This window comes from Paenibacillus sp. A14 (genome assembly GCF_036864815.1).
GTDB classification, from domain to species: Bacteria; Bacillota; Bacilli; order Paenibacillales; family Paenibacillaceae; genus Fontibacillus; species Fontibacillus sanfengchensis.
In genome coordinates this window covers 1-57671 of record NZ_JBAGJD010000007.1, presented here as the reverse complement: position 1 = coordinate 57671, position 57671 = coordinate 1, and the positions used below count along the sequence as shown (strand labels likewise).

Below are 57671 nucleotides of genomic sequence, written 5' to 3'. Positions count from 1 at the left end.
TGGCCGCTCGGCGTCAACTCGGCGAGTTGGGTGTTCTCCCAATTGGCGATTTTCTCGTTCCTGGCGGTGCTGGGATCGACGGAATTGGCGGCCCGGACGTATATGAATACGCTGGAATCTTTCTGCTTCCTGCTGGGATTCTCGCTCGCGCTGGCCGCCCAGATTCAGATCGCCCATCTGTACGGCGCGGGCAAAACGAAGGAGGCTTATCATGCCGTTTTCAAAGTGCTGGCGATCGGATTGCCGCTCGTGATCGTCAATGCCTTTATCCTGGTGGTTTTCGGCCGCAATGTGCTGGAATTGTTTACGAAGGATCAGGACATTCTGGCGCTTTGCGGCGCGCTGCTGTGGCTGAATCTGCTGCTGCAGCCCGGCAAAATGGTCAACATGGCCATCGGCAACTCTCTGAATGCGGTGGGGGATACTCGCTATACCATGAACATTTCATTGATTTTCATGTGGATTGTTGCAACCGGCTGCTCCTATTTGCTCGGCGTTTCGCTCGGTTACGGCATCATCGCGATTTACTCCTGTATGATCGCCGATGAATATCTACGCGGTGTGCTCTCCTTTATTCGCTGGAGGGAACGCAAATTCCTGAGAATGAAGGAAGCGGATATGGAAAGGGTGCAGGGCGGTGATCCGGCGATTTGCGTGTAAAGTAGAGACAGCGGCAGTGTTGGAAACATATAAAAACGGCGAAAAGGCGCTCCGAATTCGGGGCGCCTTTTCACTGCAACGTCTTATTCCGCTTTCTCCGCCTGAACACGGTCCGGAAGCTGTTGTACATAACTGTCGGAGAGCCGGAGCAGTTCCAGCGCCCGGTTGTATTCCTTCTCCGTGGTGAGCGCCTGGCTCACGCCGTCTTCGGCGACCGGATATTGGGTGCCGTCGTTGTACCATACCCCCGGCATGAACAGGGCTTTATCGTTCAGGAATGAGCCGGACGGCAAGTAATACCGCTGCGGAAGCAGGTTGTAGGTTTGGTTCAATATATCCTGGCCAAAGTGGATATGCCGGTCCAGCGAAATCCCCATCAGGTTGGCTACCGTAGGAAGAATATCCGCCTGCCCGCCTACATTTTCGAACAGGTTCGGCGCGGAGACCCCGGGTGCCGAAATGATGAGCGGAATGTTAATCATATCGATATAGCCGTAGTCCCGGCCGTAGATCTCATGCATCAGCTCAAGTCCATGTTTATCGAGCGAGTGCATCGGCAGGCCCAGATGATCGCCGTAAATGACGACGACGCTGTTGTCCCAGATGCCCCTCCGCTTCAGGTCTTCGATAAATTGACCCAGGGCGTAGTCCGCGTAATTTTGCGAGCGAAGGTAATCGCCGACCATGTTGTCCCGATAACGTTCAGGAAGCGTAATCCGGTCCTTCTCGTGCGGCATGGTGAACGGATGATGCGCCGTCATGGAAATGACCTGGGTGTAGAACGGCTTGCCTGCCTGCCGCATTTTGTCCAGTTCTTCCGTCGTTTTCTTGTAAAGCACTTCATCGGACGGACCAAAGAAGACGGTATCTTCCTGGCCGAAAAACTCCTGATCATAGTAACGGTCGAAGCCGATCGCCTTATACAACTCGCCGCGGTTCCAGAAATCCACCACATTCGTGTGGAACGTAGCGGTATCGTATCCGGCCGATTTCATCAGCTTCGGCAGGCTGGGCAGCTCCTTGTCCGGATAATTTTGGGTGGCCGCCTCATTATAAGGAATATAGAAGGATGTGTTGACGACAAACTCGGCGTCCGAGGTGTTCCCTTGGCCCACCATCTGGTAAAAATGCTTGAAGTACATATTTTCCTTGGCCAGCTTGTTCATGACCGGCGTGATTTCCTGGCCGTCAATCTTCAGATCGATCAGGAAATTCTGAAAAGATTCCAACTGGATAATGATCAGGTTCTTTCCTTTGGTCTGTCCGAAGTATTTCGGATGCGCCGGCGGGGTAATTCCCTTCAATTGATCGATTTTCGTTTGGTTGATCTGGTTTTTGTCGACCAGTTCTTCCTTCTTGCTGCCGGAAAAAATCACGTAAGTTTCGTAATTGAGAATCCCCATTTTTTCCGCCTGCTTGATTTCATTCATGCTCGCCCGGTTTGGCCAGACATTGAAGATACAAAGCGCGATCGAAACTCCGAACACCGTGGCGATGATGCCGGTCCGCAAGCTCTTCAGGTTAAAGAAGGCTTTCAGTTTCTCGGCCTTCTTCTTGCGGAACAACCAGACTCCGATCACGACAATGTCGAGAAAGATCAGCAGGTAGTACGGAGCTAGCAGGGAAAATACGCTGTTGCTGACCGCCGTGACCTGCTTCACCTGCCGGAGCGCGTGATAGGTCACCATTACGCCGTAATATTTATGGTACATGATCGCGGCGAAGAAGATCCCCGTGACGATCAAGTTGACGGTAAGATAAACGACGATCTTGCGTTTGGACGAGAACCATTCGATAAGACAGAACAGGGCCCAAATGAACGGAAGTTCCTTGAGCAGAGGTTCCCAGGGCGGCATCTCCTCAAAGATGGCAATCCAGGCGAGATAAGTTTTAAGTATCAAAATGAAGGTGAAAAAGACGAACGGCTTAATATTGCCCAGCCTGATACGATTTAAAGCAGGCACGGTATGATCCATCCTTTCGTTGCGATTAAATCAAGAGAAAGTTTAAACTGCCTTTACATTTTAAATACCCTTAATATAATACATGAAAAGAGTTGCGGAACAAAATAATTCAATTCACACTTTTAACAAGATATCCCAAGTGGATGCAGCGATACGAGCCTTACAACAACGCTTTGTTGACACTTGACTTACTTTTTTGGTAAATTGAAGTCATCCGCAAAGCGTAGGAGAGATTTTGATGTCGGTGAAGGTTCTTAACTAATCAATTTCATAGCGACCGGAAGAAATGCAGGTTTGGTTCATTGTGTTTTTTGAAGCACAGGGAACCCTTGATTTTCTGCGCCTCTTTTCGGTCTGTGAATTTAGTTAAGAACACACGAACACAAATCATTCAGCGCTTTGACCGCTGTCTGTTTCTTCGGATTTTCAATCCCGAAGCCGTGCTGTTTCCAGCATGGCTTTTTTTGCGGCCGTAAAATCCGATTAAGAACAAGACATTTGCATTTGCGGATAAAAAAGGGCAATGGATGGCATTTTCGTGCTGTCCATTGCCCTTTTTCTGTATTCACCCATCACCATTCATTTGCAGGAGGGATCCATAGGTCATGGAGAATTTTACGTTAAATATGTTGGAATACGAAAGCATGAAGCAGGATTTGGCGGCGTTCGCCGTATCTTATGAGGGGCGGGCCCGCATCGCCCGGCTGGCTCCGATGGAAGAGCTCAGGCCAATCGAACGCGCGATAGCCGAAACGGCCGAGGCGCTGGAACTGATCGGCCGAGGCTCAAGCGTTCCGCTGCCGTCCCTGGAAGGCATCGAGCTCGTCGCTTCCCTGCTCGGAACAGGGTATTTGTTCACGGAGCAGGATCTGATGGCGGTGCAAACCTTCCTGCATAGCTGCGGGCAGTTGAAGAAGTATATCGAATCCAAGGGCGACGCCGCCTGGCAGATTGGTATTTATGCCGCATCGCTGCGGGATTTGCCCGCGCTACGTCAGGAAATTATGCGCTGCATCCGTCACGGAGTCATTACGAATGAGGCGAGCCGCGATCTGGAGAGAATTCGCCGGAAAATCGACATGCTTAAAGAGAAAATAAACAAGAAGATGCAATCCGTCATGTCCCGCCACGCGGCGATTTTACAGGAGAGCATCGTCAGCGTGCGCGGAGGGCGCTATGTCATACCGGTGAAAAAGGAATTTTACAGGCAGGTCAAAGGCCGGATGCTGGATCAATCGACCAGCGGGCAGACGGTGTTTATTGAACCGGATGAAATCTCGGCTTTGCAGGGGGAGCTGGAGCTGCTGCAGGGCGAGGAAGCCCGGGAGGAAGCGAAGATCCTCGGTTACTTGACCGATTTGGTGGAAAAAGAGGCCGAAAGCATCACAGGGAATATCGATATCACCGGCATGTATGATTTTATCTTCGCCAAGGCGAAATACGCCGCTTCGATAGACGCCGCAGCCGTGCGCGTAAATGACGATGGCAGAACGGTATTGCGCGGGGCGAAGCACCCGAAGCTGCTCAGCAGCATGGTGCCGCTGGATTTGGAGATCGGCGCGGATTATAAAACCTTGATCATCACCGGACCGAACACCGGGGGAAAAACGGTGGTGCTCAAAACCTTCGGCTTGCTGTCCTTGATGGTGCAATCCGGATTGCTGGTTCCTGTAGCCCCCGGGAGCCAGTTTGCCGTATACCGCGGCATCATGGCGGTGATCGGGGACGGTCAGAACCTGGAGCAATCGCTCAGCACCTTCTCGGCGCAAATTCAAAGCCTGGTTGCGATGCTGAAAGCCGCCGGCCCGTCGTCGCTGCTGCTGATCGACGAACTGGCGGCAGGAACGGACCCGGGGGAAGGAATCGCATTGTCGATCGCGATCCTGGAGGAGTTCAGCCGAAAAAAAGCGACCGTCCTGGTAACGACGCACTTCAATGAGCTGAAGACTTTTGCCTCCCGGGCCGAGGGCTTTGAGAATGCGCGGATGGAATTCGACCCGGACACCCTGCGCCCGCTGTATAAGCTGACCATCGGCCGGGCCGGACAGAGCTACGCCATCGAAATCGCCAGAAAATTGGGGATTACGCCGGACATTATCGCCAGATCGCAGCATATCGTCAGCCGCCAGATCGGGGACGGGGGCAAAGTGTCGTTGTGGGATGAGATCGTGCCGGCAAGGGCCGGTTCCGAGGGAACTCGGATCTCCGGCCAGCCGCTGCAGCCGCATACAGGAGCGGCGCCCGAATTGGGGAGCGGGGCGGCGCGAACAGAGGCGAAAGGGCAACCTGAGGCAAGAACGAGGCCAGGGGAGGGACCGCGGCCACAGGAGGAGCGGGGAGCTTCCAGCCGAAGTGATGAACCCGGTACCTCCGTCAAAGATAGTGCGGCCGGGAGCACTGATCGGGAAGAGCAGGAAGACGAGGTAAAGCTGGCTCCTCACCGGTTTGAAGTCGGGGATGCCGTCTACGTGACGGCCCTCGGAAAAATCGGCATCGTCAGCGAGCCCGAGGACTCGCGCGGGATTGTCGGTGTCCTGATCCAAAAGCAGCGCATCAAGGTGAACCGGAAGCGGCTGAAACCTTATCTTAAAAAGGATCAGTTGTATCCCGAGGATTACGATCTTGACATCGTGCTGGATACGAAGGAAAACCGCAAAAAACGCAAGCTGATGTCCAAACGGCACGTCGAGGGCTTGGAGATTATCCGCAAGCCTGACGAAACCTACTAGTCCCCATCAGACATCCAAATCCGTTTAAGCCCACGGCTATCAAGGTGCCGGGCGCACTATCAACTCCAACTCCAAAAGATGCAAATCTGCAGGTATTTCTGGCGATTTTAGAGAATCGAGCCTATTTCGTCGAAAATTCCTGCAGAATTGCAGGAATCTTGAAATTTTTGTTCCGAACAGGAAAAAAACTTGCAGATATGCAGGAATTCTATGTTAATCAAGGCTGACTGACGGGGCACTAGAAGGCGGATGCCGGAGCAAAAAAAGCCCAACGACCGGGAAGCCCGGCTCGATTGGGCTTTTTTACATTGGAACAAGGCAACTTAAACCAGGGATAACGGGAGCACAAGGCCTTCTTTCAGGACGTCCACAAAGCGTTCCAGGAAAGCTTGGTCCTGCTCGTCAAACCGCCCTTTGAGCGGACTATCGATATCGAGGACCCCGAGAAGTTCTCCGTCCTTGACGATCGGAACGACGATCTCGCTGTTGGAAGCCGCGTCGCAGGCAATATGTCCGGGAAAAGCATGAACATCTTCAATACGCAGGGTCTCCCGGCGCTCCGCACTCGTTCCGCATACGCCCTTGCCGAGCGGAATGCGGATGCAGGCGGGCAGCCCTTGAAACGGGCCGAGCACGAGCTCCCGTCCGTCAAACAGGTAGAAGCCTACCCAATTAATATCCCGCAAAAAGATATGGAGCAGAGCCGAAGCATTGGCCAAATTGGCGGCTGCGCTGCGCTCCCCCGCAATAAGCGCTTGAAGCTGGGACAGAACCGCCCGCCGCTGCTCTTCGCGGGTACCTGTCAGTTGGTCGGCTTGAAACATGTATGGAACCCCTCCTTTGCATATAGTCCCTATTATACCTGATTCCCCGTTGTTTCCGCGCAGTTTTGCGGGGGTATATAAAAATTGAACGATTTAACGCCGGAAAGGGGAGTTCTTACCATGCGCGCCGACGTGCAGAATTTGTTCATACGCATACAGATGCTCCATGAAGCCACACAGGGAGACCTTACGGTCAACGAGACGCTTACGCAGCTGGAAACACAGGGGTACAGGGTGGGAGAACGCGAAGTGAAGCAGGAGCTGGACCGCCTGACGGAAGACAACTTTCTGACCGCCCACAATGATTTGTATTCCATCACCGGCTCAGGTAGGGATGAGATAAAGGAAATACGTACGGTGCTCAAGCACCTGTGCGATGCGGTTCATCGGACGGAAAGCAAGGCGAGAGCCGATTCCGCCTGAGCAGTCAAGAACCGTCCGGACCTAATCCGGGCGGTTCTTTTGATGTGTCCGCGAAAATAAGGGCTTTTGGATGCGGTGTTTTAAGCCTGAATAATCTGACAAAGTATGATAAAATTTTTCAAAATTTTGAAAAAAATGTTTTTGGCATCATAGGCTACAATGACGGGAAGAAGCCAAAGAAGGTGAACTTATGCCCACCCCCTCCTCGAACGGCTCCAACCCAAACTTGCGCCGCCCAAGAGTCAGCGCTGAATTGCTGGACAAGATCGAGCATCTGCGCGCCGAATTGATGCATGTCGCCGATCAGACAAATTTCAGCAGTGAAGCCGTCGTGGAACTTAGCCAGCGTCTGGACCACTACATTGTGCTGGCCCAGACGCAGATGCTGGGGAGAATAAACGATCCGGGCATCCCTCAGGAATAGGCTGCCGATTGCCGGGATTCCTCCACCTGGGAAGCCGCCGCCGGGTGGACTTCCTCCCCCAGGGCGTCCTGGATCAAGGCATGCACCTCTTCGGCATACCGGACCGGATTCACGCCGTAAGCATTGGCATGGACGGCTCCCTCGACGAGCAGCAGCCGCTTGGGCTCAGGCTTGCGCTCATATAATTCCTCGCTCATGTAGGTCGGCACATAGTTGTCGCGGGTACCATGCACGAACAAGACCGGAATCCGGCTGTGCTCCACTGCTTTCAGCGGGCTAACCTGCTCCATGCGAAATCCGGCGACGCGCTCCATCCGTCTGTTGACCAGACGTAAAAGCGGGAAGGCCGGAAGTTTGTTCAGCACGCTCACTTGATGGCGCATCAACCGGGTCAGATCGGAATAGGGACAGTCGGCGACCACGAATTTTACATGCGGATCCGCAATGGCCAGATACTCCAGCACGGTTCCCCCGCCCAGCGATTGCCCGTGCATACCGATGACGCAATCGTCCCCATATTGCTCGAGAAGCCAGTTGACCCAGCATTCCACATCGTATTTTTCATAATAACCGTAGGTGGTGTATTGGCCTTGGCTGTTTCCGTGCCTGCGCTGGTCGATCAGCAGCAGGTTGAACCCCTCCTGTTCAAACATGTCGATATATTGGGTGGAGACATGCAGTGAAACGGTATACCCGTGGATGATAATCACCCAATTGTTTACGCCGGGATGGGGCTCCAGGATGAAGCCGCTCAATTTTAAGCCGTCTTTCGATTTGATGAAAACGTCTTTTTTCTCGAGTAGATTGAAACGGTCCCGGGTAAACACGCCCGAGGCTTCCAGGTAATCGAAAATGCCCTCGAACGTTTGGAGTTTCATTTGGGTAATCTGCCGGAAAGCAAACCGCGTAATGCCGCTAACCGCCAGCAGCAGAAGCAGTACCGCAAGGATCAGAATCGAGTACATCATAAGAAGAGGCGACCTCCTATCCCATTCCGTCTATTTTTGTGCTGCCGCAATATAGGTCTTTTGTAAATAGTATCACCGAAAGTATGCGAAGAAAATCGCGGAAACTGTATTTTTTATGTGAAAAGGGCTTGGAATTACAAATTTTGACGTTGGCGGGTTGGGTATGGTTAGATAGGATTGGACTATAGGGATTAGGGTTAAATGAATATTCAGTATTCGGGAAGTGAGGGAATTCAGCATGTATAAGTGCGGCGGTAAAATACCGGTGCTGGAGAGCGAAAGGTTGCGACTAAGGAGGATGGAGCGGGAGGATAGCCCGGCATTGCACAAGTTTTGGAGTGACCCCGAGGTGGTCCGGTATATGAATATTCCCCCGTTTGCCTCGATCGAAGACACCTACCAGATGATCCAACTGTTGAACGGTCTTGCCGAGAGCGAGGATGCGATGCGCTGGGCGATCGAATTGAAGGAGGACGGGCGGGTCATCGGAAGCTGCGGGTTTAATTCCTGGGAGCTGGCGGGGGCCTATCGCGGGGAAATCGGCTACGACTTGGGCAAAGAATACTGGGGCAGCGGCTACATGTCCGAAACCCTGCGCACAGTCATCCGGTACGGCTACGAAACGATGGGACTGAACCGGATTGAAGGGCTGGTAGATCCGCGGAACGAAGCTTCGCGCAAGCTGCTTGGCGCGCTGGGCTTTCAGGAGGAAGGGCTGCTGCGCGAGTATCAGAAGACCGAGGAAGGCTTCGTCGACCTGATCATGTTCTCATTGCTGGAAAAAGATTACGACCGCATTCAGGGAGCAGGGGGCGCATAGGGATGATCGCAACGGCCAAAGAATACCCGCTTCAGCGCTTGGACCCGCTCAGCAAGCTGGTTTCCTTGTTCTCCATCGCCATTTTGGCCATGCATTGGGACAGGCCGCTCCCGTTAATCATCATGCTGCCGGTACTACTGGCGGCCGGCCGTTATGGCGCGGGAATGACCTGGCGGCGCCTCGCCAAACGGATGGCCTATATCGCCGCGTTCGGCTTGCCGTTGCTGCTGCTCACGGCGTTGGCGGCCCCTCCGGAAGGGACGGCCTTCGAACTGGGACCGATCCGTTTATACGAGGGTCCTGTTGCTTACGCCGGGGCCATTACGCTGCGGATGTTTTGCCTGTTTCTGTCTTCCCTGATTTACATTGAGTCGACCGATCCGCAGGATTTCGTGGTGATGATGACGACCCGGCTGAAGCTGCCGTACCGCTTTGCCTTTGGGGTCTCGATGGCGCTGACCTTCCTGCCGATGCTGGAGGCGGAGGGCAGAAGCGCGGCGGAGGCTCGCAAGATCCGGTACGGAAGGAGGCCGCGGGGATTTGGGGAGCGTCTGGAGGTTTGGCGCGGCAATGTGACCGCGGTTTTCGCCGGAGCGGTCCGCAGAATCGAGCAGACGGCCGGCTCCATGGAGGCGAAGGGCTTTGGGGCGTATCGCAACCGGACTTTTTTGCGGGAGGCCCGCGTATCGGCAGGAGGATATGCGGTCATGTTGCTGAGCGTGACTAGCATGGCGCTGCTGATGTGGACCTCCTGAGAAGAACCTAAAAGGGCCTTGACGAATTCTAATTGTCAACCTATATTCTAACAATAGGGTTGACAATTAGAATGGAGAGGAAGGAACTGGAATGAAAGAGGCTGAAAAAAAAGAAGGTGTCCGCTGGTTTGCGTTCACTACGCTGGATATCGTGCTGATGGCGATGCTGGCCGCGGCCAACGCCGTGTTAACGGTTTACATATCGCCGGTGAATCAGGCGCTGAACGGGATCGGGGGGCCGATCGCAACCTCGACGATTACAGGTCTGTACATGGTCTACGGGCTTCTCGCCTGTTACATCATTCGTAAACCCGGGACGGCGGTGATTACTTTCGGGATCGGAGCGGCGGTGCAGGCGTTTATGGGGACGGCTTACGGGATCGCCTCGTGTTTTGTGGCGGCCGGCTGTTATATGGTCGTAGCGGAAACGATCTTTGCGGTTTTTCGGTACCGGAAGTGGAATCTCCCGGTCATGCTGCTGGTTGGAGGGGCGATGGTGCCGATCTGGTTTTTCTTTGCGGCCCGGATGTTCGGCTATATGAAATGGGGCACGGATATTCTTCTTATCGCGCTCGTCGTGCGGATCCTTAGCGGTATGATCCTGTGCGGTCTGCTGTCCAAACTTCTGGGTGACACCCTCGCCCGCAGCGGTCTGCTGCGCAGGTTTGCGGTACAGCGGGGAGCGGAAGGTTAAATGAACTCCGCAACCGCCATCTTGCTAGAGAACGTGACCTATGCCTATGAGCGCGGGTCACGGCGGATTATCGACGGCCTTTCCCTGACGGTCGAAGCGGGGGAATGGATCACGGTCAGCGGGGCGAGCGGCAGCGGCAAGTCAGCCTTGGCCGGCCTGCTGAGCGGATATTTGCCGCGGTCCGGCGGCGGCTATCGGGAAGGCCGGGTCGAGGTCAACGGGGTGGACCCGGCAACGGCGGCAATCGCGGACTTAGCGAGCCGGATCGGCCTGGTGTTCCAGGACCCGGATGCGCAGCTTGTCCAAGGCCTGGTCGAGGACGAAGCGGCCTTCGGCCCGGAAAATCTGTGTCTGCCTCCCGACGTGATCCGGTGGCGGGTGGACGAAGCCCTGCGTGACGTGGAGCTGCTGGAGCGCCGCCGGGACAAGGTGCATGAGCTGTCCGGCGGAGGGCGCCAGCGCGCGGCGATCGCGTCCGTGCTGGCGCTTGCGCCGCCGATCCTCGTGCTGGACGAGGCGGCGGCGAATCTGGACGCCGGGGTGCGGCGGCGTCTGCTGGCGCTGCTGCGCCGCCTTCACCAGGAGGGCCGGACCCTGGTGACGGTGACGGGGCGGCTCGACGAGCTCGCCCTGGCCGCGCCGCGGCTGGTTGTGCTCGATGCCGGGCGCGTCGCGCTCGACGGGCCGGCCGCGCCGCTGCTGCGCGAGCACCGGGGGCGGCTCGCGGAGCTGGGCCTGCTGCCGGCGGAGACGCGGGTCTCCGCGGCGGCCGCGCCCGGCGGCGGGCCCGATGCCGCGGCCTTGCACGCGGCATGTGCAGCCGGCGGCCCGCCGCTGCTCGAGATCCGCGGCCTTTCCTTCGCCTATGGCGAAGGAAAAAGGGCCGCCCGGCGGCGGCGCGGCGCTCTCCCTGCAGGGCCTTGCGTCCTGCGGGACATTTCAATGCGGATATGCCCGGGGGAATGGCATATCCTGCGGGGGAAGAACGGGTCCGGCAAGACCACGTTATCCCGGATTATTCTGGGACTGCTCCCGGCTCCCGCCGGAGCCGTCTTTTGGCAAGGGCGGGATGCTTCCCGCTTGTCCGTCTACGATCTGGCCGCCGAAATCGGCTATGTGTTCCAGCATCCGGAGCAGCAGTTCGTCGCCGCGACGGTGCTGGACGAGCTGCTGTACGGACCGCGCCGCGCGCTAAGGCTCCGGACGAAGGAGCCTACGCCCGAGCCGCTCCTGCGGCAGGCGGCCAAGCTGCTGCGGCAGGTCGGCCTTGAAGGCCGGGAAAGCGAGTCGCCGTATGTGCTGAGCGGCGGGGAGAAGCGCCTGCTCAGCGCGGCCGCGGGGTTGATGTCCGGCAAGCGGCTGATCGTTCTGGACGAGCCGACGGCAGGGACCGATTACGCCGGGGCCCGGCTGCTTTCGCGTTTGTGCAGGGAGGCGGTGGCCCAGGGAACGGCGATTTTGATGATCACCCATGAGCCGGAGTTTTTTGCCGGGGAACCGACCTGCATTTGGACGATGGAGCAGGGGCGTTTGCGGGAATATTAATGAAGCGGGCGGCAGAACCGGAGCGTTTGTCCGGGACATGCTGCCTTTCTTTTTATTAAGGCTTCCTTTATAATAGTACTCTTGTGAAAACCCGAACGGGAGAGAAAGGAAGTTTTGTTGTGGTTACCGACTTAAAAAGAAAGTATATTTTGATCGGATTGCTGCTGTCCACGTTTTTGGCCGCGATCGAAGGGACGGTCATCGGCCCGGCCGGCCCCCGGATCGTCGGCGATCTGGGCGGGGTCGAACTGCTCAGTTGGGTATTTACCGCTTACCTGCTGACGATGGCCGTATCGACGCCGATCTTCGGCAAAATCAGCGACCTGTACGGACGAAAACCGGTATTTGTGATCGGATCGGTGCTGTTTTTGCTGGGTTCCGTGCTGTCCGGCATTTCCCAAAGCATGGAGCAGCTGATTTTTTACCGGGCGATCCAGGGGATCGGGGCCGGCGCTTTGACGCCGGTGACCTTTACGATTATCGGCGATATTTACTCGATGGAAGAGCGGGCCAAGGTGCAGGGCTGGATTAGCTCGGTGTGGGGCATCTCGTCGCTCGTCGGGCCGCTCCTGGGCGGTTATTTCGTCGATTCCCTGAATTGGCGCTGGGTGTTCGGATTTAATGTTCCGTTCGGTCTGGTGTCTGTAATTTTTATCATTAAATATTTGAAGGAACAGCGGGAGCCGCGCAAAGTCAAAATCGACTATGCGGGCGCGCTTACGTTTACGGTCGGGGTCACGGCGCTCTTGTTCAGCCTGGCCACGGGCGGCCAGCAATTTGCCTGGAACTCGCCGCTTCTGATCGGACTGCTGGTCGTGGCGGGGATTTCGCTGATTCTCTTTTTCATCATTGAAAAACGCGCTGAAGAGCCGCTAGTTCCTTTAAAGCTGTTTCGGATCCGGGATATTGCCTATTCCAATGTAGCGAGCTTTCTGGCCAGCGCTCTGCTGATCGGGTTGACCTCTTACCTGCCTTTGTGGGTACAGGGGGTTCTCGGGGAAAACGCCACGATCTCGGGGCTGGTGCTGGCGCCGATGTCGATCAGCTGGATGTTGGGTTCCGTGCTCGGCTCCCGTTGGATCATCAGCCGGGGCTCGCGGATGACCTCGTTGATCGGCATGTTCATTATCGCCCTGGGGGCCGTAGGGATGGCTTTGATCCACGACAACACGCCGATTTACGTCATGTTGATATTCAACGCACTGTATGGGCTCGGCTTCGGATTCTCGTTTTCCGTATTTACCATTATTGCGCAATCATCCGTCAACTACGATCTGCGGGGAGCCTCCAATGCGCTCAACTCGTTCGTTCGCTCGATCGGCCAGACGATCGCCGTTACGGTGTTCGGAACGCTGATCAACCTCGGCATCGTGGCGAGAACTTCAGGCGGGACGGCCTCGGGGATCCCGGTGAGCCAGGAGGACATCAACAACCTGCTGTCGCCGGAAAAAGTTCATCTGCTGCCCAAAGATCTGTGGAGCGAGCTGAAGCATGTTCTTGGCGGGAGCTTGCATGTGCTTTTCATCATCATGGCCATCATCGCCGTGTTCGGCGTGGTCTCGACCCTCGGATTGCGGAGCAAAGCGCCGGAACCCGAAGAGGTATAAAACCCTGCCCTCCTCCGCACCATAACGGGAAAGGGGAGGTGTTAGCATGAATGAGGAATTGACCCTGGACCAAAGCTCGCTTGTCCATGCCTGGCGGCGGCAACTGCCGGAATATTTGAACCCGGGAGATTCGGCCCGGGTGGAGGCGGACCTCGGGAACCCGCAAGGGCTGCGGATTCATATCGATGCGGCGGGACGGCAGTTTTACTCTTTTGATTTTGAATGTTCTTACATGGACCAACGTGAGGTCCGCGTGGAATTGGTCGATGTGGAGAAGGACGGGCAGACCGTCAATGAGCGGAACGAAAAAATCCAGGAGATGACTTCGGACTATGTCCGTCATCTTCATGAATGTGCGCAAGCTCTCCAACGGCTCACCAAATCGACATAGGAAAGCGAGGACAGCCGAATGACGCGTGTCAAAGGATCCGCCGACAAGAATTTGAGCAATGTCGTTCAGGATTTGGACCGCTCCCCGGTCAACAGCCAGGAAGCGCAGCAGATGCAGCAGGATATTAACGACCAGAAGCATGCGGATGCCCGCCATCATCACAAGGCCAAAGATATGGATCCTACTCACTAAGCGGATATCGGATTACAACACAGGCTGCCCCAAGGGGCGGCCTGTTTTTTGTCCGCAGCTGCACTATATAAGATGAACTATTGATTTGCATGTAAGGCAGCCGTGTGAAATGTTCTTCCGATCGCTGTTGCTCCCAGATTTCTTAATTAAATTTATTAAGGTAGAAATCCAGTCACAAAGGCAAGCGCTACGCTTCTCCAGAATCATTTCACACTCTTGCCGATTGCTAATTCTTTAGTTCAACTTATATAGCGTTGTATTAAGCAATTTAATCAGAAGCAAGTTTGTCAGCGGCCAGCTCCTCTTTAAAAGTAGGGCAAGTGAATAAGGGCCTTAAACGGCGCAGCTGTGAATTCCTGCAAAACTGCAGGCTTTTTCGCCGGATAAGGCCGATAGTTAAAAATTCCTGCAAAACTGCAGGTTTTTATTCCTAAAATCCCCTTACCCCCTGAATCCGAGAAAATTCCTGCACTTTCGCATCTTTTTTAAATCATGTCCCTCCGACTGGCCGAAATTCCTGCAGATTTGCATCTTTCCTACAGCCCTGCCCGCTTGACGCCAGGCACAAAAAAATTGCGCCCCAACAAGGAGTGTTCTCCTCGGTTGAAGCGCAATTGTCGATTTCCTTACTTGCGGGGGAGCGGGGCTAATTTTTCCGCTTCGCGGCCCATTTTTTTCAACAATTCGATCATGATCTGCTTCTCTTCTTCATTCAAACCGCTGAGCGCATGGTCGATCCGTTCCGAAAACTCCGGATACAGCTGGTCCATCATTTCCCGACCTTTCGGCGTCAGCTCCGCGAATATAACGCGGCGGTCCCGCGGGCAAGGCGTGCGGTGCAAGTACCCGGCCGACTCGAGCTTGTCGATGACGTAAGTGACATTTCCGCTTTGCAGGAGCAGCTTGGCGCCGATTTGCTGAATCGGCTGGGCTCCTTTGTAATAAAGCACTTCCAGTACGGCAAAAGCCGTCGGATTAAACCCTTGGATTTTACTTCCCGTTACGGCATGTTCATTGACGCTTTTGAACGATTTGGCAAAGACCCGGTAGAGATGCAAAGACAAATCGGTTCCGCGTTCCTCGGTTTTCAACATGTTCATCCCGCCTTATTCTATTTTTTCGAAATATCGAAGTGATTTGAAGTCAGTGTCACTGCTATCTTAGAACACCCGCCGGAATGAAAAAAATATAATTTATCACAATTTGCAGATTTAATTTTTTGTCTAACTGAAGCAAGTCTCCGTCCCGGGACCGAGTAAAATTCATTCCCCAAGAACACCCGTAAATCCGGCGGTCGGAGGAGGGAATATCGCGTCTGTTCTTATATGATAAATCTCGTAAATAAAAGAACAGGTGGGATATGTTATGAAACAACCGCAAGCGCAAACGGGGGCCAAGGGTGGACTCCTGCAAAACAGGGCGTACCTGGCCTTAATGGGATCTCAGCTGATCTCCAATCTGGGGGACTGGCTGCATATTTTGGCCTTGCTGACGATGATCGGATTAAAATGGGAGGCCACGCCGTGGCAAATTACGGCCACCATGCTCTGCATGCTGCTGCCGATGCTCTTGGGAGGCCCGGCCGCCGGCGTGCTGGCCGACCGCCTGGAACGCAAGAAACTGATGATCGTTTCGGACATCGCCCGCTTCTTTGTCGTCCTAGGCCTTGTGTTTGTGACGGAACTCTGGCAGGCCTGGATATTGTTGATCGCCAAGAGCGTATTCGATGTGCTTTTTTCGCCGGCCAAAAACGGAAAGATCAAGGAAGTGGTGGCCCCGGAACATATGGAAAAAGCCGTCTCCTACAGCGCCATCATCGAGCAGGGGAGCAAAATCATCGGGCCCGCGCTCGGCGGTATGCTGACCGCTGCCTTTGGCATCGTCTCCTGTTTTCTGATCGATGCGGCTTCCTTCCTCTTGTCCGCCTTGATTTTGCTCGCCGTTCCCGGTAAAAGGGCGGTAACCGGCACCGCCGCGGGAATGGAAAATCCGGGGGAGAAGCCCGGCTTCTGGGGAGAACTGGCCGAAGGCTTGAAGGCCATCGCCCGCATCCCGCTGGTCGCTTTTGGTCTGCTGATGCTGGCGATGGCCCTCCTGATCCTCCAGGTCGCGGATTCTCAGACGGTCGTATTGTTCCGGGAAATTCCGGGAATGCCGGAAGAAATGCTGGGCTGGTGCATTGCGCTCAGCGGGTTTGGAACCCTGGCGGCCGCAGGCATAAACGGCCTGCTGCGCCGCTGCACGCCCCTTGCGAAGATGGGGACGGGCGGCGTACTGCTCGGGGCTGTTTTTGCCGGAGCGGGATACCTTGCCACAAGCGGCTTGCTCGTCACTGCCGGCCATGCCTGGATGCTGGCCCTATATTTCCTCGCCGGGACCGGAGCCGGTTTAGTCTTCATCCCGTTTCAGGTGACGCTCCAGCAGCGGACGCCGGAATCGCTGACCGGACGGGTGTTCGGGACCGTAACGAGCGTGACTTCCGCCGCCGCTGTCGTGGGGCCGATGTTTGGAGGCTACATCGTTACCGCTTTTGGCCCCGCTCCCGCCTTTATTTTGTCGGGAGGGCTTATGGTCTTGCTGGCCCTTCTTCTTCTCCTCTTCAAATCTCTGATTATGAAGCGGGATCGGACTTCCGCGCAGCAGGCTGCCGGGGCTTGATGATGAAACCTGGCTTCTCCCCGGACGTATAAGTAAAGACATTACATGAAGAAAGAGCGGGGAAAAGCATGGAGCCATTGTTGCGGGTAGAAATTGAGGAAGCCGGTTACGAGGCGGGCAACCCAAAAATCGAGCAAGTGTCCCTGGAGGTACGGCCCGGGAAATTGACCGGGCTGATCGGGCCGAACGGGGCGGGAAAAAGTACGACGTTGAAAGCGATCCTCGGTCTGATCCCCGAGATTAAGGCTAATGTACAGTTTGCCGCCGGACACGGCAAATACGCTTATGTGCCGGAGCATCCGGTTTTTTATGACACGTTGACACTCTGGGAACATCTGAGCCTGGCGGCCGCGGTTTACGGGATGGATAAAGCGGAATTCGAGCGAAGCGGCAGCGAACTGCTTGAGAAATTCAGGATGACCGGTGTGCGGAACCAATTGCCGGGGGGATTTTCCAAAGGGATGCGGCAGAAGATGATGCTGATGATCGGTTTTTTGCTGAAACCGGAGGTTTATATCGTCGATGAACCCTTTATCGGGCTGGATCCAAGAGCGACGAAGGATTTTCTCGGCCTGCTGGAGGAGGAGCGGAGCAGAGGGGCCGGAGTATTGATGTGCACGCATGTTCTCGATACGGCCGAACGGATCTGCGACGACTTCATCCTGATGTCCGAGGGCAGAGTGGCCGCCAAGGGGATGCTGCAGGATATCCGCCTTGCCGCCGGACTGCCGGACGCTCCTTTATTCGACTGCTTCGATGTGCTGACGTGAGGGGGAAGGCGCCGATGATTGAGATTACTTCACAAATGACGGTAAGGCGCTTGTTTCTTCGCAGGTGGGCGGATCATTGGAGGAAACAGATCGCCATGCTTTGGTCCGTGTTTGACGGCATCGTCCTGCTGTATATCGGAATCCCGGGTTTGCTTCTGTTCGGGCGGGTTTATTACGGCCTATGGCGTGAAGCGCTGCCCGCCTGGCTCCTCCAGCTTCCTTTTAACGTATTGCCTGCTTATTTGCTGCTGGTCATCTATGCAACGGGAGGCCTGGTTCTTTTCATTGAAGCGGCGGATGTGCTCTTCCTGAAGCAGCGCCCGGAATGGATCCGCGGAGTGATGCGGAGAGGCGCCTGGGCCGGATTGATTGTCCATTTCGCGACGATCGGGGCGGCGCTGGCCTTGATCGCTCCCGTACTCGTCCGGGTCCATGGCCTGGAGACGCGGGAGATCTTCCATATTTTTGCCGTCGCCTGCGGGGTAAAAGCCGTTCATTTGTTCCTGCAGAACCTGATTCAGATAAAATGGACAGGTTGGCGGCGCATCGTCTGCAGCTCGGCTGCGTTTACTCTGCTCGGCGCAGGCTTTGCTTCTTGGCTGGTTATGGGGGCGGGGAACGCGTTTGTCTCTGCTGCGGTGCTCGCCTCCTGCGTTCTGCTGACCGTTCTTCTTGCCGAAACGCGCTTTCGCCTCCATGGCAGATTCGAGGCGGAGGTGCGGGAGGATGAGCGCCGGAGAACGGTGCTCACAGGTCTGCTGCTGGCGGGAGCCATGGACAGGCCGCCCGCGGTCCGTTCCCGGCCTTGGCTGTTCCGCCGGGGAGGGCGGTTGCTGCGCAAGAACCGGCCGGAAGCCGTGATCGCCGAATCGATCTTCAAAGCCTTTTTCCGGGGGCCGGAATGGAGGCTGTATGCGCAATTCGTCTTGTACGGCAGCGCGGCGGTCTGGTTTCCGTCCTACCCGGTCAACCTGATCGTATACGGCGCTCTGCTGCTGCTGTTCGCCTATTGGCTGAACGGCCACCGGCAGGCGTTCTTCGCCAAGGGGCTGATGCCTTTGCTGCCGCTGCCCGAAGAAACGGAGTACAAGGCTGCTCCGCTCTCCCTGCGGCTGCTTCTTTATCCTGGGACGGTGCTGCTTACTTGCGTGCTGTGCGCCTCTCTGTTTCACGACTGGTGGGGCGTCATCGCCGGGATTCCGGCAGCCCTGATCCTGGCCCGGGCCGCCGCCTCGTTGTCGGCGCTGTTCACGCTCGGCCGGCGGCGGAGGTCCGGCAGCTAATCCTGCCGCTCTCCAAGTGCGGACAAGCCGGCATGGTGGCCGGCCGTATAGCCGGTGGCAAAGGCCGCGGTGATATTATACCCCCCGGTGTACCCGTGGATGTCCAATACCTCGCCGCAAAAAAACAGCCCCGGCATCAGTTTCGATTCCATCGATTTCGGATGAATCTCCTTCAGGTGTACGCCCCCGCCGGTGACGAACGCTTCTTCAAACGGACGGGTCCCCGTCACCCGGATCTGAAAGTTCAGCGCCGTCGCCACAAACGCCGTCCAAGGTTCCCTAGGGAGATGTTCATACGTCGTATCGCCGGCGAGTCCGGCCCTTTCGAACAATAGCGGAAGCAGGCGCTCGGGGATTGTGCTTTTCAGCACGTTCTTCAGCGCCTTTTTCGGCTCGGCCGCGGCCAGCCGGCGCAGATGCTCATCCAGACTTCCCGCGGATTTGTCGGGAAAAAGGTTCAGCGCCATCGTTACTTCAGCGACGCCGTGTTTCTTTTTGACGCCGCGGATAAACCCGCTGCATCTGAGAGCGATCGGGCCCGATAGCCCGAAGTGGGTGAAGATCATATCCCCCCGGTGAGACACGACGGTTTTGCCTTTCGGGTCAAGCACGGACAGTTTGACATCGCGAAGGGAAAGTCCCTGCAGCTCCCGGCTGGCGATGAACGGCTCCTTGGATACCAGAGGCACCTCGGTCGGGTACAGCTCGGTAATCGTGTGGCCGGCCGCCTGGGCCCAAGGGTATCCGTCCCCGGTGGAACCCGTATGCGGCACCGATTTGCCACCGGTCGCCACGATAACTGATTTGGCGCCGAACCGCTCTCCGTTTGCCAGCTTCACGCCCTCGACTCCTTCCGGTCCGTACACCAGTTCCTGAACGGGATGATGCGTCAACAATTGAACGCCCATTGTTCTGGCCTTGCCGACCAGGGCGTCGACGACCGTTTTGGCTTTGTCGGACACCGGAAACATTCTTCCGTTATCCTCCTCTTTTAAAGCGATCCCAAGTTTTTCGAAAAAAACGATAATATCCCGGTTGCTGAACATAGAGAATGCGCTATGAAGAAATCGGCCTCCGCCGGGGATATAGGTGATCAGATCATCGATCTCTTTGGCGTTGGTCACATTGCAGCGTCCTCCGCCGGATATCCCCAGCTTCCGCCCCAGCTTGTCCCCTTTATCGAGCAAAGCCGTCCGAGCTCCTTGCTCCGCGGCGGCAATCGAGGCCATAAGGCCCGAAGGTCCGCCTCCGATCACGATCACATCGTAACTTTTCATGGTTGTAAACTCCTTCGCGTGGATAATTATTTGTACTTTTTCTACAAAAAAGAACTTTATAAGCTCTCTAAAACAAGAAATATTGTAAAACTTTGTCGCCTGTGATTTAATCGAGAATGAGAACGATTTCTTCCGCCAGAGGAGGGAGAAGATGGGGGAGATAAAGGAAATTTTGCTGCAGATGCTGATCGCCGGTTTGCCGGCCTTTTTGTTCCCGCTGACCTATGGGATGAAAGGCACGTCCCCGGGCGATGCGGAGGGAGAAATCCGCAAGTATCCCTATGCCGCCGAACTTCTGTTCACTTGTACGTTAAGTATGCTGCTATGCCTGATTTTTTCCACCCGATTATGGGGCGATATACCGCTCAACTATGGAATTCTTCCGTTGTTCGCCTTGATGTTTTACGGCAGGCTGCGCGACGGGGTGGCTTTGGGATTGCTTCAGTTGATTCTGTATCCTTTATTTGCATTAAACTTCGCTTTACCGGATTTAATTTTAGAGACAGGCGTCCTTCTCTACCCTTTGGTTCTCTTAAGCTCGAATCGCTTTAACAAGACCGACCGACGCGGAAAGATCGCTATGCTCTCCTTTTTTTTCGTCGCCGGCGAAGTGATGATCACATCGTCGCCGTTCATCAGCGGAGCGGAGACGTTTCCGACCGATCCGTTTTCCTTGTCGGCTGCCTTGATGAACATCCTGGCAACGCTGTTGATCGGGGTTTTATTTGTATACATGATCGAACATACGCTTGAAAAAGAAAAGCTGCGTCTTCAGGTTCTCCAGTTGTCCCGCAGTTATTTCAGCGAAGCGGAAAAGCTGCAGCAAAGCCTGGATGCCGCTCCGCTCAGCATTATTCTGCTCGACCGCCAGGGAGATATTATGGCGGTCAATGAATCTTTCCTTCAATTGTACCGTTGGCGCCATCCCGGCATAAGCCGCGAAAACCTCGTCAAGCACAAGCTGGACAAGGTGCTGTCCGACATCCGGTTTGAGATGCTGCTTCCCCGGGCGGTCCAGACCTTGAAGGGAAACGAGAAGTCCAGCGAACTGCTGCAAAGCGGGGATCAAATCTATTTTACCAGTACGGCCCCGATCAAAAAAGGCAGTACCAATGAAACGATCGGAGCCGTTTTGATCATTCAGGACATTACGGAGCTCGAGACGTTTCGCAAGGAACTGAATCATGTCGAGCGGTTAAGCCTTGTCGGACAGATGGCGGCGGGAATCACCCATGAAATCCGCAATCCCATGGCTGTGGTCCGCGGATTTCTGCAGTTGATGCGGGAGAAGAGCCCTTCGTCGCTGGACCATTATTACCGGATCGTGATGGAGGAGCTGGATCGGGCCAACAGTATTATTAACGACTTTTTGGCGCTCGCCCAGAACCGCCCGGTACAGATGGAGCTCTGCGATCTTCACGATATTATCCGGGAATTGACCCCGCTGCTTTGGGCGGACGCCAATCTCAGGGGGCAAAGCATCGAAGTCAAGCTGGATGAAGCCGTGCCCCGGCTTATGCTGAATCCGAAGGAGATCAAGCAGCTCATTCTGAATTTGGGACGGAACGGAATGGAAGCAATGCCGGAGAAGGGCCAGCTTATGCTCGAAACCCGGTGTGTCGCCGATGGCGTCGCTCTGTATGTCAGAGATACGGGGCCGGGCATCCCGCCGGCTCAGCAGGAACGGCTGTTTGAGCCGTTCTTCACCACCAAGGCGCAGGGAACGGGGCTCGGCCTTTCCTTATGCCTAAGCATCATGGAACGCCACAGCGGCAAAATCAGCGTGCAGTCGGAGGAAGGGAAAGGGACGACGTTTACCGTCCTGTTTCCTTTTAACGAACGTTTGCACGAATCCCAAGGCGAAATTCCGGTTGCCGCGGAATAATGAAATTCCCGATTCATTTGCTTTCTTTTTTCTTATGAATGTATAATTGAAGATAGTGTGAACGCCGAGACATAACCGTTTCCGCCGCAAGCCAAGTTTCTAAACATAAGGAGTGAGACAACCGATGTCCATGTCATTTGATCAATATATGAGAGACATGATTCAACCGATGCGCGATGAGTTAACTTCCCTCGGGATTCAGGAACTGCGCACGCCCGAGGAAGTGGAGAACGCTCTGCCGACGGCTAAAGGCACGGCGCTTGTCGTTGTCAATTCAGTATGCGGATGCGCCGCAGGCCAATGCCGTCCTGGCGTTGCCAAAGCACTGCAGCACGATTTGACGCCGGATCATCTTTATACCGTCTTTGCCGGTCAGGATAAGGAAGCTACGGCCAAGGCACGCGAGTATTTTGCGCCTTATCCGCCCTCCTCGCCGTCGATCGCCCTGATGAAGGACGGAGAGCTCGTTCATTTTATTGAGCGTCATCAAATTGAGGATCGTTCCGCCGAGGAAATCGCCGCGGATTTGACCAGCGCTTTTGACCGCTTTTGCCGTTAATTCTTGATGAAGCTAATTTAGTTTGTGACCAAACGTCCCTGCCGGTTCGAGATATTCATACCGGCAGGGGCGTTTTACATATTTACTTTAGGTAAGAGGTTCATAAGCGCAGTCTCATCCCGGGGAATCGGACAGGCTACAACATGAATGGGCAGCCCTTGGAGGCAGTCCTTTTTTTGTAGCCGAATGCCTGGAATTCGGGAATACGACAAAAGTTTAGTGAATCTTTCCACATGTAAAGGCGTATAAATAGTGACTGCTTGTTTTTTTACATAGTTGCAGAGAGGGTTTAAGATTGAAAAATTGGGAGGGAGATCAGTTTGAAAAACTTGTTCACCATTTTTGTAGCTCCGGAGGCTACATTCCAGAGGGCCCGGGAGAGTAAAACGGCCTGGATTCTTCCGTTTGTCCTGCTGGTTGTTTTATCGGCAGTGGTGATTTATTTGCAGCTTCCGGCGATGGAGGCCACGATGTATGAAAGTCTGCGCAAGACTACGCAATTGGACCCGAGTACATACGATGCTTTTATTGCGGGCACCAAAGTCACGTCGCTGATCATGGCTCCGATTAGCGCGGCCGCGAGCGTATTTATCATTGCGCTGTTGTTTATGTTGTTGAATCTGATCGTTCGCGGAGAGGCCAAATTTATGCAGTTGGTAACGGCCGCCTCCTTTTCGGTTCTGCCGGGCTTGCTGGGCGGATTGATTACGGGAATCATGTTGATGGCGACGGGCGCACAGTCGACCACGGCGTTCAGCCTCAGTCTCGCCGTTTTTGTTACGGATAAAACGAGCAAGCTGTACTATCTTTTGTCACTGGCGAACCCGTTCGTTATCTGGGGACTTTTCCTTTACGTCGTCGGGGCTTCGGTCATGATGAAACGTCCGCGGAAAAAGGTGGGTATCTGGATTGTCGCCGCTTGGCTGGTATTTTCGCTAGGTTCGCTGCTGCTCGTTTAATCGACCAAGATAACAGGATAGGTGATGGAAGTGTCGAAAAGAAAATGGATCATCGGAGTATTGCTGGGGATTGTCGTCATAGGTCTGGTCGGTGTAAATCTCGTAAATATGAACCGCGCGCTCGTCGTTAAAACCGCGGAGGTCACCGAAGGGGAAATCATCGAGGAGATTTACACGAACGGCAAGCTGGAACCGGAGAAGACGACCAAGCTCTACTCCCCGGTGAGCGGTATTGTCGGGGAACTTCGAATCAAGGCGGGGGATACCGTGAGCAAAGGGCAGGTGCTGCTGACGCTCAAGCAGGACGGCATTCGGGAGCAATTGGCCAAGGAGCGCCTAAGTCTGGAACAAGCCGAATCGGAGCGGCTTCAGGCTAAGAAACAGCACTTCGAAGCTTTCAAGAAATCGGTGAGCGAAGATCCCAACCAAGACGTTGAGGAGTTGGATCTCACCTCGTTCGATTTGCGCATCAAGAGCAGCAAGCTGACGATCGCTTCCCTGGAGGACAAGCTGGCGAACAGCGCAGTTTATGCTCCGGCGGACGGCGTGATCACCACCCTGACGGCGGATGCCGGGCAAATGATCGCGGAGGGGGGCGAGATCGCCCAAATCTCGGATCTCTCCGGCTTCAAGGTCCGTGCCAATTTGAACGAACTGGATGCCGGAAAAGCGGCGGTGGGCATGAAGGCGGTTGTTACCGGCGAATCGATATCCGGCACTTATGAGGGCGTCGTGGACTATTTGGCGCCGACCGCCAAAATCGTGGAAGCGACGTCCAAGGACGCCACCGTGGAGATGACGGTGCGTTTATCGAGCAAAGCCGCCGAACTCCGGCCCGGGTATGGCGTGACGGTGGCGATGAAAATTCCGGACAAGCCCCGGCTGCTCGCCCAGATCAGCGCGGTGCAACACGAAGGCGACCAGGCTTACGTCTTCACAGTGCAGGGCGGCAAGGCGGTGAAGGTTCCCGTTCAGACCGGCAAGGAAGGCGATGAGCAGATCGAGATCACAAAGGGCGTAGCCAAGGGAGATCCGGTGGTCGTGGAAGGCTTGGAATCGCTGAAGGACGGCGATAAGGTGACTGTACAATGATTACGCTCAAGGATATCACCAAAGTTTATAAGAATGGACCGCTGGAAGTCGAAGCACTGAGCAAGATCAGTCTGCAGGTGGACCGCGGGGACTTCGTAGCGATCATGGGGACCTCCGGCTCGGGGAAATCGACCTTGATGAACATTATCGGCTGTCTCGATGTGCCGACCTCGGGCAGCTATATTTTGGACGGAGAAGAGGTACATACCCTGAATGAGGATGACTTGGCCCGGGTCCGGAACAGGAAGATCGGTTTCGTATTTCAGAGCTTTAACCTTCTCGGGAGGCAAACGGTGCTGCAAAATGTGACGCTGCCGATGATGTACGCCGGCATTCCCCGGGAGAAGCGCCAGGTACGGGCGCTGGAGCTGCTGGAAAAGGTCGGCCTGAAGGAAAGGGTCAAACACCGTCCGACCGAGCTGTCCGGGGGACAAAAGCAGCGGGTGGCCATTGCCAGAGCGCTGACGATGGAAGCCCCGATCCTGCTGGCGGACGAGCCGACCGGGAATCTGGATACGAAATCTTCCCACGAGATTATGGCTTTGTTCAAGGAGATCCACCGGGAAGGGACGACGATCGTCCTTGTCACGCACGAGCCGGATATTGCGGAGCACGCGGATCGCGTGCTGCTGTTCGGAGACGGCAAACTGCTGAAGGATACCCGTAAAGGAAGTGACCGCCCGTGAGCATTTGGGAGAGCATCCTGGTCGCTCTGGATAATCTGCGAATGAACAAGCTTCGCTCTTTTCTGACGATGATCGGGATTGTGTTCGGGGTTGCCGCGGTGGTGACCGTCGTCTCAATCGGCCAGGCGGGGCAGACTTCCATTATCTCAATGGTATCCAACTATGAGGAAGGGTACTTTTCCATCTATCCGAATTACAGCGACGAGAGCAATCTGGAGAAAGCGGAGTTCCGTCAGCGCGATATGGCGGAAATCCGCAAACTCTCGGGGATTCGCTACGTTTCGTCTTCGCTGGGCTACGGTTCGACGACCAAGCTGAAGCAGGAGAAGTTCCAGTTCAATGTCACGATGACGACTTCGGTCATGCCGAAAATAACAAAGATTGAACTGGAGGCCGGGAGATTCTTTAACGCACAGGAAGAAAGAGGCCGCCAGAAAGTGATGGTGGTTGACTTGAAGTTTGCGGAGAAGGCGTTTGGTTCGGCGAAAGGGGCCGTCGGCCGCAGATTTGTTCTGGGGAATGACAGGTTTCGCATTGTCGGCGTCTACAAGGCGGAGGAGAGTATCATGAGCGGGATGCAGGGAGAAAGCTACTCCGGTTATGCGCCGATTACGGCGATCACTTTCGGCGACGAGAAGACGGATAGCGACCACCTTGGATCGCTGGATATCGTCGCTTCGTCGCCAGACCATATAGATGAAACCATCGACATGCTCAAAAAATGGCTGGCCGACCGTAAAAATGTGGAGCCTGATTCGTACCTGGCCCAAACGGGCAAGGATGCGGAAAAGATGGTGTCCAGCACCTTCTCCATCCTGCAGACGATCATCGGATCAATTGCCGGCATTTCCTTGCTGGTCGGAGGGATCGGCGTCATGAACATCATGCTCGTCTCGGTGACCGAGCGCACGAGGGAAATCGGGATCCGGAAGGCCATTGGGGCCACCCCGGGCACGATCATGCTTCAATTCATGATTGAAGCCGTCATACTTTCATTTTTGGGCGGCACAGTGGGGGCGCTGCTCGGTTTGCTCGCGGCATACGCGTTCGCACTCATATCCGGTTGGCCCTTTGTGGTATCGATTTGGGCGATTTTGCTCGCCTTCGGCTTTTCGGCCGCGGTCGGCATCTTTTTCGGACTTTACCCGGCGAACAAAGCGTCCAAGCTGCACCCGATCGAATCGCTTCGTTACGAATAATAAAACGGAGGGCTTCTTCCGAGGCAGACAGGACTGCTTTCGGGAGAAGCCCTTCTTTGGTTTGTTGAGGGGAGAGGTCGGTGGCATGGGGCGCACCGCGCCGCCCGCGGATCGATTAACGGGAAAAACTCCAGGTAATTGGCCGGTTCGGCCGGTAAATTGAGAATTACCTGGAAAACCTCCAGCTAAAATTGGGCAAAAGGACGGAAACGCGGAGAATCGCCCGGATTAGCAGGAGGAATTCCAGGTAAATGAGACCACGAGGGCCGAACGAGAGGATTTACCTGGAGGAAAACCCGTTAATTTTCGTAAAAAGAAAACCCGCCCCCTTTTATCACGAGGGTCGGGCTTTTCAGAAGCTTTTTAAGCGGATGCGGCGGGCTGAACGGGGATGTAGATGTCGATCCGCTTGCCTTCCTTCGGCCAGCAGCGTTGATCGTACCATTCAAAGTCCGGGCCGTACGCCTGCTCGTAGCCTGAACTTTGGAACCATTCGGCAAAAATTTTGTTCCAGGTGTGCTGAATGGATTCGATGAACTCTTCTTCGTTGGCCGGAGGGGTGGTGAAGATGGCGTACTGGGCTTCGGGCACTCTGTACTCGAACATCCCATCGGGTACTTGGGTCGGTTCATCCACTTCAAATCCTATAATATAGTGGAAGGATCCATCCTCCTCATACGCGGTGCAGAGGCCAAGCTCGACATCCGGACGTTTTTTGCCGGGCACGCGCTCCCCTAAACGTTCTTCCATATACTTTTGCCAAAATGCCGGAATATCACGGCTGTTTTCTCCGTCCACGGTGTTTGTTTTAATCGAGTAACCGATAATTCTCATTTCAGGGCAAGTCTCAATCCGATATTCCATAGCATAATCTCCCCATTTCCCATAATTTTGGGCATCGATACAAAGATCGGCGAACTCGGCTTTGGGATACAAAAACGGAGGCTGACCATGACGTCGGCAGGCTGTCGGTAAAATGCCATACATTCTCCGGAATGCCCTCGTAAAAGCCGCGTGCGAATGAAACCCGCACTCCAGGGCGATATCGAGCAGTTTCGAATCGCTGCCGGCCAACAGCTCGGCGGCTTTGGACAGGCGGCGTTTGCGGATATACGAGGTCACCGTTTCACCGACCACATAGAGAAAGGTACGATGAAAATGGTATTCCGAGTAATGCATGGCCGAAGCCACTCCTTTTAAGGTCAAATCCGCATCGAGCCGCGTCTCGATATATTCGATGCTTTTGCGAATAACATCCATTTGGTTCATGAACTTCCTCCAGACCGGTCTATGGGTTAAGTATAGAGGATAGGAATTTATTAAATTTGATCATTCTTGCTTTCCGGTTAACGGAGTAATGGAGCGTCCCGCGTTCGTCTCCGCAATGAAATCGAGCGTAACCCGCAAAGCGGCTTCCAAGGGTCCAGTTATACCGGTGAAAGGATGCACCGTCCCGAAGGTGTGGTTTCCCCCGGGAATCTGCATCCATGGAATATCGGAGCGGAGCTTGACCAGTTCGGCCGAGCCCTTTCGCAAATGAGCGCCATCCTCCGTGCCTTGAATCAGGATGGTCTTGAATTCCGTGCCGTCCGCCTTGGCCATCCGGCCCAAAAGATCGTAGCGCTCCCGCTGCCGCTCTAAGTCCTCCAAAATGATCATATCGAGAGGCATGCGCTGCCCCGTGCGGCCGTTTACCACATAGCTGCGTCCGTGCTCCCGCATCTCTTTCTTTTGCTCTTCACTGAAAAGGTCGAGGTTCGTGATTCCGTTCCAGGAAATGACGCCGCGAACCTGCCCCGGATGATCCAGCGCATGGATCAGACAAACGCCGGCTCCCCGGCTGTGCCCCAGAAAATATAGCGGGAGTCCGGCGAACATAGGATCAGCCGTCATTGCCGCCGCAAGTGCCTTCAAATCCTTCAATTCCCGGTCATAAGTATTGACGGCAAACTTGCCCAACTCCGTAAACTCGTCCTTGACGTCTCCGATCCCATTATGTGAAAAGTTGAAGGTCACGACTTCATGGAAGCGGCTGAGATACTCGGCTGCGGGAGGAAACATCCCCCAATCCTTAAAACCTTTATAGCCGTGGGCCATGATGACCAGCGAAGTGTCCTCGTTTCGCTCCTGTGCCGGGAACCGGGTACACTGCAGTACATGACCGTCTTCCAGCGGAATTTGAAAATCGGTTGGCATCGCTATCCGTCCTTTCATCCAAAATGTACCTTTCCTGATTATACCATAGGCGAACCGGCGAAGGCCCGAAGTGGCCGCAGAGCGGCGCACGGGGCAGGCACGGGACTGTATGGAAGCCGGGAGAGGACTCGCATCCCGGGAGCTTCCCTGTTACAATGTGATTGGCATACAGATTATTGAATCCATGATGGTGGAAGCGAGGAACTGGCCTTGATTTATGGCATTGGTCATGATGTAGTGGAAATCGGACGCGTGCAGCGCATGCTTACGGGCACGGTCGGCGAGAAGCTGAAGAGCCGCATTCTCACGCCCGGGGAACTTGCGCTTCCCGGATGCGCGGCGCGGCCCGCGGAGTTTTTGTCCGGGCGGTTCGCGGCGAAAGAAGCGGTGAGTAAAGCGTTCGGCTGCGGCATCGGGAAGGTGCTGGGCTTTGGAGATATGGAAATCCTGCCGGATGCCGGCGGAAAACCGGCTGTGAGGCTTTCGGACGAGGCCTGGCTGCGGCTAGGGTTGTCCGCGGCGGAATACGCCGTCCATCTTAGCATTACGCATGAGCGGCAGCTCGCTTCCGCCTTTGCCGTAGTGGAACGATTGACTTAAAAGGAGATCATAATGCAAGAAAACATAGAACACACAGAAAGTATAGAAGGCGTGGAAAACAAACAATATTTCGGCACGGAGCTTTTGGGGTGGTACGAACGGTCCAAAAGGGATTTGCCTTGGCGCAGGCATCGGGACCCGTACTATATTTGGGTATCGGAAATTATGCTGCAGCAAACCAGAGTGGATACCGTGATCCCCTATTTTCAGCGGTTTATCGAACGGTTTCCGACGCTCAAGGATTTGGCTGAAGCGCCGGAGGAAGATGTCCTGAAATGCTGGGAAGGGCTCGGCTACTACTCCCGGGCCCGCAATCTGCAGGCGGCCGCTCGCCAGGTCATGGAGCGGCACGGCGGCACGGTGCCGTCCGTCAAGGCGGAGGTCGCCGCCCTTAAAGGCGTCGGACCGTACACGACCGGTGCGATTTTGAGTATCGCCTTCAACCAGCCGGAGCCGGCGGTCGACGGGAATGTGATGCGGGTGCTGTCGCGGTATTTCCTGATCCGGGAGGATATCATGAAGACGGGGACCCGCACGCGGATGGAGGAGCTGGCCGCGAGCCTGATCCCGCGCGGGCGGGCCGCGGATTTCAACCAGGCGCTCATGGAGCTCGGCGCGTTGATCTGCACGCCGAAGTCGCCCCAATGCCTGGTGTGCCCGGTCATGGCCCGCTGTGCCGCGCGCCTGGAAGGCGCGGAGGACGCCTTGCCGGTGAAGAGCAAGGCGAAGCCGCCGCGGCCGGAGTACCGGCTCGTCGCCCTCGTCGAGGGCGACGGGGAGCACGCCGGCCGCGTGCTCGTCCGCCGGCGCCCGGCGTCGGGGCTGCTTGCGCGGATGTGGGAGCTGCCCCACATCCCCGCCGCCGCGGACGCCGGTGAAGGCGCCGGCCTGCCGGACGGGCCGGCGATGGACCGGCTCGCCGTGGCCCTGGCGGCGGCGGGCTTCCCCGCGCAGCCGGAAGGGTTCCTGATGAACGCGGAGCATACGTTCAGTCACATCCATTGGAATCTGCGCGTATACCGGTTCTCGGCCGCGGCAGATTCGCCTTTCGGGGCCGCGTATCCGCCGCCCGCATCCGCCGCCAAGGCTGCCGACCTGCCGTTCGTTGCCGAAGCGGGGGCGGCGGTGGAGGATGGGGTGATGTTTCTTCCGCTTGTGCGGACACCACCGACATCCCCGCTCTCATCGCCCGGCGAGCTTGAAGAATATCGCTGGATCAGTAAGGCGGATATGGAAGACCTGGCTTTTCCCAATGTATTTTTGCGGATATTAAGCGGCGTTTTTAACTAAGTAACTTGGCCTCGAAGGTGATTTGGTATGACGTATAATGCCGATTTTACAAGCATAAAACCGCGGTGTGTCGCGGTTTTTTTCTTAGTGTGAGCGTAGCAAGCTTTATGGGATACCTAAAGAGAAAGAACGGCTTAATGTTCTTTCGACAAGCATGTAGACTTGAAGTGTGCTGGTCAGCTCCGTAAATTCGGCCAAGCCCGCGGTCTTTTGGACCCCGGAAGTCCGTTAGAGTTGTCCGGGGGAGCGCTTTGCCCAAGCACGCGGCCTAGCGGGAATTTCTACCGTAAGTTCTACCGTAAGTTCTACCGGACGCTATAGCGGCTATTTCGTCCTTTGAAGGGGAATTGGAAATCTAACGGACGTAGGGGCGGCTATTTTGGCAAAATGAGTCCGTTTTGGCGGGAAGATGCCCCAATAGGCGCTACTGTTTCCGTTAGAATTCTGTAAGAGCTATTTTTCGCGAAATAGCAGCTATTACGTCCTTTAGAGTAACCGTCGAGAGCAACGTACCCAAGCCCGGGCGGGGCCCTAGCGGAACTTCTACCGTAAGTTCTACCGGACGCTATAGCGGCTATTTCGTCCTAATTGGAAATGGGGCGGCGCTCGAATACTCATGATAAGAAAAAAAGCCTGCAGGTTCGCAGGCATTCGCACTCCTTAAGATTACATCATCCGGTTTTCCGTATCTTTCATATGGTTCTGCTGATCGGGCTCATGATGGCTGTCCGCCGAAACTTGCCCTTGGTCGGCTGGAGTATCGCCGCTGACGTTGCGGGCGAAGTTGGTAAATTGTTGCTTCTGCTTGTCCGCCGTATGCTTAGCTTTGAGCAGTTCCTGCGGATCGTTGGTTAACCCGTTTTGCTTGTCGCTGGACTTGTCGGACATGAAGAATCCCTCCTGATCCTGATGGTTTCGCCAGTTCACCTACTAAATGCCAATCAACGAAAAAAAGGTGTTTTGGACGCTGTGTACGGATGGGTATCCCTAGGTATTATGGTGCCAATTGCGGGGAATATGCATCGCGAACAGCAAAGCGTCCTTTTTCCTTCCTTTTCTAACCACTTACCCTTTCCCGGTAAATACAAACGAATTGTAAAATTCAAAACAACATTTTCACATTTGGCATTCAATGTCATTGATAGTATTTTCATTTCCATTAATAGAAAAATATAATTAAAAAAATAATGTAAACGCTTAATATAAAGCGCTTTCAGAAGAAAAATGATGTATTTCGTAGATTTATATGGTTTAATGGACAAGGAAGCAGTATTTTCTCGTTTTTTGTCTTGTTTTAATTATTTGGTTGATGTAAAAATGCATCGCTCTTTTTTACATGAATCTATCATATGCAGAGAAAAGGGAGATCATTGCATGCGTATTCGTTCCTTCCAGTTGAGTGATGTTAATCAGGTGATGGAGCTTTTGCAGGTGGCTTTAATGGAAGACTGCTATGAGGACACGAAGCGGGCGTTTGCCAGACAATTGTCCTGGGATTCGGATTTGATCATGATCGCGGAAGTGGATGGGGAAATTGTAGGCACGCTGATTGGGACAATTGATCAAAATACGGGCTTCATTTACCGGACTGCCGTTCATCCGGATTATCGCCGTCAAGGCGTGGGCAAAAATCTAGTCACAGCGATGGAACAAAAGTTCCAACAACGCAACGTACGTCAAATCATGATCGCTGGAGATCCTCACAATAAAGCGATCGCACCTCTTTATGAGGCTATGGGTTATGGCGCAAGCAAATTCCTGGAAGCATTTCAAAAACTGGGTATTGCTGCGGTAAGCTCCCTGTCGGGAACCAGATAAAGAAGATCATTTATCGTTCTGTTATATTTTGCAGAAATTCAGCATATCTCCCACCCGTTGCAAAAGGGTGCGCGATATGCTTTTCTATTATGTAAGGGATAATACCCGCTATCATGAAACTCGAGGTGTACCCATGAAACCTAGCCATCAGGATACAAACCGTCCGAAAGCAGGCGCGGGACTGTTTTCCGGCAAAGAAAAACCCGCGCAGGGCTGGATTGCCGAGCTTTGGGATTGGACGAAAACCGTGCTGATTGCCTTTGTGGTCATGGTGATTTTGAATATATTCGTGTTTAATCTGTCTATGGTTCGGGGGCAGTCGATGGAACCTACGCTGGGGGAACGTGAACGGCTCTTCGTCGATAAAATCGTCTACCGCTTCACGGACCCGAGGCCCGGTGATGTGGTTGTGCTGAAAGATCCGAGTTCCGATCCGGACAAAAAACCATTTCTGGTCAAACGGGTCGTGGCCGGACCGGGGCAAACGGTGGAAATTCGCGAACGGCGTCTGTACGTTGACGGACAGGTGCAGGATGAGCCTTATACCGATACGGTGATCGAAGGCGAGGGGATGTCTCCGGTTAGCTTGGGAGAGGAAGAATATTTCGTGTTGGGTGATAACCGTCATGCCGGAGAGAGCAAGGATAGCCGGTATTTCGGGAGCGTGCGGAAAAGCTGGATCGTCGGCCGGGCGGAATTTGTGTTCTGGCCGATCACCAAAATACGCGGTTTATAGTCCGAAACGTTGGAGGTTGTGGGATTGAAGGAAATTATGATTTATACCGATGGGGCCTGTTCGGGCAACCCCGGTCCCGGCGGTTGGGGAGCGGTTCTCCTGTACAACGGGCATCGGAAGGAAATGTCGGGAGGAGAACCGATGACCACCAACAATCGGATGGAGATCCAGGCGGTCATTTCGGCGCTCAGCCAATTGAAGGAGCCTTGCCGGGTCAAGGTGTACAGCGATTCGGCCTATGTGGTCAATTGCTTTCAGCAGGGCTGGATTCGCGGCTGGCTGAAGAACGGCTGGAAGAACAGCAAGAACCAGCCGGTGGAGAATAAGGAGCTGTGGCAGGAACTGTGGCGCCTCATGGGAATTCATGAGGTGGAATATGTCAAAGTCAAGGGCCATAGCGACAACGAACTCAATAACCATTGCGATCTGTTGGCGAGAGAAGCGATCAAGCGACTAGCCTCGAAATGACAAGCAAAATGTGGAATTGCAAATACAGCATGATTTAAGCAGAAGGAGGCTGGAGATGGCGATGACCGAAAATAGGACAAGCGCCGGCGGTGCCGGAGCGGGCTATGCCCGCTGGGATGCGTTGAAGCGCGAGATTCAGGAGGCCGCGCCATCGCTGGGGATCGACACAATCGGGTTTGCGTCGGCAGACCCTTTTTTGTCGCTGAAATCGATCCTGCTGGACCGGCGCGAAAAAGGATATGAATCCGGCTTTGAGGAACCGGATATCGACAAGCGCATTTATCCGGAGCTCTCGCTGGAGCAGCCGGCTTCGCTGATTGCGATCGCGGTGGCTTATCCGTCCAAGATGGAAAACCCGCCGAAGTCGGAGCCGGGGCAACGCCGGGGGATCCTGGCCCGATCGGCCTGGGGACAGGATTATCACCAGGTTCTGAGACAGGCGATGGCCAAATTGCAGACGTTCATCACCGAGCGGGTTCCGGACGCGCGGATCGAAAGCATGGTCGATACCGGGGCGCTCTCGGACCGGGCTGTGGCCCAGCGGGCAGGGATCGGATTTCATGGTAAAAACTGCGCGATTATTTCGCCGAAATACGGCTCCTGGATTTACTTGGGGGAGCTGATCACTAATATCCCGTTCCGCCCGGATACCCCGGTTACGGAGGACTGCGGCGAATGCACCAAATGTCTGGATGCGTGCCCGACAGGCGCGCTGGTGGGGCCTGGTGAGCTTAATGCGCAGCGGTGTATTTCATTTTTGACGCAGACCAAAGGGTTTTTGGAAGAGGAATTTATGGTCAAGATCGGGAACCGCCTGTATGGCTGCGATACTTGTCAGGTGGTCTGCCCAAAAAATAAAGGGAAGTCTTGGAACCACCGCCCCGAGCTGCAGCCCGATCCGGAAACGGTAAAACCGCTGCTGCTGCCCCTGCTCGATATAAGCAACCGGGAATTCAAGGAGCGGTTCGGCAATAGCGCCGCCGCCTGGCGCGGCAAGAAGCCGATTCAGCGGAACGCGGTGATTGCGCTCGGGAACTTCAAAGATAGCACCTCCGTGCCGAAATTAATAGATATCATGATGCACGATCCGAGACCGGTTCTGCGCGGAACCGCCGCCTGGGCGTTAAGCCGGATTGGCGGGGATGAGGCGCTGACGGGGATCAAACGCGCGGCCGAAAAGGAAACCGACCCTGATGTGCTGGAGCGGTTGGAGTCCGCTCGCGCCAAACTCGAGGAGTCGTGATCTAGGCCTGGGAGGACAAGACATGAGGTTTATCAGCGTAGAGGATATCGAACCGGGTCAACTGTTGGGGAAAACCGTATATTCGGCCAACGGGACCGTACTTTTATCCGCGGGAATTCAATTGACGGTTTATATGATTAACACGCTGAAAAGAATCGGCGTTACGATGCTGTACATTAAGGATTCCGCCTTTGAGGATATCGAGATCGAGGATGTGCTCAGCGAAGCGACGAAGCAGGCGGTGTTCAAGGATATGAGCGAGACGCTGCAGGCGGTTCGGTCAGGCAAGGAATGGAACCCGCGGAAGATCAGCGTTTCCGTGGAGCAGCTTCTCCGGGATATTTTGAATCATAAGGATGTGCTGCTTCAGTTAACGGAAATTCGCACGGCGGACAATGCGGCATATCTGCATGCGGTGAACGTATGTCTGGTTTCGGCGATGATCGGGCTTAACCTCGGTCTGAATCAAGGGCAGCTAAAAGATCTGGCGATCGGTGCGCTTCTGCATGATATCGGCAAAGGAACACCGCTTCCGGACAACGCCGATCCCCGGGATCCCAAGAATCATCACACCTGGCTGGGCTATGAAATTTTGAAGCAAAAACGCGAGTTCAATCTGCTCATCGCCCATACGGCGCTTCAGCACCATGAACGCCTGAACGGGACGGGGACCCCGAGAGGCCTGGAGCGGGATGAGATTCATCTGTTCGCCAAAATCGTCGCCGCTGCCAATATGTACGACAACCTGATCGGCGGCGGGGGCGCGAAAGGGCGGGTCATGCTGCCCCACGAGGCCTGCGAGGAGTTAATGGCCTGTTCCGAGCAGGTGTTGGATCGAGATGTGCTTGTGGAGTTTACTCGCATCGTATCGGTCTATCCGACCGGTACTTCGGTTCGTCTATCCACGAAGGAAACCGGCGTCGTGGTGCGTCAGCACCGTGGTCTTCCCGGGCGGCCGGCCGTCCGGATCGTCAGGGGAACCGGAGACGAGATGGAGGTCAAGGAAGTGGATCTGGCCACGGAAACGACCGTGTTTATCGAGGCGGTTCTTGCTTGAATAGCCTGGCCTTGAATGCTATGATATGTTGAGTGTGCTAGCCGAATGGCTTGGCGCATGATTTTTTGATACAGGGGTGGCTAACAATATGGATATCGTAATTCCTATTATTACGCTTATCGTCGGTTTGGTCGGCGGTTTTCTCATCGGAGTCTTTTATTTGCGGAGACAGCTGACGAAGATGCAGAGCGATCCGGAGATGCTGCAGAAAATGGCGAAGCAGATGGGATATAATTTGAACAGCAAGCAGATGCAGCGTGCCCAGCAAATGATGAAGAATCAAGGCCAAATGCCGCCTGCTGGCGGGAAACGCAGAAAGAAGTAAGCGGGCCATTATGGAAATCAGCTGGACGGAAAGGAGGAGGCGCTAAATGTCAGGAATTAAAGATTACGTCAATACCCGGGTGGACAGCAACCGGGAGCAGATTGAACATCATGTTCGCGAAATTCTCAAGCTCATCGGAGAGGACGTCGAACGGGAGGGGCTGCAGGAAACACCGGCCCGGGTGACCCGGATGTACGAGGAGATTTTTGGCGGTTATGAGGTGGATCCCCGCGATGTGCTGGGAGTGACGTTCGATGAGAATCATGAAGAGCTCGTGATTGTCAAAGATATCGTCTATTACAGCCAATGCGAGCACCATATGGCGCCTTTCTTCGGCAAAGTGCATATTGGATACATTCCGAGCGGCAAAATCGCCGGGCTCAGCAAGCTGGCCCGTTTGGTGGAGGCGGTTACCCGCCGTTTGCAGGTACAGGAGCGGATCACTTCGCAGATCGCCGACATTATGGACGAGGTGCTGAAGCCGCAGGGGGTCATGGTCGTCGTGGAAGGCGAGCATCTTTGCATGTGCGCCCGGGGCGTGAAGAAGCCGGGAAGCAAAACGGTATCTTCGGCCGTGCGCGGTACATTTCGGAGTGATGCCGCTTCAAGAGCGGAGTTTCTGTCCTTAATCAAAGAGTAGTTCCATTCGTTTATAAAAAGGGTTGTTCCCAGATGGCATGCGCCGTGGGGGACAACCCTTTTTTGCCAGAATTCGGAGGATAAACGACACGGGATCAGTAAGGCGGCCACATCAAGGTTTTGGCCTGTTCGTAGCGGTCCGCCACAGCGGGCCAGTAGACGACGTTCCACCAATCGGTAATGTAGTCTTTGCGCCGGTTTTGATGTTTCAGATAATAGGCGTGTTCCCAGACATCCAGCGGGAGGAGCGGGACGATATCCCACTGCGACAGGTTCTGGTGCTTCTCCGCGGTCAGAATCTCCAGGCGGTGACTGCGCGGGCTCCAAACTAAGATGGCCCAACCTCCGCCTTCGACCTTTTCGGCCGCGTTGGAGAATTGCTTGTGGAAGGCGTCATAGCTGCCGAAGTCGCGCTTGATCTGTTCCAGCAGCGGGCCTTCCGGCCGACCGCCGCCCTGCGGATTCATCGTATCCCAAAAAATCGTGTGGAGATAGTGTCCGGCTCCGTTAAACGCCAGCTCGCGTTCCCAATGTTTAACCAGATCAAAATTGCCGGTTTTACGGGCTTCCTGGAGCTTCAGCTCCGCCTTGTTCAGATCGTCGACATAGGTTTTGTGGTGTTTGTCATGATGGATTCGCATCGTGGCTTCATCGATATAAGGCTCGAGCGCATTGTACGGGTACGGGAGCGGGGGGAGGGTGTGTTTGCCGATCGGGACGGGATTGGCCGTCGGGCGCAGCGTCCCTTCAACGTCACCCGCGTCTCCCGCCGGCTCGCTGCGGTCGGCCGGTTCGTCCGGAGCCACCGGGGACAGGGAAGAAAGGCCGGCTCCGGACGATAGGGAAGCACTGGCTGCCGAAAGGGCCCCAGTAGAAGTCTGTGCGGATTCTTCCTGGCGATAAGGGTCGAGAAACGGCGGAGCGCCGGCCATGCTGCTGGCGATTTGTCCCGGGCGGTTGAGCGTCTCCAATACGCCGAGGAAATACTCCGATTCGCGGATAATGTGCAGCAGTACCGTTTTGGCCAGAGGGACGACTTTGGCGGCTGCGCTTTGATCGAGAAGATAGTACAGTTGCCGGATAAATTCCCGGGACTGGCGGAAGGACACCTCCAGAATCCGCTCCGTTTCCCGGATCAACCGGGGATCGCATGCCGCCTCCTTGGAGGAGAGCGCATATTGCAGCAGGCGGTCCGCCCCTTCCTGGGTAGCCGCGAAAACCTGTTTCCACTCGTCCAGCAGCTTGACGAAAATGGGCTCCAGACCGGGAATGATGGCTTTGATGACATCGGTATGCTCGTTTTCCTGCTCCTTCCAAAACCGGATCTCTTCGAGAATCCGGACAGGCAAATAAGGCCCGTATACGAACAGCATCAGGGTAAACCTCCTCGGAAAATATCATGGTAACAGTCTATTCCGCAGGAGGTTTGGCCTATGCTAATTCGTAACGGGCCCGGTTTTGGCCGGGCTTTGCTCCTTGCCTACCCGGCTAAGGAAGGTGGATACAAGGCGCAAGTATTCTTTGGGATGCTCACGGAAAATCAGCTCATGATGTGAGCCTTTTACGATCCATACGCCGGACGCGGGGTTGGACTGGTTTTCCGCCAGTTTTTCCGCAATCGGATAAGGGGCCTTCTCATCCTCGGTTCCGTGTATAAACAGCGTAGGGAACGGGTAATCCGCCGACTTGACGTCCGTATACGGAATTTGATGCAAGCTCGTGCCGTTCAGCACGGGCAACAGCAGCCCGATGATCTCCAGCGAAGGATGGCGGGGCAGGTCGATATGCTGACGGATATTGTGATACATGGTGTCCGGTTCCAGAAGGAAGGTGCTGTCCAGGATCATGCCGTCGATGTCCTTGCTGGTCAAGGCCGCCTGCAGGGCGGTCCCGGCCCCCATCGAGAAGCCCCAGACGATAATCTCCTGATTGCCGCGCTGCTTCACGAACTGAACGGCCCCAAGCAGCTGCTGGGCTTCCTTTTTGCCTCCCGTGGCGACTTCCCGGTTGCTCTGGGCGGCAAAGCCGTAGTCGAACATCAGCACATTGAAGTTCAGACTATGGGCGTAATGGGCCAGATCATACATTGGAATCCACGCTTCCTCCCGGTTCGCGCCATAGCCGTGGCTGAACACGATCGTTTTGGCGGAGTCCCCGGCGGGAATGTACCAGCCCTGCACTATTCGGCTGCCATCGGCGGCGGGGAAGGCCACGTCCACATACTCCAGATTTTTGGAGAGCTTCGGGTTGGAATATAAAGGGGCCACGGTCGGATTCGACAGCACCCAGGCGATATAGCCGTGCAGGGAAACGAAGCAGAATATCAGGAAAAATAAAACCGATAGGAGCAGGGCGACGATCACATGCTTTAATCGAATATGTTTGATTTCGAGCGCAGGGGCCGCTTTTTTCTTGTTTTCTTTAAAGCCTGCACGCACGGGAAGGTCGCTGCGGCTGCTTGGGCTCATGGTCTCCCCTCCTCGTCGAATCGCATTTTTTTATTCTATGCAGCGGAAACCTCAATAAAATACATAACCCTATGTCTGCTCGGACAATCGGAAAATGTCGAATACGAACGAATTACATAAAAATATCGTAAGTCGTGTTGTTCTTTGTGTCAATGAGACGGGGATATTTGGCTGCGGACGCGTTGACGGATTCCCGTGCCCTTCATTATAATTTATGTAACCGTGTTTCACGGAGTGAAACGTAAGGAGGGGGTCCTGATGGAGGACCGTAAATTGACGGTTCGCGCCGTGGAGAGGGCGCTTGATATATTAATGTGCTTTACGAAGGACAGCGATCTGGGCTTAAGCGAAATTGCCGGAGCGATCGGGCTGCATAAAAGCACGGTGCACCGGCTGCTCACGACTTTGGAGGAGAGAGGCTTCGTAATCCGCAACCCGGCGACGGACAAATACCGGCTCGGCCTGAAAATCTGGGAGCTGTCCGCGCATTTGTCCCACAATGACGATCCCGCGATCCTGCTGCTGCCGCAAATGGAACGGCTGCGCGACCGGCTCGGGGAGACGGTCAGCCTGTATTTGCGGGACGGCACCGACCGACTGCGGATCCAGGCGGTGCAGAGCAATCAGGCCATCCGCAGGGTCGCCCAGGTCGGCGCCCGGCTGCCGCTCTTCGTCGGCGCCTCCAGCAAGGTGCTGGTCGCCTACGCTGAGGACGCAGTTGTGCGCGCCGTGCTGGACAGCCCGGACTGGCCGGCCGCGGTCGACCGCGAGGCGTATATGTCCCAGCTGGAGGAGATTCGACGCGCCGGGTATGCGACCAGCTACGAGGAGCGCGAACCTGGGGCTGCCGCGGTCGCTGCGCCGATTTTTGACCGAAACGGCCGGGTAGCGGCCGCTTTATCGGTTTCGGGACCGGTCAGCCGCCTTTCCCCCCAAACCCTGGAGGAGATGGCTCCGGTTCTGATTGAAGCGGCCCGGGAGATGGGCATGATGATTCATACTTAAATTTCATAGAAGATTTAATTGCGGTATTCCGCTTCGATAGCATGGTTAGCACTGTCGAAGGGGGATATTTTTTAGAAAATATATATATTTACATGTATATATTTTCTGGTGTATATTCGTGTTATGAATACTTCTACAATGCAACTTACTTTGATGACTCTTGCCGAGCCTAACCGTTTTAACATCATAGAGCTGCTGAAGAACGGCCCGTGTTCGGTTACCGACATCGTAGAGGAGCTAAAGATGGGCCAGCCTCAGGTATCCCGCCATTTGCGGATTTTAAGCGAAGCGGGCCTCGTAAGTGTCCGTCGGCAGGCGCAGCAGCGGATTTATAGTCTGGAAGCGCAGCCGTTTAAGGAGCTGGACACTTGGCTCGATTCGTATCGCAGCTTGTGGGAAGAACGTCTCGACCATCTAGAGGATTACTTAACCCGAATTCAAGGAAAGGAGTAGCGTGATTTTTGCTCAACAACCTTTAAGGAGGAAGTGTACTTGAGAAGTAGAAAGACCGTGGTCATTAAAGACAAGAAGCGAAGGAGGCTGATTATCGAACGTTTTTTGCCCGTGAAGCGGGAGTTGGTTTGGCTGGGCTGGACTAGGCCCGAGCATATCGTCCATTGGTGGGGCCCCGGCAACTTCGCTGCCCGGGTTTATGAAATGGATGTAAGGCCGGGAGGGGTATGGCGTTATAGTCTTTCTCCCGTAGACGGAAACGGGGATACGGCTTATTGTCTGGCTACATATAGCGAAATAAGCGAACCGATCCGGCTTGCCTATATCGATTCCTTCACCGACCGGGAATGGAATGTCGTGAAGGGGAGCGAAATGCCTACCCTCGTTACGTTTGAAGAAGAGACCGGGGGAACGCGGCTTACGATAACTACGCAATTTTCAAAAGCCGAGGAACTGGAGAAGGCGGAAGCCATGGGCATGATCGAAGGTTACCAAGAGACGATAAACCGTCTCGAGGATCATTTTAGCGAAAAGTAAATAAGGAGGAATTTATATATGAACCATGTTATTTCCAAAGACGGCATCCAAATCGCCTATGACAAGCAAGGGAAAGGACCGGCTCTGATCCTGGTGGCCGCCGCAGCCGCGGATCACCGGGATGCGGGACAGCTGGCGGAACGGCTGGGAGAACACTTTACGGTTTACAACTATGATCGGAGGGGAAGAGGCGGCAGTACGGATGCGGCTTCCTATGCGGTCGAACGTGAAGTGGAGGACATTCAGGCATTAATTGCGGAGTCGGGCGGATCGGCCCTGCTTTTCGGCAGCTCGTCAGGCGCCGTATTGGCCCTTGAGGCGGCAAGCCGATTGAAGGAGGGGATCGACGGAGTCTGTTTATACGAACCGCCGTTTATTGTCGATGACGGCCGAACTCCGGTGCCTAGTGACTATGTGCAGCACCTGAACCGATTGGCGGATGCCGGTGATCGGAGCGAGGCGGTGGAGTATTTTTTAACACAGGCGGTAGGCGTGCCGGGCGAATTTGTGGAGTATATGAAAGCCGACCCTTCCTGGAAGGGCATGGAACAACTTGCCCATACGCTGGCTTATGATGGAATGGTCATGGGCAATACTCAATCGGGGCAGCCTTTGCCTAAGGGACGCTGGAACGTGGATGTTCCTGTTCATGTGCTTTGCGGTGAAAATTCCCCTTCGTTTTTGCACAGTTCTGCCAAAGCGCTCGTCGAACTGCTGGCGAACGCGCAGTATCGCGTATTGGCCGGTCAGGACCACTCGGCCGTCGTGATGGCCCCGGCGGTTCTGGCTGAGGAGATTGCGGTTTGCTTCAAGGCTTAACTGCCATAAAAACCTTCTATATAGGTTGAACTAAAGAATTGGCGTTGGCAAGGAGGTAATAGGGTTTCGGATATACGTTGCCAACATCCACAACTGTAGATATAAAGTCCCGCCGTCGGAGTTTGCATCATTAACGGGAAAATTTCCCGTTAATGTACCGCTCTTGGCCCCTCGATCGGATTTAGCTGGAAAAGCTCCATCTATTTCGCGGCCCTATTGCCGATATATACAATTTCAGGCGAATTAACGGGAGGTTTTCCAGCTAATTCGCCTCTGCAGCCGCATATGTACCAAATTAACGGGAAGAATTCCCTTTAATTCGAACCAAAACATTAGTTACAGGTCAAGAGTGTGAAAAGAACTCTTTACACCGCTGGCCAATATGCAAATCAATAGTTCAACCTATATAACAAGGCTGCCGTACGGCAGCCTTGTTATATTTTACGCCATCTATTTGGTTTTCTTGATCCAACCCGCCATATCGTCGATGATAACTTTCGCTACATTGTTAGGTTGAACATATTCCGCTCCCGTGGAAATCCCGTCAAACTCGGCCAACAGGTGATTGACCTTCGGGTAGGATTTGTACTCGACACCGCTGCGGTTTTTGAGCGCTTGTTTCCAGCCTTCCAGCTGGCTGACCGGAACTTGCCAGTCGTTCTCCCCTTGAAGAATCAGCAAAGGTCCGGTCTGTTTTTTCGCCAGTTCGGCCGGAACGTAGTTCTTCTGCTCGAACCACCAGTAAGCCGGCTGCAGCGGGAATTGGCTGGGCAGGTTGTCGACCGTATATTTCGGGTCGTTCACCATGTCGGCAATCGCGGTGTATTGGGCCGCTTGCTGTTCGTAAGGTGCGGCGTCCATGCCGGATTGCTTCACGCGGGAGACCAACTCCTTTTGCTGCAGCGCAAGCAGATCGGCGAACTTGCCGCTTGGCCCGGACAAAAGGATCGCGCCGGCGATGCTGCCGTCCTTGTCCGCGTCTACGATCATCGGCATCGCGAACGCCCCTTGGCTATGTCCGGCCACATAGATGCGCGAGGCATCGACGCCGGCGGTGTTCTTCAGCAGCTTAACCGCGGAAATGGCGTCATCCACGGTCTCCCGCTTCAGAGTGAATTTCGCATCCGTCGACACTTTGGCGGTATGCTCATAGGTCACTTTGTCGTACCGCAGGACGGCGATGCCCTGTGCAGCCAGCCCTACGGCCAGGTCGCGGAAAGGCTTGGCTCCGCCCATCGTGGAGTCGCGGTCGTGGGGACCGGAGCCGTGCACCAGCACCACGGCCGGGAACGGGCCTTCGCCGCCGGCCGGAAGCGTCAGCGTGCCGGGAAGGGCCATGGCGCCTTCGCCGATTTTGACTTCCCGCTCGGTATATAGCGCGGCGTTGTCATAGGCCGGCTTCCGGTAGGTGGAAGGCGTCACGCCCGCTACATAGAAGTCGTCGACCTGCCCCGCCTCGTTCAAACGGACCGTGAAACTGAACGGAACGGTCGCCTGGAAGGTATAGGCGACATTGCGATGCACCGCGTTGGAGCTTGCGGAGCGGGAGGGGTTCGGCTTCACCGCTCCGAACAATTTTTCATAGCTGCCCCACACCTGGCCCAGCAGCTCGGCCGGAAGAGCCGGAGCCAGGGTGGGACTGAGCAGCTTGGCGGCTTCGGCGCCTTGGCCGGCTTGGAGCTTCGCGATGAAAGCGTCGGCCGGATCCTCGCTCGTTGCTTTCGCGTCCTGGAACGCCTCGGCAAGGGCGGCGGCGTCGACCAGTGTGTGCCCGGAGACTACACGGACGGATTCACGCAACGCGATCGGCTTACCGTCAAGCAAGGCCTCTTTCTGGCCGATCCGGAAAGTCAAAGTATGGCCTCCCTTGGTGACCGTTACGGTTTGCTCGGCCTGGTTCCAATCGACTGCCGCACCGAGGCGGACCGCCGTCTCTCTCACGGGAACCAGAGCGGTCCCGCTCCGGGAAGCGCTTGCCGGGGCGTCGGCTAAGGCCGAAGCCGCAGGCAGGGACAAACTAAGCGCCAAAGTGATGGTAGTCGCCGTTTTTAGTGAGTTGTTTTTTTTCGACATGGATCGTTTCTCCTCCTTATGACTGTACATAGTGAAACTCTATAAAAGTGAATCCGTAAAGGATTAACCCGAAATTATGGCGGCCACGGCTATGACGATGAGCACGCCTCCGAGAATAATCCACCCTACCGGGTGGGCGAAATTGAGCGTCCAGCCGATGCCCATTCTTTTTTCCACAAAGATGGAAGGGTCCTGCGGGTTGTAATATAAACCGCCCAGCTTCCAGTAGCGGTCGTCATTGGCCGGCTGCACCGCGGAAGGCCCCTGTTTTCGTCCGAGGCGGCTGCCGCCTTGCCCCGTGATAAAGGAGAGGATGGCTGCAAACAGAACGATAAAGACAGGAACCGCCAAACTGACCAGCATGATGAGATCCGTGTCCATCGGATACAGCATATTAAGCTGGATGAACGAGAACAACAGGACCATAGCCAGCCCGGAAATCAGGGTGTACAACGACCAGTTGCGGCGAAACAACGTGCTTTGGCGTACGGATCGCTCCGGATCCCCGGCATAGGTTTGCTGCTTGCTATGGTTAATGCTCCAATTGATGAACAGGAACAGAAGCGTCATAACCACTTGCATGAAATTCGGAAAAAGGGCGGTCAGCATCGTTTTGTCGGCAAACCGGGTCACATTCCCCGCAAAATCGAATTTCATGGCGATTTGGTCGGGAATGGCATCGTAATTGGCCAATGTGAGCAGGACGCATCCCGCAATGATCGCGGCGTGGACGAGAAACCAGGCGTTGGACCAGGTCAATTTGTTCCGGCGGAACCCCGTGTCGATCACGACTTTGCTTTTTTCAGCCGGCGTGGAAGGCAGGGACGGAAGCCGCTTTTTCATATTTAAGTGAAAAACGATGTTGAGCACGATCGAAATCACGACCATAATGCCTATGCCGATCGCGAAGATCGTGAATTGGGCCTCGGCTCCGCCGAATCGGAGCACGCCCAGGAGACAGGCGAGGAACAGGACGGCGTACAGGCTTAGACTAAGCGTAGCGTAAGCCCGGCGCATCCGGCGCAGCGGTTCGCTGCGATAGGTTTCTTCATTGACAGTAACGCCGAAGCTGATCGTCTCTCGGGTTAAATAAGGCATAAAGGAGAGAGAAAATACAACCGGCAGCAACATGAGTACGAGCAGCATGACGGACAGAGTTTGCATGATTAATTCACCTCATCGGGTTGTTTGATTTCGTGATACAGGGTGCTGACGAGCTGGAGCAGGTCCTCCCGCTGCATCCCCCGGCAGATGGCTTCGGCAACGATGGGCCGCAGTGCGCTTTGCTGCTTCTCCGCAAATTCAGGCGTGACGGGGGGCATGCCTTCCGGATGAATGACGACGCCGCGCTGACGGTGAACCTGGATATAGCCGTCCTGTTTGAGCAGCGTATAGGCTTTGTTGACGGTATGGAGATTGATCCCGATATCGGAGGCCAGATTCCGAACGGACGGCAGCGGTTCTCCCGGCTGCAGTTGCCCGCTGGCGATTCCCTCGATAATCCGGTTTACCAATTGAGTATAAATGGGGATCTCCGATTGTAAATCAAGCTCAATGATCAAGAGAATCCTCCTTCCTTCGTTGTTATAACTGTTATACAAATAATATAACAGATAGATGAGCAATAGTAAAGAGAGATGGTTGAAAAAATGAAAAGGATAATTTATTATTGTTAACGTATAAACAATATTGTTGATTTAACCGGAATTCACTTTTTATATGGTGTATTTATAAGTAAATCAAATTATTACATTGATACGAAAGGGGATGCCTGTGGAATCGACCCTTAGCATTAAATCACAACTCCACGAAGGTTATTTAAAGTTTCTTCACCAACATGAGCGCTTCTCGGAAACGGAAATCGTCGATTTCCAAAAGCTTTGCCAGTTGGAAAATATCGAGTCATTTGCTCTGAACATCACCGCCGTTCATGTCCTGGATTGCATTGGCCGCCATGAACCGATAAACAGCACGGCGATTTCGGAGAAGATGGAGTTGTCCAAGGCAAGCATCACCAAAATAACCGGCAAACTGCTGGAAGAGAGGTTGGTGACGCGAACCCAACTGAAGGACAACAAAAAAGAGGCTTATTTTCGGCTGACTCCGGCCGGGAAGGAGATCTATCGCCTGCACTTGCGGCTGCATGAAGAGGAGAAGGCGCGTTTTTTCCGATTCCTGGACCAGTATACCGAGGGGGAACTGAGAACCATACAGCGCTTCTTACTGGATTACAGTATGGAATTGGGTCAAAGAATGGCGGAGGGAGCGAACCCATGACGGAGGAGAAGAAGCATTCCGTTCCGGCAGGCATTGCCCGATTTGTTCGGGAACGGAGAAGCATCCGTAAGTTTAACAGCGAACCAGTATCCGGAGAATTGATCCTGGAACTGCTGGAGACAGCGGCGAGGTGGAATCCGTTGGGAATCCCGGTTTCCTGGCGCTGCCAGCTCGCCGATAATCCGGCTTCCAACATGCGTCTCGCCGACGCTATGTTGGAGCAAGCGACGGGAACCGGGTGGGGGAAACTGCTCCCCGCCCGTTTGAAGGAAGGCATGAAAAAGCGGTTCGTCTCGATTCCGGCCCATTTGGTGGTGATATTTAAAGTCGATCCCGCAGACAAACTCGGCAGTGAACGCAATTACGCCGCGGTTTGCGGAATCATGCAGACCTTCCAGCTGTTAGGTTGGGAGAAGCGGTTGGGCATGCTTTGGGATACGGAGCCGATAATCCAAAATGAGACTTTCTTTCGCAGGATCGGCCTCGGGGAAGACGAGCGGGTGGCGGGGATCCTGCATATCGGATATTTCGATAAACCCCCGAAAGCACGGCCTCGTACACCTGCCGAACAAAAATGGACCATATATGAAGGATAAATACTGCACGCTCTATAGAGGGCGAAAGGAGGGACGGGATGGAACGGTATCCGTCGCCGGTAACACAACATTTGTATAAAGATGGAGAGGTCTCCAGTGAACGGGTGCTGGAGTTGCTGAATGACGCGGTCTGGGCTCCCAATGACGGGCTTCGGGAGCCTTGGAGATTTATCTATGCGGACCGTGAGCAGGGCAGACTGAATCGGGGATTGCAGAATCCGGCTTTCGCGTATCTTCTTGTGGTCATGAAGGAGGATGCGGATCCGCATAAACGGAAGGAAGACTTTGCCGCAGTGTGTTGTCTGGTGCAAAATTTTGTTTTGCTTGCCGCAGAGAAGGGGCTCGGCGTCAAATGGACCATGCACGAATGGTTTTACGACGCGGAGTTAAACCGGGGTTTCGGCGTGGGGGAGAAAGAGCGCCTCGCCGCTGTCCTGGAACTGGGATACGCCGACCCTGAGTTGGGGAAAGCTTTCGTTACCGGGGACCCGCCGGCATTAAGAGTAGACAGAATATAGATTTTTCCGTCAAAAAAGACTGCCCCCCATCAACGCTGATGGAGGAGCAGTCTTTATAGTCCCAGATAATCCCCGCTATTTGCCCGCTTTGTATTTGCCCAGGAATTCCTTGACTTTCGCCGGATCGGCGGTCACTTCGTTTCCGGTTTTCACGAGCGGACTGACGGTCGAAACGGCCTTGATTTTATTGCCGTTGTAAAAGGCCAGAATTTCGTCCTGATTAATGGAGTACAGCACCGCTTTTCTCAAGTCCTCGTTTTTGGCAACCTCCCGGTTCCCCGTATTAAAGAGCAAATAGGTGACGCCATTGCTTTCTATCGTTTGCAGCTTGAGCTTGCTGTCGCCTTTGACCAAATCATATTTGGTTTCCGGCACACCGTAGTAGAGATGGATTTCGCTGCTCCGCAACGCGGACAAAGCACTGTCGGCATCCGCGATAAAGCGGACTTTCACCGTCGAAATTTTCGGTTCGTATTCGCTTCCCTTGCGGTATCCCGGGTTTTTGTAAAATACGCCTTCATAATCGTTCTTGGAAGACAGGATGTAGGGGCCGCTCGCGTACAGCGTGTTGTTGTACTGGCTGCCTTCTGTGACCGTATTCTGATCCCCGTAAGGAATATCCTTATTTATGTCAAACGTTGCCACATCATACGTGTTGATGCTTTCCACTTGTTTCTTCGACACGATCCCCGCGGACTGGTGAGCCAGATAGTTCAGCACCTGTGGGAACGGCTCGGTGGTGGTTAATTTGACTACCTGATATTTCCCGGCCTTGTTGTCGGCTTCCCGTTTGTCCGTGACGAGCTGTTTGATTTTCGTCCCCAGCCCCGCTTCCAGCGCTTCTTTGACGGTCCCGCCGCCCGCGGCCGGCTTGGTGCTTTCCAAAGCCGCCAGATCCGTGACAGGCTCCACGGTTTTAATATGTTCATGCAAGCTGTACGTGCGGTGATCCGGAACGGAATTTTTGTCCTTGGCCCGGTTGAGGGAGAAGATCACATCGTCCGCCCCCACGCGTTCGCCGGTGTCGACGGCTTTTTTGTTGTTGATTTTGGCGAAATTGATATCGTCCCGCAGCAGGAAATAGTACTCGGAATTCCCCTCGGCGATGCTGTAGTTATGGGACAGCGATCCGTCGGAGGTGATCTTGTCGTCATCGGTCAGATTGATTAACCGGACATACATGTTGGTGTTTAACTGGTTAATCGAACCGTCGTTCCCCTTGATCGGGTCGAGGGATGTCAAGACCGAAGCCGATTGGGTCAGGATGAGGGGCTCCTTATCCCGTTTGGACGTATCGTTAAAATCAATGCTCTCCCAAGCCAATGCCCGGGATTTGGACAATCTGACGGTATCGGGATTCAAGATGTCCTTGTTCACGGCCTGGCTTTTCAAAGAAATATAGAGTGGAGCGATATAGGCTTTGTCGAAAACGAGGCGCTGCTCCAGCTGTTTATAGGTTTCTTTAAACTGCTCCGGCGTTTCCGTGGCGGCCTTGTCGATGAGCTGATCGATTTCGGGATCGGATAAAATGCTGTAGTCTCCCCCAGTTTTGAACAGGGACCTGACCGCATAGTCGGGATTCCCGGTCACCGTCGTCCAGCTGGAATGGGCGATATCGTAATTTCCGGCGTCCTGCTGAGCCTTATAACTGCCGTAGTCCGGCTGAATGTTGAGTTTGACGTTAAACCCGTTCTTGCTTAACTGATCCCGGATGATATTCAGATCCGATTCATTGGAGCTCATGCCCAACAGCTCGATGTCAATGGGGGAAGGATCGGTCACCGTCTCCGTTTCGGCGTCTTTCGGTTTGTCCGCGACCTCGGACTTGGTTTGGACCGAGCACCCGCCGGCGATCAGGGCGACGGCCATCAATAAGGTTAATATCACATTTTTTTTCATAGGTTGGTTCCTCCTCACACTTCTATATAATATGAACTATTGATTTGCATGTAAGGCAGCCGTGTGAAATGTTCTTCCGATCGCTGTTGCTCCCAGATTTCTTAATTAAATTTATTAAGGTAGAAATCCAGTCACAAAGGCGAGCGCTACGCTTCTCCAGAATCGTTTCACACTCTTGCCGATTGCTAATTCTTTAGTTCAACTTATATGAATTTATATATGAATTCATTTTTCATGGGGAAAAATGAAAAGCATCCGGACGGATCAAGCTAAATCAAGCGGTCGATAACCCGGCTTTAGCCAAGTTTCGGATCCAGAGCGTCCCTGAGGCCGTCTCCGAAAAAGTTGAATGCCAGAACCAGGCCGATGATCGCCAGCCCGGGATAAACCGCCAGGTAGGAGTGGGACTCCAGATAGGTGCTGCCGAGCTTCAGGATGTGGCCCCATTCCGGAATATGCGGTTCAACGCCCAGCCCCAGAAAGCTGAGACTGCTGGTCGAAATGACGGCGGTGCCGATGGTCAGGGTCGCCTTAACGATCATGGGGGCCAGGGAGTTGGGAACGATATGCTTAAAAATGATCACCCGGTCACCGGTGCCCAAGGCCCTTGCCGCTTCGACATATTCCAAGGTGGATACGATCATGACGTTGGCGCGCATCGTTCTTGCATAGGTCGGAATCGAGCCGATGCTCAGCGCCAGGATCAGGTTGACCGTATTGGCGCCAAAAGCGGCGATAATCGCAATGGCCAGCAGGATGCCGGGAATAGCGTACAGCACATCCAGACAGCGCATGATGATATTGTCCGTATGCCGCCCGTAATACCCGGAAACGGCTCCTAAAATCCCGCCAACCACGACGGGAATGGCGGTGGAAATCAGGCCGACGATCAAGGAGATTCTCGCCCCGAATACGATCCGGGAGAAGAGGCACCGGCCGAAATTGTCCGTCCCGAGCGGGTAGGCCAAGCTCGGATGCTGCAGAATCGCGGCGTAATTGTTCTCCGTCGCCATCGCATAGTCAAAAGTAAAATAACTGCAAACCGACAAGGAGAACAAAAAGACGATAAAGAACATCCCGAGCATCGCGGTAGAATTGGCGGTGAGCTTTTCCCGGATTTCCTCCCATTTGCCCCGGGAGAATCTTCCCGCGCCGCGGACTCGGCTCAGGAGTTGGACCCCGAGCAGCAGAGCGAACAAATTGCCCGTCAGGGAGCTGAGGATAAGCAGGACGGCGGGCCATACAAGCCATCGAGGCGCTTGCTCGCCGCCGGCGTACTTGGCGACAATCAGCAGGCTAGCCAAGTGAATCAGCGACACCGCAACCAAACCGAACATGGCGGGAAGGAAGGTGTCAGAAACGTAGGGCTTAAACAGGTTCAGAGCGGAAATCGCGATCACGAAGACACCGGTCAAAAAGGAATAGACGGCCAGCGTGTACTCCGTGCTTTTGCGCACCTTCACCAAATGAAAGGCTGCTACGGCGGTAAACAAATTCCCCGAAAACAGGCTGAATAGCTGAATGAATCCGAGCACTCTCGTCAATCGCTGCAGGCTCCCCCGCCGCAGCAGATCTCTGCGAACACCTAAAATGATGACGGCCTGCAGCAAAGTGAAGAAAAAGTAGGTCAGGAATAGGATAAATCCCGGAGATTTAAGGCTCCGGTTAGAGAAATCAAAGCTGTTTACCAGCAAAATCACCGTCAAGATCAAGGACGCAATGCCGGAGAAGACCGCATCCCTGTAATCCGCAGAAGATTTCAAGCTTGTTTTGGTCATGGTTTCACCTGCTTTACTGTTGTTTCATCTTGGTTCGGATCCGCGGATCGGTAAAGGCGTACAAAATATCGACGATGACATTGACCAGTGAAATTGTAATGGCTGTATAGATAACGCCGCCCAAGATACTGGGGATGTCGGGAATGAACTGTTTATCCACGATATAGCTGCCGATCCCGCTGATATTGAACACTTTTTCCGTCACGGCCGAGCCGCCCAGCATCCCGCCAAACTGCAAGCCGATGACGGTGACGACGGGGATGACGGCATTGCGCGCCGCGTGTTTTAACAGAACTTGCCGCCTGCCGAGTCCCTTCGCCTTGGCGGTAAGGATATAGTCCTCGTGAATGACCTCGAGCATGGAGGAGCGGGTCATTCGGGCGACAGCGGCGGTAAGCCCCGTTCCAAGCACAATCGTCGGCATGATGTATGACAGCGCGTTTTGCGGATTGAAGGTGGCCGGGAGCCAATCGAGCTTGATCGAAAAATTCAAGATAAAAATGAGCCCCTGCCAGAAATTCGGAATGGACAAGCCGATCAACGCGATAAACATGAAGGAATAATCCCAGAAAGAGTTTCGTTTGGCCGCCGCCAGGATCCCGGCCGGTACGGCGATCAACACGGCGAAGACCAGCGATATGAGTGTCAGCGTCAGCGTAACGGGAAACTTGCGTGCGATGGTTGCCGTGACCTGCTCGTTGCCCGAGAACGATTTGCCGAGATCGAAGGTAACGATGCCTTTCAAGGTGTTCCAAAGTTGGGCAAGGTACGGTTGATCCAGGCCGTATATCTGGTTAAAGTGCCGAATTTGCTCGTCCGTGGCCGTTTCTCCGAGAATATTCGCGGCGGGGTCCATGGGCGAAAGGTGAAGCAGCGTGAACACGAGCACCGAAACCCCCAGGATGACGAACAGACTCATCACCAACCGGTCAAATACGAATTTAAGATAAGGCTGACTGTGCAAAAAGATCCAAATGTACATCAGAATTCCGGGGATAAACGTCAGCACCAGAAATAGCGGGTCACCCAGCAGACTTTGAAAAGTTTGAAAATAATTCACTCGTGTCAGGTTTTTCCGCGCAAGTCTGACTTCGGTTTCTTCCCGGACCTGCTGGAGAAACAGCTCTAGGGAAATTTTCTCGGCTTCCCGTTCCGTTCGATCCCGGCTGACCGTTCGTCCGAAGAAATGATGTTTCCGTTCCAATTGGCCGACGGCTTCCATTTTCAGTTTTGCTTTGAGACCCGAAGCAAGCAGTTCGGTTTCGACCTCTTTCCGCAGCAAGTTATAGGGATCGCTTCGCCTGCGGTATAGGAATAAGCCGAGCACAAAAAGAGCAACCGGAGCGCCCAGCACAAGCAGCAGATACTTGGACGCGGGGGTCAAGAGCATTTTTTCGAAGGTTGTGCCGATCCGGCGTGATAACCTGGGATTTTTTTGAATATGCATTTGGGGATCTTTCGCGATTTCCACGGCTCGCAAGCCTCCTTGTCTGTCAAAAATTGCATTATTCCGATCGATATAGTATATATTATTTTAGGGTGTTTTTTATGTCAATTACTAAATTTGTTTCAAAATTTTAGAATTGTAGAATTGGCAGGTGTGACAATGGAACCGTTATTGCAAGTTCGCAGTTTATCCGTATCCTTCTTAAACCGGCATCAAGAGACGCAGGCTGTCCGGGGTGTCAGTTTTGAAGTGGGGAAGGGAGAAACGCTGGGAATCGTGGGGGAATCGGGAAGCGGAAAGAGCGTGACCGCCCGCGCCATTATGCGTTTGTTATCTTCCGCAAACTCGGAAATCAAAGAGGGCCGGATCCTGTTTATGGGCAAAGATTTGGCCGGCTACTCGGAAAAAGAGATGGAAAGCATCCGGGGACGGGAGATGGGCATGATTTTTCAGGACCCGATGTCTTCGCTAAACCCGACGATGAAAATCGGAGAACAGATTTCCGAGAGTCTGATGAAACACCGAAATCTATCGGCAAAGGAAGCCAAAGGGCAGGCGCTCGAAATGCTGAATTGGGTGGGAATCCGGGACAGCGAAACAAGATATGATCAATATCCCCATGAATTCTCCGGAGGCATGCGCCAGCGCGTTATGATTGCGATCGCGTTGGCCTGCCGCCCGGCTTTGCTGATCGCGGATGAACCGACCACCGCCCTCGATGTGACAATCCAAGCGCAAATCCTCGACCTGATGAAGAGTATGCAGCGGCGTTTGGGGACCTCGATTCTTCTGATTACCCATGATTTCGGGGTGGTTGCCGGGATGTGCGATCGCATCGTGGTCATGAAGGATGGGGAAGTGGTCGAGACGGGAACAACGGAGCAAATTTTTGCGCATCCGTCCCATCCGTACACCCGGAAGCTGCTGCATGCTTTGCCTCGCCTGCATGAGCCGAAGAAGGCGAAGGCTGCGCCTCTTCGCCGGGAAACCGCTGATTCCGACTTACCGCTGATCGAGGTGAAATCGCTAAGGCAACACTTCGATCTGGGACGCGGCAGAGTGCTGAAGGCGGTCGACGATATCAGCTTTTCGATCCGCGAGGGGGAAACCTTGGGCGTAGTCGGCGAATCGGGGAGCGGCAAATCCACGACCGGGCGCGCGATCCTCCGTCTTCACCAGCCGACCGGCGGGGAGATTCTATATCGCGGCATGTCGGTAAATCGGATGACGCGGGCGGAGATGAAGACGCTGCGCCGTCATATGCAGATCATCTTTCAAGACCCGTACGCCTCCTTGAATCCCCGGCTTAAAGTTCTGGATATTATCGGGGAAGCGCTGGACGTACATAAGCTGACCGGGAGCCGGGGAGAACGGAGAAAACGGGTGGAGGAGCTTCTGGATCAGGTCGGCCTGGATCCTTCCAGCGCGGAACGGTATCCCCACGAATTCTCCGGGGGCCAGCGCCAAAGGATTGGAATCGCTCGGGCGCTGGCCGTGGATCCCAAGTTTATCGTCTGCGACGAACCTCTCTCCGCGCTCGACGTGTCGATCCAGTCGCAAATCGTACAGCTGCTGGAGGAGCTTCAGCAGCGGCTTGGGCTCACGTATTTGTTCATCGCGCACGATCTGTCCATGGTCAAGCATATCAGCGACCGCGTTGCCGTGATGTACCGGGGCAGAATCGTGGAACTGGCGGAGAGCGGGGAGCTGTACTCCAATCCGCTGCATGCCTATACGAAGTCGCTGCTTTCGGCGATTCCGCTTCCCGATCCCAAATCCGAGGCTCAAAAAAGGAGGGACCCGCTGCGGGAGTTTTCGGGAGAAGACCTCTACAATGTGGAGCGTGCCCGATTGCGAGAGATCGTTCCCGGACATTGGGTGGCCATTGCGGAGCCTGGAGCATGAGGGAGCGTTTTATAGTTTAAAGCAAAGCGTAACGCGTCCCGACGAAAATATTCTAAGGGAAATAATAGCCGCTATTCCCGCACAAAAGGCCAATTTCAAGATCTAACGGAAATAGCAGCCGCTATTTAAGCGGTTATCGACCATTTTGATGGAGATGGAGGGAAATAGGCGCTAATACGTCCGTTAGATTTCGGAAAGAGCGTTTTTTGCCGATATAGCGGCTATGGCGTCCGTTAGATTCCTGGTTTCATGGCTCGTTTAGAAACTTTCCCCAGGTTAAAGCCGTCTATATGAAGTAGGCTGTAAAAAATTCACAAGGGAAAGTAAGGGATGAGAGTCAATGCAAAAAAAACTGTTTTTAAAATGTTTGCTACTGTTTGGGCTGGTCCTGTCTTCGGCCGCCAGCTTATTTACGGTTTCCGCTTCCGCGGCGTCCGATGAAGGATGGCAGATTGAGCCGGTCTTTACCGATAAACAAACGGGACGGGACTACTATAACGCAAGAACCTGGAGAAACGGTCCGATGGAAGGCCGGGTGCTGTTTGTTGATAAGGAAGGAAGCTGGCACGCTTTGCCTGAAAAGTACGGGGATATTTTTCCCGATGAGCAATCCGGCAAGTTTTATTTGGGACAAAATCAGGTGCAAAAGGGTTTGATAACTACTGTGTATGACCCTTCTACCGATCGGGTGACCGGTCAGCGTTTATACGAATCTTCCCCGGACGGCAAGTTCGGTATTTCTTTGGAGAAGTCCTACCTCAGCAGCCAGCTAAGAAATAACTACACGCTTTATATCAAAAATATGAAAACCGGAGAATCGCGAAAATGGCATGAAACTTGGAAGTCCATGTGGCACCAATGGCTTCCGGATAACCGATTGTTGGTGCAGTGGTACAGTGAATCGGAGAAGCAAAGCGAAATCGTGATCCTCAATCCGGCCAAGAACAAGGTGGAGCGGATCGCCTTGGCCAAGCTGGAGGATTACGACGCCAAAGGAAACCGGCTGCTTATTTCCTATAACGAGCCTATGCGGAAATCCTATGTATTGAATTTGGCCAACCGACGCGTACACAAGGCAGGGCAAGCGGAAATCGAATCGTTTTACAAGAATACGGAACCTCTTCCTGTGATGAAGACGGTCGTCCCGCCAAAACGTGAACCGAATATCGATCCCGCAGAGATTCCGGCTATTGAGGTACAAGAAGAAACGGTTTATGAAGCGAGCATAACGGTTAATGGCCGCGCCATTTCGCTCCCTTACGCTTACACCGACGTGAATAATGACACCTGGCTTCCGTTGACTCCGCTAGCGGAGGCTTTGGGGGGGAAGGTAGAGAAGGAGAAGTCCGGATTTCAACTTGCTGTCGATGGGAAAAAATATACGCTTAACGAAAGCAACAGTGAGGTCGTATTCGACCGACTTCATGTAAGCATTAAAGGGCTGCGCCAGTTCGGATTGTCGGTGGAGCAATTCCGGTGGATTACGCCTAAACGTTAAAAGACAGCCTAACGTCCGTGAGGAGCCCTCTATCATGTCGAAGAATTCCATGCTGATGGAGGTCTCTTCTCTCTGGGACATAGAATGGTCGTGTAAGGTCACGGGGGAGAAGCTCTCATTGCGTGGAATTGGATGGAATGACTGAGCAGAGCGGAGTCAATCCTCTGAGCGTGCCGGCCCGCTGGACTCAGAGGATCGGCTTGCTAACTGCGACCGTCTTTTAACTGTCGAGCCTTCTAACGGACGCAGTAAACGCTATTTAATGAAAAGTGGCGGTTTGGAAATTCTAACGGTCGTAGGAGCCGCTATTTCCGTAAAGTCATCCATAATTTACCAAATAGTTGCAAATAAGGTCGCTCACTTCCGTTAGAACTCAGAAAAGGCGATTTCCCGCAAAATAGCGGCTATGGTAGCCGTTAGATTTTTCTGGGGGGATATCTTGAGCGGGCGGGGGGATGCCGTATTAGTATGACATCCTGCCATTTACATAAGCTCTTCAAAGTAAAAGAAAGAGGCTGTCCCAAAAGTCATCATAGATGACTGAGGGGCAACCTCTTTTAGTTTGTCAAACAAAAAGAAACCACTCTTTGGTAAAATGGAAGTACCACCAACCATTACCCAAAAGGAGAGGTTTCTTTTGTACATTCAATATACCATGGATCAACTCTGTTTACCAATGGATTTAGAAGAGGATATCCCCGAAAATCATCTCGTTCGCGTGGTTAACGCCGCCGTAAATCGTCTCGACGACGCTATCTTCGACCCGTCTTACCCTGGAGGCGGACGAGACAGCTACCATCCTAAAATGCTCACCAAAGTTATCATTTACGCCTACACACAGCGCATCTATTCCTCTCGCCAGATCGCCAAAGCTGTCCGCGAAAACATCATGTTTATGTGGATCGCGGGTCGTCAGCGCCCAGACTTCCGTACCATCAACCGATTTCGATCAGAACGAATGAAAAGCACACTGGAGACTGTGTTTACTGCCGTTCTTCAGTTTCTGGCAGAGGAGAACTACATACAGTTGGAGCATTATTTTGTAGACGGCACTAAGATTGAAGCGAATGCCAACCGATATACCTTTGTTTGGGGGAAGGCTATGGTGAAGCATAAAGCCAAGCTTCAGGAGAAAGTCCAGACCCTATTTGAAGCCATTGAGGAAGCGGAGAAGCAAGAAGAAGGAATTCACGAAGGTCGGGATCTTCTCGAGCTGGGTGAGTCCTCTACTATGACCAGTGAGAAGCTGGAGCAAGCAGTCAAGCAATTGGAAGAGCGCCTGCGGGAGAAACCGAAAGACAAGCCGCTCAAGAAGGCGGTGCGCACCCTCCGTAAGGACTTGCTTCCGCGTCTTCAAAAGTACGAAACACAACAAGCAATTTTAGGTACTAGAAACAGCTACAGCAAAACGGACCCTGACGCTACATTTATGCGAATGAAAGAAGACCACATGCGAAATGGTCAACTCAAGCCGGGATACAATGTGCAGATCGGCACCGAAAATCAATTTATTGTCGGTTACAGTTTACACCAGCGCCCGACCGATACGCGCTGCCTCATCCCGCATCTTGAAAAGTTAAAATCGCAGTTAGGAAAGCTCCCGGGCACCGTCATCGCCGATGCGGGCTATGGTGGTGAAGAGAATTATGACTACCTGGAGCA

General features: G+C 54.2%; 54 protein-coding genes and 2 pseudogenes (1 of these 56 running past the window's edge). 40 read left to right on the top strand and 16 right to left on the bottom strand.

Annotated elements, in window-relative coordinates; all coding sequences use genetic code 11:
• Positions 1–660 carry the 3' portion of an MATE family efflux transporter gene (locus tag V4U88_RS18465; protein WP_334074723.1) on the top strand. Its footprint begins 729 nt before the window's first position, so only the last 660 of its 1389 coding nucleotides appear in the window; its start codon lies beyond the left edge, outside the window; it ends in the stop codon at positions 658–660.
• Positions 661–743: 83 nt separating this feature from the next.
• Here V4U88_RS18465 and V4U88_RS18460 read toward each other — a convergent pair whose 3' ends face one another.
• Entirely contained in the window at positions 744–2636 is a 1893-nt protein-coding gene (locus tag V4U88_RS18460; RefSeq protein WP_334074722.1) for an LTA synthase family protein, read from the bottom strand.
• A gap of 593 nt (positions 2637–3229) precedes the next feature.
• Here V4U88_RS18460 and V4U88_RS18455 point away from each other — a divergent pair.
• Positions 3230–5353 carry an endonuclease MutS2 gene (locus V4U88_RS18455; RefSeq protein ID WP_334074721.1) on the top strand — a complete coding sequence of 708 codons (2124 nt, stop codon included), beginning with the start codon at positions 3230–3232 and terminating at the stop codon, positions 5351–5353.
• Positions 5354–5676: 323 nt separating this feature from the next.
• On the opposite strand, the gene V4U88_RS18450 is transcribed toward V4U88_RS18455, so the two are convergent.
• On the bottom strand, positions 5677–6177 hold the full coding sequence (locus V4U88_RS18450; RefSeq protein ID WP_334074720.1) for a GAF domain-containing protein: 501 nt from the start codon (positions 6175–6177) through the stop codon (positions 5677–5679).
• A 120-nt stretch (positions 6178–6297) separates the two neighbouring features.
• On the opposite strand from V4U88_RS18450, the gene V4U88_RS18445 reads away from it, so the two are divergent.
• Both V4U88_RS18445 and V4U88_RS18440 read left to right on the top strand, forming a co-directional pair.
• A complete protein-coding gene (locus tag V4U88_RS18445) occupies positions 6298–6600 on the top strand; it encodes a hypothetical protein (RefSeq protein ID WP_334074922.1) in 303 nt (100 codons plus the stop codon).
• Positions 6601–6790: 190 nt separating this feature from the next.
• On the top strand, positions 6791–7024 hold the full coding sequence (locus tag V4U88_RS18440) for an aspartyl-phosphate phosphatase Spo0E family protein (RefSeq protein ID WP_334074719.1): 234 nt from the start codon (positions 6791–6793) through the stop codon (positions 7022–7024).
• Here V4U88_RS18440 and V4U88_RS18435 read toward each other — a convergent pair.
• Positions 7015–7992, bottom strand: coding sequence for an alpha/beta hydrolase (locus tag V4U88_RS18435; RefSeq protein ID WP_334074718.1), 978 nt, complete (start codon positions 7990–7992; stop codon positions 7015–7017). The two genes, V4U88_RS18440 and V4U88_RS18435, sit on opposite strands and share 10 nt — an antisense overlap.
• A gap of 238 nt (positions 7993–8230) precedes the next feature.
• On the opposite strand from V4U88_RS18435, the gene V4U88_RS18430 reads away from it, so the two are divergent.
• The 8 genes and pseudogenes from V4U88_RS18430 (at position 8231) to V4U88_RS18395 (ending at position 13996) form a co-directional block, all read left to right on the top strand.
• On the top strand, positions 8231–8812 hold the full coding sequence (locus tag V4U88_RS18430; protein ID WP_334074717.1) for a GNAT family N-acetyltransferase: 582 nt from the start codon (positions 8231–8233) through the stop codon (positions 8810–8812).
• 2 nt (positions 8813–8814) lie between these two features.
• Positions 8815–9567: an energy-coupling factor transporter transmembrane component T family protein gene (locus tag V4U88_RS18425; RefSeq protein WP_334074716.1), complete on the top strand. Its 753-nt coding sequence runs from the start codon at positions 8815–8817 to the stop codon at positions 9565–9567.
• 91 nt (positions 9568–9658) lie between these two features.
• Complete coding sequence (locus V4U88_RS18420; RefSeq protein WP_334074715.1) at positions 9659–10261, top strand: ECF transporter S component; 603 nt, start codon at positions 9659–9661, stop codon at positions 10259–10261.
• Positions 10262–10723 (top strand): annotated as a pseudogene (locus tag V4U88_RS27045) (ATP-binding cassette domain-containing protein); the annotation flags it as partial. It lies immediately after the preceding gene.
• 135 nt (positions 10724–10858) lie between these two features.
• Entirely contained in the window at positions 10859–11806 is a 948-nt protein-coding gene (locus tag V4U88_RS18410) for an energy-coupling factor ABC transporter ATP-binding protein (protein WP_334074713.1), read from the top strand.
• Between the two features lie 119 nt (positions 11807–11925).
• A complete protein-coding gene (locus V4U88_RS18405) occupies positions 11926–13413 on the top strand; it encodes an MDR family MFS transporter (protein ID WP_334074712.1) in 1488 nt (495 codons plus the stop codon).
• A 46-nt stretch (positions 13414–13459) separates the two neighbouring features.
• Positions 13460–13804, top strand: coding sequence for a hypothetical protein (locus V4U88_RS18400; RefSeq protein WP_334074711.1), 345 nt, complete (start codon positions 13460–13462; stop codon positions 13802–13804).
• A gap of 18 nt (positions 13805–13822) precedes the next feature.
• Positions 13823–13996, top strand: a complete 174-nt coding sequence (locus V4U88_RS18395; RefSeq protein WP_334074710.1) for a hypothetical protein — start codon at positions 13823–13825, stop codon at positions 13994–13996.
• 626 nt (positions 13997–14622) lie between these two features.
• Here the strand turns inward: V4U88_RS18395 and V4U88_RS18390 are convergent.
• A complete protein-coding gene (locus V4U88_RS18390; RefSeq protein WP_334074921.1) occupies positions 14623–15090 on the bottom strand; it encodes a MarR family winged helix-turn-helix transcriptional regulator in 468 nt (155 codons plus the stop codon).
• 271 nt (positions 15091–15361) lie between these two features.
• On the opposite strand from V4U88_RS18390, the gene V4U88_RS18385 reads away from it, so the two are divergent.
• From V4U88_RS18385 to V4U88_RS18375, 3 genes are all read left to right on the top strand, one after another.
• Positions 15362–16654 (top strand): MFS transporter, encoded by a 1293-nt coding sequence (locus V4U88_RS18385; protein WP_334074709.1) that lies wholly within the window; start codon positions 15362–15364, stop codon positions 16652–16654.
• Positions 16655–16722: 68 nt separating this feature from the next.
• Positions 16723–17424: an ABC transporter ATP-binding protein gene (locus tag V4U88_RS18380; protein WP_334074708.1), complete on the top strand. Its 702-nt coding sequence runs from the start codon at positions 16723–16725 to the stop codon at positions 17422–17424.
• A 14-nt stretch (positions 17425–17438) separates the two neighbouring features.
• A complete protein-coding gene (locus V4U88_RS18375) occupies positions 17439–18707 on the top strand; it encodes an ABC transporter permease (RefSeq protein ID WP_334074707.1) in 1269 nt (422 codons plus the stop codon).
• Here the strand turns inward: V4U88_RS18375 and V4U88_RS18370 are convergent.
• Positions 18704–19984, bottom strand: coding sequence for an NAD(P)/FAD-dependent oxidoreductase (locus tag V4U88_RS18370; RefSeq protein WP_334074706.1), 1281 nt, complete (start codon positions 19982–19984; stop codon positions 18704–18706). The two genes, V4U88_RS18375 and V4U88_RS18370, sit on opposite strands and share 4 nt — an antisense overlap.
• A 151-nt stretch (positions 19985–20135) precedes the next feature.
• On the opposite strand from V4U88_RS18370, the gene V4U88_RS18365 reads away from it, so the two are divergent.
• The 6 genes from V4U88_RS18365 (at position 20136) to V4U88_RS18340 (ending at position 26364) form a co-directional block, all read left to right on the top strand.
• Complete coding sequence (locus V4U88_RS18365) at positions 20136–21869, top strand: two-component system sensor histidine kinase NtrB (RefSeq protein ID WP_334074705.1); 1734 nt, start codon at positions 20136–20138, stop codon at positions 21867–21869.
• A gap of 124 nt (positions 21870–21993) precedes the next feature.
• Entirely contained in the window at positions 21994–22428 is a 435-nt protein-coding gene (locus V4U88_RS18360) for a BrxA/BrxB family bacilliredoxin (RefSeq protein ID WP_148455736.1), read from the top strand.
• Between the two features lie 320 nt (positions 22429–22748).
• Positions 22749–23387, top strand: coding sequence for a YIP1 family protein (locus V4U88_RS18355; RefSeq protein WP_334074704.1), 639 nt, complete (start codon positions 22749–22751; stop codon positions 23385–23387).
• 24 nt (positions 23388–23411) lie between these two features.
• Positions 23412–24479 (top strand): efflux RND transporter periplasmic adaptor subunit, encoded by a 1068-nt coding sequence (locus V4U88_RS18350; protein WP_334074703.1) that lies wholly within the window; start codon positions 23412–23414, stop codon positions 24477–24479.
• Positions 24476–25165, top strand: a complete 690-nt coding sequence (locus V4U88_RS18345) for an ABC transporter ATP-binding protein (RefSeq protein WP_334074702.1) — start codon at positions 24476–24478, stop codon at positions 25163–25165. The genes V4U88_RS18350 and V4U88_RS18345 overlap by 4 nt, the downstream gene beginning before the upstream one ends.
• Positions 25162–26364: an ABC transporter permease gene (locus V4U88_RS18340; RefSeq protein ID WP_334074701.1), complete on the top strand. Its 1203-nt coding sequence runs from the start codon at positions 25162–25164 to the stop codon at positions 26362–26364. Before V4U88_RS18345 ends, V4U88_RS18340 begins: the two co-directional genes overlap by 4 nt.
• Before the next feature lie 363 nt (positions 26365–26727).
• Here the strand turns inward: V4U88_RS18340 and V4U88_RS18335 are convergent, their stop codons facing one another.
• Both V4U88_RS18335 and V4U88_RS18330 read right to left on the bottom strand, forming a co-directional pair.
• A complete protein-coding gene (locus tag V4U88_RS18335; RefSeq protein ID WP_334074700.1) occupies positions 26728–27633 on the bottom strand; it encodes an AraC family transcriptional regulator in 906 nt (301 codons plus the stop codon).
• A gap of 60 nt (positions 27634–27693) precedes the next feature.
• A complete protein-coding gene (locus V4U88_RS18330) occupies positions 27694–28560 on the bottom strand; it encodes an alpha/beta hydrolase family protein (protein ID WP_334074699.1) in 867 nt (288 codons plus the stop codon).
• A 210-nt stretch (positions 28561–28770) separates the two neighbouring features.
• Between V4U88_RS18330 and acpS the strand changes: the two genes are divergently transcribed.
• Complete coding sequence (gene acpS, locus V4U88_RS18325; protein ID WP_334074698.1) at positions 28771–29160, top strand: holo-ACP synthase; 390 nt, start codon at positions 28771–28773, stop codon at positions 29158–29160.
• A 12-nt stretch (positions 29161–29172) separates the two neighbouring features.
• Positions 29173–30450, top strand: coding sequence for an A/G-specific adenine glycosylase (gene mutY / locus V4U88_RS18320; protein ID WP_334074697.1), 1278 nt, complete (start codon positions 29173–29175; stop codon positions 30448–30450).
• Between the two features lie 666 nt (positions 30451–31116).
• Here mutY and V4U88_RS18315 read toward each other — a convergent pair.
• Entirely contained in the window at positions 31117–31338 is a 222-nt protein-coding gene (locus V4U88_RS18315; RefSeq protein WP_334074696.1) for a hypothetical protein, read from the bottom strand.
• 486 nt (positions 31339–31824) lie between these two features.
• On the opposite strand from V4U88_RS18315, the gene V4U88_RS18310 reads away from it, so the two are divergent.
• The 7 genes and pseudogenes from V4U88_RS18310 to folE all read left to right on the top strand — a co-directional run bounded on the left by V4U88_RS18310 (position 31825) and on the right by folE (position 36737).
• Complete coding sequence (locus V4U88_RS18310; RefSeq protein ID WP_334074920.1) at positions 31825–32268, top strand: GNAT family N-acetyltransferase; 444 nt, start codon at positions 31825–31827, stop codon at positions 32266–32268.
• A gap of 133 nt (positions 32269–32401) precedes the next feature.
• Complete coding sequence (gene lepB / locus V4U88_RS18305) at positions 32402–33004, top strand: signal peptidase I (protein ID WP_334074695.1); 603 nt, start codon at positions 32402–32404, stop codon at positions 33002–33004.
• Positions 33005–33028: 24 nt separating this feature from the next.
• On the top strand, positions 33029–33472 hold the full coding sequence (gene rnhA / locus V4U88_RS18300; RefSeq protein WP_213508480.1) for a ribonuclease HI: 444 nt from the start codon (positions 33029–33031) through the stop codon (positions 33470–33472).
• Between the two features lie 55 nt (positions 33473–33527).
• Positions 33528–34709: pseudogene (gene queG, locus V4U88_RS18295) on the top strand (tRNA epoxyqueuosine(34) reductase QueG); the annotation flags it as partial.
• Positions 34710–34737: 28 nt separating this feature from the next.
• A complete protein-coding gene (locus tag V4U88_RS18290) occupies positions 34738–35772 on the top strand; it encodes an HD-GYP domain-containing protein (protein WP_334074694.1) in 1035 nt (344 codons plus the stop codon).
• 88 nt (positions 35773–35860) lie between these two features.
• Positions 35861–36097: a YneF family protein gene (locus V4U88_RS18285; RefSeq protein WP_148455762.1), complete on the top strand. Its 237-nt coding sequence runs from the start codon at positions 35861–35863 to the stop codon at positions 36095–36097.
• Positions 36098–36143: 46 nt separating this feature from the next.
• Positions 36144–36737, top strand: coding sequence for a GTP cyclohydrolase I FolE (gene folE / locus V4U88_RS18280; protein WP_334074693.1), 594 nt, complete (start codon positions 36144–36146; stop codon positions 36735–36737).
• 94 nt (positions 36738–36831) lie between these two features.
• Here the strand turns inward: folE and V4U88_RS18275 are convergent, their stop codons facing one another.
• Together V4U88_RS18275 and V4U88_RS18270 are read right to left on the bottom strand one after the other, a co-directional pair.
• Positions 36832–38109 carry a Fe-Mn family superoxide dismutase gene (locus V4U88_RS18275; RefSeq protein ID WP_334074692.1) on the bottom strand — a complete coding sequence of 426 codons (1278 nt, stop codon included), beginning with the start codon at positions 38107–38109 and terminating at the stop codon, positions 36832–36834.
• A gap of 63 nt (positions 38110–38172) precedes the next feature.
• Positions 38173–39204 (bottom strand): alpha/beta hydrolase, encoded by a 1032-nt coding sequence (locus tag V4U88_RS18270; RefSeq protein ID WP_334074691.1) that lies wholly within the window; start codon positions 39202–39204, stop codon positions 38173–38175.
• Positions 39205–39462: 258 nt separating this feature from the next.
• Here V4U88_RS18270 and V4U88_RS18265 point away from each other — a divergent pair, with 258 nt between their 5' ends.
• The 4 genes from V4U88_RS18265 (at position 39463) to V4U88_RS18250 (ending at position 42018) form a co-directional block, all read left to right on the top strand.
• Positions 39463–40209 (top strand): IclR family transcriptional regulator, encoded by a 747-nt coding sequence (locus V4U88_RS18265; RefSeq protein ID WP_334074690.1) that lies wholly within the window; start codon positions 39463–39465, stop codon positions 40207–40209.
• A 123-nt stretch (positions 40210–40332) separates the two neighbouring features.
• On the top strand, positions 40333–40662 hold the full coding sequence (locus tag V4U88_RS18260) for an ArsR/SmtB family transcription factor (protein ID WP_334074689.1): 330 nt from the start codon (positions 40333–40335) through the stop codon (positions 40660–40662).
• Positions 40663–40701: 39 nt separating this feature from the next.
• Entirely contained in the window at positions 40702–41199 is a 498-nt protein-coding gene (locus V4U88_RS18255) for an SRPBCC family protein (protein ID WP_334074688.1), read from the top strand.
• 18 nt (positions 41200–41217) lie between these two features.
• Positions 41218–42018 (top strand): alpha/beta fold hydrolase, encoded by an 801-nt coding sequence (locus V4U88_RS18250; protein WP_334074687.1) that lies wholly within the window; start codon positions 41218–41220, stop codon positions 42016–42018.
• 450 nt (positions 42019–42468) lie between these two features.
• Here V4U88_RS18250 and V4U88_RS18245 read toward each other — a convergent pair whose 3' ends face one another.
• The 3 genes from V4U88_RS18245 to V4U88_RS18235 all read right to left on the bottom strand — a co-directional run bounded on the left by V4U88_RS18245 (position 42469) and on the right by V4U88_RS18235 (position 45653).
• Positions 42469–44091, bottom strand: a complete 1623-nt coding sequence (locus tag V4U88_RS18245) for an alpha/beta hydrolase family protein (protein WP_334074686.1) — start codon at positions 44089–44091, stop codon at positions 42469–42471.
• A 63-nt stretch (positions 44092–44154) separates the two neighbouring features.
• Positions 44155–45255, bottom strand: coding sequence for a DUF1648 domain-containing protein (locus V4U88_RS18240; RefSeq protein ID WP_334074685.1), 1101 nt, complete (start codon positions 45253–45255; stop codon positions 44155–44157).
• Between the two features lie 2 nt (positions 45256–45257).
• The gene (locus V4U88_RS18235; RefSeq protein WP_334074684.1) at positions 45258–45653 is read right to left on the bottom strand and encodes a GntR family transcriptional regulator; all 396 of its coding nucleotides are present in this window, start codon (positions 45651–45653) and stop codon (positions 45258–45260) included.
• A gap of 211 nt (positions 45654–45864) precedes the next feature.
• On the opposite strand from V4U88_RS18235, the gene V4U88_RS18230 reads away from it, so the two are divergent.
• Genes V4U88_RS18230 through V4U88_RS18220 form a run of 3 tightly spaced genes read left to right on the top strand, consistent with a single transcriptional unit; the run spans position 45865 to position 47482 of the window.
• A complete protein-coding gene (locus V4U88_RS18230; protein ID WP_334074683.1) occupies positions 45865–46368 on the top strand; it encodes a MarR family transcriptional regulator in 504 nt (167 codons plus the stop codon).
• Positions 46365–46964 (top strand): nitroreductase family protein, encoded by a 600-nt coding sequence (locus V4U88_RS18225; protein ID WP_334074682.1) that lies wholly within the window; start codon positions 46365–46367, stop codon positions 46962–46964. Before V4U88_RS18230 ends, V4U88_RS18225 begins: the two co-directional genes overlap by 4 nt.
• A gap of 38 nt (positions 46965–47002) precedes the next feature.
• Complete coding sequence (locus V4U88_RS18220; RefSeq protein ID WP_334074681.1) at positions 47003–47482, top strand: nitroreductase family protein; 480 nt, start codon at positions 47003–47005, stop codon at positions 47480–47482.
• A 75-nt stretch (positions 47483–47557) separates the two neighbouring features.
• Here the strand turns inward: V4U88_RS18220 and V4U88_RS18215 are convergent, their stop codons facing one another.
• The 3 genes from V4U88_RS18215 to V4U88_RS18205 all read right to left on the bottom strand — a co-directional run bounded on the left by V4U88_RS18215 (position 47558) and on the right by V4U88_RS18205 (position 52606).
• Positions 47558–49381 (bottom strand): ABC transporter substrate-binding protein, encoded by a 1824-nt coding sequence (locus V4U88_RS18215; protein ID WP_334074680.1) that lies wholly within the window; start codon positions 49379–49381, stop codon positions 47558–47560.
• 296 nt (positions 49382–49677) lie between these two features.
• Positions 49678–51159 (bottom strand): ABC transporter permease, encoded by a 1482-nt coding sequence (locus V4U88_RS18210; RefSeq protein WP_334074679.1) that lies wholly within the window; start codon positions 51157–51159, stop codon positions 49678–49680.
• A gap of 13 nt (positions 51160–51172) precedes the next feature.
• Complete coding sequence (locus tag V4U88_RS18205; RefSeq protein ID WP_334074919.1) at positions 51173–52606, bottom strand: ABC transporter permease; 1434 nt, start codon at positions 52604–52606, stop codon at positions 51173–51175.
• 159 nt (positions 52607–52765) lie between these two features.
• Between V4U88_RS18205 and V4U88_RS18200 the strand changes: the two genes are divergently transcribed.
• The 3 genes from V4U88_RS18200 to V4U88_RS18190 form a co-directional block, all read left to right on the top strand.
• Positions 52766–54511 carry an ABC transporter ATP-binding protein gene (locus tag V4U88_RS18200; protein ID WP_334074678.1) on the top strand — a complete coding sequence of 582 codons (1746 nt, stop codon included), beginning with the start codon at positions 52766–52768 and terminating at the stop codon, positions 54509–54511.
• Positions 54512–54851: 340 nt separating this feature from the next.
• Complete coding sequence (locus tag V4U88_RS18195) at positions 54852–56009, top strand: hypothetical protein (protein WP_334074677.1); 1158 nt, start codon at positions 54852–54854, stop codon at positions 56007–56009.
• A gap of 637 nt (positions 56010–56646) precedes the next feature.
• Positions 56647–57671: IS1182 family transposase (locus V4U88_RS18190; protein WP_334074676.1), on the top strand; the 1025-nt coding region annotated here is incomplete at its 3' end.

Excerpts from the sequence above, each read along its gene's own strand:
- V4U88_RS18360 (WP_148455736.1), top strand. The coding sequence starts at position 21,994 with ATGTCCATGTCATTTGATCAATATATGAGAGACATGATTCAACCGATG.
- V4U88_RS18375 (WP_334074707.1), top strand. The coding sequence starts at position 17,439 with ATGATTGAGATTACTTCACAAATGACGGTAAGGCGCTTGTTTCTTCGC.
- V4U88_RS18395 (WP_334074710.1), top strand. The coding sequence starts at position 13,823 with ATGACGCGTGTCAAAGGATCCGCCGACAAGAATTTGAGCAATGTCGTT.
- V4U88_RS18245 (WP_334074686.1), bottom strand. The coding sequence starts at position 44,091 with ATGTCGAAAAAAAACAACTCACTAAAAACGGCGACTACCATCACTTTG.
- mutY (WP_334074697.1), top strand. The coding sequence starts at position 29,173 with ATGCAAGAAAACATAGAACACACAGAAAGTATAGAAGGCGTGGAAAAC.
- V4U88_RS18380 (WP_334074708.1), top strand. The coding sequence starts at position 16,723 with ATGGAGCCATTGTTGCGGGTAGAAATTGAGGAAGCCGGTTACGAGGCG.
- V4U88_RS18265 (WP_334074690.1), top strand. The coding sequence starts at position 39,463 with ATGGAGGACCGTAAATTGACGGTTCGCGCCGTGGAGAGGGCGCTTGAT.
- V4U88_RS18370 (WP_334074706.1), bottom strand. The coding sequence starts at position 19,984 with ATGAAAAGTTACGATGTGATCGTGATCGGAGGCGGACCTTCGGGCCTT.
- V4U88_RS18260 (WP_334074689.1), top strand. The coding sequence starts at position 40,333 with ATGAATACTTCTACAATGCAACTTACTTTGATGACTCTTGCCGAGCCT.
- V4U88_RS18385 (WP_334074709.1), top strand. The coding sequence starts at position 15,362 with ATGAAACAACCGCAAGCGCAAACGGGGGCCAAGGGTGGACTCCTGCAA.
- V4U88_RS18335 (WP_334074700.1), bottom strand. The coding sequence starts at position 27,633 with ATGAACCAAATGGATGTTATTCGCAAAAGCATCGAATATATCGAGACG.
- V4U88_RS18435 (WP_334074718.1), bottom strand. The coding sequence starts at position 7,992 with ATGATGTACTCGATTCTGATCCTTGCGGTACTGCTTCTGCTGCTGGCG.
- V4U88_RS18400 (WP_334074711.1), top strand. The coding sequence starts at position 13,460 with ATGAATGAGGAATTGACCCTGGACCAAAGCTCGCTTGTCCATGCCTGG.
- V4U88_RS18460 (WP_334074722.1), bottom strand. The coding sequence starts at position 2,636 with ATGGATCATACCGTGCCTGCTTTAAATCGTATCAGGCTGGGCAATATT.
- V4U88_RS18440 (WP_334074719.1), top strand. The coding sequence starts at position 6,791 with ATGCCCACCCCCTCCTCGAACGGCTCCAACCCAAACTTGCGCCGCCCA.
- V4U88_RS18315 (WP_334074696.1), bottom strand. The coding sequence starts at position 31,338 with ATGTCCGACAAGTCCAGCGACAAGCAAAACGGGTTAACCAACGATCCG.
- V4U88_RS18285 (WP_148455762.1), top strand. The coding sequence starts at position 35,861 with ATGGATATCGTAATTCCTATTATTACGCTTATCGTCGGTTTGGTCGGC.
- V4U88_RS18345 (WP_334074702.1), top strand. The coding sequence starts at position 24,476 with ATGATTACGCTCAAGGATATCACCAAAGTTTATAAGAATGGACCGCTG.
- V4U88_RS18220 (WP_334074681.1), top strand. The coding sequence starts at position 47,003 with ATGGAACGGTATCCGTCGCCGGTAACACAACATTTGTATAAAGATGGA.
- folE (WP_334074693.1), top strand. The coding sequence starts at position 36,144 with ATGTCAGGAATTAAAGATTACGTCAATACCCGGGTGGACAGCAACCGG.
- V4U88_RS18310 (WP_334074920.1), top strand. The coding sequence starts at position 31,825 with ATGCGTATTCGTTCCTTCCAGTTGAGTGATGTTAATCAGGTGATGGAG.
- V4U88_RS18225 (WP_334074682.1), top strand. The coding sequence starts at position 46,365 with ATGACGGAGGAGAAGAAGCATTCCGTTCCGGCAGGCATTGCCCGATTT.
- lepB (WP_334074695.1), top strand. The coding sequence starts at position 32,402 with ATGAAACCTAGCCATCAGGATACAAACCGTCCGAAAGCAGGCGCGGGA.
- V4U88_RS18215 (WP_334074680.1), bottom strand. The coding sequence starts at position 49,381 with ATGAAAAAAAATGTGATATTAACCTTATTGATGGCCGTCGCCCTGATC.
- V4U88_RS18330 (WP_334074699.1), bottom strand. The coding sequence starts at position 28,560 with ATGCCAACCGATTTTCAAATTCCGCTGGAAGACGGTCATGTACTGCAG.
- V4U88_RS18240 (WP_334074685.1), bottom strand. The coding sequence starts at position 45,255 with ATGCAAACTCTGTCCGTCATGCTGCTCGTACTCATGTTGCTGCCGGTT.
- V4U88_RS18365 (WP_334074705.1), top strand. The coding sequence starts at position 20,136 with ATGGGGGAGATAAAGGAAATTTTGCTGCAGATGCTGATCGCCGGTTTG.
- V4U88_RS18350 (WP_334074703.1), top strand. The coding sequence starts at position 23,412 with ATGGAAGTGTCGAAAAGAAAATGGATCATCGGAGTATTGCTGGGGATT.
- V4U88_RS18250 (WP_334074687.1), top strand. The coding sequence starts at position 41,218 with ATGAACCATGTTATTTCCAAAGACGGCATCCAAATCGCCTATGACAAG.
- V4U88_RS18450 (WP_334074720.1), bottom strand. The coding sequence starts at position 6,177 with ATGTTTCAAGCCGACCAACTGACAGGTACCCGCGAAGAGCAGCGGCGG.
- V4U88_RS18455 (WP_334074721.1), top strand. The coding sequence starts at position 3,230 with ATGGAGAATTTTACGTTAAATATGTTGGAATACGAAAGCATGAAGCAG.
- V4U88_RS18445 (WP_334074922.1), top strand. The coding sequence starts at position 6,298 with ATGCGCGCCGACGTGCAGAATTTGTTCATACGCATACAGATGCTCCAT.
- V4U88_RS18425 (WP_334074716.1), top strand. The coding sequence starts at position 8,815 with ATGATCGCAACGGCCAAAGAATACCCGCTTCAGCGCTTGGACCCGCTC.
- V4U88_RS18430 (WP_334074717.1), top strand. The coding sequence starts at position 8,231 with ATGTATAAGTGCGGCGGTAAAATACCGGTGCTGGAGAGCGAAAGGTTG.
- V4U88_RS18210 (WP_334074679.1), bottom strand. The coding sequence starts at position 51,159 with ATGACCAAAACAAGCTTGAAATCTTCTGCGGATTACAGGGATGCGGTC.
- V4U88_RS18205 (WP_334074919.1), bottom strand. The coding sequence starts at position 52,606 with ATGCATATTCAAAAAAATCCCAGGTTATCACGCCGGATCGGCACAACC.
- V4U88_RS18290 (WP_334074694.1), top strand. The coding sequence starts at position 34,738 with ATGAGGTTTATCAGCGTAGAGGATATCGAACCGGGTCAACTGTTGGGG.
- V4U88_RS18420 (WP_334074715.1), top strand. The coding sequence starts at position 9,659 with ATGAAAGAGGCTGAAAAAAAAGAAGGTGTCCGCTGGTTTGCGTTCACT.
- V4U88_RS18270 (WP_334074691.1), bottom strand. The coding sequence starts at position 39,204 with ATGAGCCCAAGCAGCCGCAGCGACCTTCCCGTGCGTGCAGGCTTTAAA.
- V4U88_RS18390 (WP_334074921.1), bottom strand. The coding sequence starts at position 15,090 with ATGTTGAAAACCGAGGAACGCGGAACCGATTTGTCTTTGCATCTCTAC.
- V4U88_RS18195 (WP_334074677.1), top strand. The coding sequence starts at position 54,852 with ATGCAAAAAAAACTGTTTTTAAAATGTTTGCTACTGTTTGGGCTGGTC.
- V4U88_RS18275 (WP_334074692.1), bottom strand. The coding sequence starts at position 38,109 with ATGCTGTTCGTATACGGGCCTTATTTGCCTGTCCGGATTCTCGAAGAG.
- V4U88_RS18200 (WP_334074678.1), top strand. The coding sequence starts at position 52,766 with ATGGAACCGTTATTGCAAGTTCGCAGTTTATCCGTATCCTTCTTAAAC.